Genomic DNA, 57174 nt, shown 5'->3' with positions numbered 1-57174 from the left:
CGCATAACCGAGCGCCAGTTCGTAGGCGGACCTGGCAGTGCCGGCAAACACCGTGGCCATGATGGAATTGGCGAAGGTGTGGATGGCATAGACGGCCTGCAGATAGTTATCGGGGCCGGCAAGCAGATAGTCCTTTGACAGGCACACATTGTCGAAATAGATCTCGCCCTGGTTGAGCGCGCGCTGCCCGATCTTGTCCAGCGGCTTGCCGCGCGTGACGCCCGGTGCGTCCATTGGCACATAGACCACGCAGCCGCGCTGCGTGTCGGGGCCGTCGCCGGAATCTGCCGCGCAGTAGAGGATGCAGACCTCCGCGATCGTTCCGTTCGATACCCAGGCGGACTTCTGCCCGTTGATGACCACGCTGTCGCCGTCCAGCGTCGCCACGCAGTTCGGCCGCCCGTACTTGCCCTGGGCGTGAAAGATCATGCGGTTCGCGTCGAGCGAGTCGGACCCGTGATCGGGCTCGGTGATGCCCCAGCAGCCCAGCATCGTGTCCGGGAAGCGTTCCATCAGGAAGCGGTTGCCGAACGCGGCTGCCATGAAGGCGGGCAGCAGGCCCGCGCCGATTGAGATCGCCAGGCCGGCATCGCCCCAGCCCAGTTCCTCGAACAACACGCTCATGACCTGGGCCCGCTCGGCAGGCTCGAGTTCGAAGATGGTCGCGATACTGAACCCGAGGTTGAGATACTGCTTGCGCGCAGCCCAGAACGGCGATTCGGGCGCGATCGCGGCGTCCGGTGTCATGCGGTCGAGCTGGATCCCGACCGGCCGCAGGACGTCTTCGGCAAAGCGATGAACCGTCTGCTGGACCATGGCGGCCGTTTCGGACAATGCGGGCTGTGCGCCCAGCGGGCCAAGCTTTGGCTTGGGTGAAGCCGGCGTTCCGGGTGCGACGGCGTCTGGTGTTGCCTTGGCATTCATGTCTTGTCTCCTTGGTCTGGCGTGTTGCCGGTATCCCGTGGCGCCTGCGTGGGCGCTCGATCTCTGTGCCTGAAGATTAGGGAGGCGTCCCGCGGGCGACCATCACGCCGATCCGTGAATTTGCTTCCCCGCTGGTGTCACGGAAATCCGTGAATCGCTGGTGTAGTGCCGCCTCGCGCGCTGGCGTCTGCCGCCCGGACGCGCTACGCTGGTGGCGATGTGACGCGTGCAACGGATCTGGCCCACACGGAGCTTCGCAACCCTATGATTCCTGGCGACCTGCCGCCCGCCCCGGCGCTCAACGTACTCAAGCTCGCTCCCCCGGCCGACGCCTTGCGTGGCGTGGAACGGAGTGCCATCGCCGACACCTGGGAGCATGCCCGTGCCGCGGTCACGCTGGTCTGCGCACCCGCCGGCTTTGGCAAGACCACGGTAATGCGCCAGCTGCTCGGCGCAGCTCGGCAGCAGGGATTGCCGGCTGCGTGGCTGACCGTCGATGCCGCGGACAACGACCTCGGGCGGGTGGTGCCATACCTGCGGGCCGCCCTGGGCGCGGCGCTGCCGATGCCGCTCGATATGCCTGCAACCGACCCGGGGATCGATGCCTCACGTGGCATGGCCGGCGGATCCGCCCGCCAGTTGCTCGACGCACTGTCCCGGGTGGACGCGCCGTTCGCGCTGTTTGTCGATGAGTTCGAACAGATCGCTGACCCGGCCGTCCTCTCGGTCTTCAGCGAACTGGCGTTCAGCCTCGCCCCCGGACAACGCCTTGTGTTCGGGGCGCGCCACAAGCCCGCCCTCCCCCTCGGGCGCCTGCGCGTGCAGGGGCGGCTGCTGGAGATCGACGCATCGATGCTGCGCTTCAACGCTGCCGAGATCCGGGACTACATGGTCGGATGCCGTGGCATCGCAATGGCCGATGCCGACCTCGATGCCTTGCGGGCCAGCACTGAAGGATGGCCCGCCGCGCTGCAACTCGCCGCCACGGCCTTGAACGGCCGCGCGGACTCCCGGGCCTGGTTGCGCCAGCTCTCCGGCGCCTCCGGCAACCTTGCCGAATACCTGGCCGAGGATGTGCTCTCGCGGCTGTCTGCGGAACATCGCCGCTTCGTGCTGCGCTCGTCGATCTTCGACGCCTTCTGCCCTCAGCTGTGCGATGCCGTATTCGGCGAAGCGGACAGCGCCGAATGGATTGCCCTGAGCATCCGGGATAACCTCTTCCTGCTGCCGATGGAGGCGGACGGCGACTGGTATCGCTACCACCCGCTGTTCCGCCAGTTCCTGCGCGCGCAACTGGCGCGCACGTCGGGCCCCGAGATTTCCGGCCTGCATGCCAGGGCGGCGAGATGGCTGACAGCCACTGCGCGATATGGCCAGGCCGTCGCGCACGCCGCCGAGGCGGGCGACACCGTGCTGGCGGCCGACATCCTGGAGCAATGCAGCATGGACTGCGTGCGCGGCGGGCAGATGAGCCAGGTCGCGCAGTGGATGGAAGCGCTGCCGCGTACCGAGCTCGCGCGCCGTCCTGTGCTGCTGACCGCAGGCGCATACGCCGCGGTTTTCCTGCACCGGTATGCACAGGCCGAACAATGGCTTGCCGCGCTGGAATCCCATGGTTCGGCGCCCCACCGTGAGGATGTCGCCGTGCTGCGCGTCATGCTCTCGGCCTGGTCCGACGGGCTCGACGATGCCGTCCAGGCCGCACGCGAGGCGCTTGCCGGCCCCGAACAATCCTCTCCTTTCGTCACAGGCCTGCTGCACAACGCCGTTGCCTATGGCGACATGCTGCTGGGCGAGTACGTGGCGGCCCGCCACACCCTGCTGCTGGCGCGGTGCGAGCTGGAATCGGTTGGCGCGCTCTACGGGCTGACTTACAGCGCCTGCATCGAAGGCATGATCGATATGCTGCAGGGCAACGTCCGCGACGGCGTGGCCCGCTTTAGCGCGATCCTCAACCGTACGATTGCCGCGGGCCAGCGTTATACGAGTTCCGGGCCGGTTGCGAGCGCGCTCCTTGCCGAAGCCCTCTATGAAACGGGCGAGATTGCCGCGGCGGAGGCATTGCTGGGCGAGTACTTCGGGCTGATCGGTGACACCTGCCTGCCGGACCACCTGATCGTCGCCTGCCGGATTGCATCGCGTATTGCAGCGCTGGCCGGCGACTTCCACAAGGCGCTTGGCTACCTAAACGGACTGCAGGAGCTTGGCGATGCGCGCGGCATCGCACGGCTGGGTGTGGCGGCCGCGATCGACAAGAGCCGGCTGGCCCTGCTCGCCGGCGACGTGGCCAATGCCCGGCATGCGCTGGCGGTCGCCACGTCCCGGTCAAAGCCATTCCATGTCTCACCGTATGCGGAGGATATCGACGACATTGAGATCGCGGGCTATCGCATCGCGCTTGCAGCCGGCGACAGTCGCGATGCCACGGCCCGCATGGAAGCCGCCGTGCACCATGCGGAGCGCACCGGCCGCGCGCGGCGCGCGGCGCGCTTGTCCTGGCTGCTGGCGCAGGCCGAGCTCGCCGCGGGAAGGCGGCAGCAAGCATTGACGTGGTCGGCGCAGGCCCTGCGGGCAGGGCAGGCCTGGCAGGCGATCCGGCTCTTCGCCGACGAGCCGTGGCAGCTCCAGCCGTTGCTGGCCCTGGTGGATTCGGAGCGGAGCGGACTGGATCCCGCTTACCTGGAACGGCTCCTGCAGGCCGCGAACCGTTCGTCACAGGCAGCCAGGCCGGCACGCAGCGAACAGGACGGACTGCTCAGCCCACGTGAACTGCAGATCATCCGGCGGCTGGCCGACGGGCATTCAAACAAGGAACTGGCCCGCTTGCTGTTCGTCTCGGAGAACACCATCGAAACCCACCTGCGGCGGATCAACGGCAAGCTGGGCACCGCCAACCGCATGCAGGCAGTGGCGCAGGCCAGGGTGCTCGGACTCCTGTAGGACGAAAACGGCCGGCCGCTACCGCCGCCGCCCGGAGTAGTGCCTGACTTGTGCACTGCAGCGCAAAGTACAGGGACCGGAGGCCCCATTTCCGAGTTTGTTGGGCGTATCATTTTCCCGGCGGGGCCCTGCGTCGGCAGCTCGGCTCATTGCTGCCGCGCTTGCCCCCGCCCGCTATCGTGAGCAGTTCCAGCGCCTGACCGGGGAACGGATGGCCACTGAGAAGCTACCCCTCCTGCTTGCCACGAAGCTGATTCCGCCGCGCCTGCCGGCAGGACTGATCGATCGGCCACGCCTGCTCGATCTGATGGACGCGGCCACGGCCAGGCGCCTCACCGTGATCAAGGCGCCGGCCGGGTTCGGCAAGACCTCGCTGGCGACCGCGTGGCTCACGCGATTGCATGCGGGCGGCACCCGCACTGCCTGGCTGTCGCTGGATGGCGGCGACGATGAACCGGCCCGCTTCCTCCATCATCTGGCGAAGGCGCTGCGGCAGGCGTGCAGCGGCGTCGGCGCATCAGCCATCGGCCTGACGGCGGAAACCTCGCTCATTCCGGCGCAAACCGTTATCGCGACCCTTATCAACGAGCTCACTGAGGTCGAGGATGAGGTTTGCCTGTTCCTGGACGACTATCACCTGATCGACCTCCCGGCGATTCACGACGCGGTGGCGTTCATGCTTTCGCATGCGCCGTCGAATTTCCACTTGATCATCAGCACGCGCTCGGACCCGCCCCTGCCACTTGCGCGCCTCAGGGCGCAGAACGAACTGCTGGAGATCGAAGCATCGATGCTACGGTTCAGCCTCGACGAAACGCAGCGTTTTCTGGAGCACGAATGCGCCGGCAAACTCCCGGAGCCCGACATCAGCAACCTGCACGCAACCACGGAAGGCTGGGCAGCCGCGCTGCGCATCTCCGCATCGACGCTTCTGCGGGAAAAACCCGGCGGCAGCGGCTGGGAGATCGTCGTGCCGTCCGGCACGGCGCGCCCGATTGCTGCCTACATCGAAGACATGCTCTGGCGGCTGCCCGACGAGACGGTCCGGTTCATGCTCGACACGTCCATTCTCGATGGCCTGACCGCATCGCTGTGCCAGGCGGTAACCGGACTCGACGCCAGTCAGTCCATGCTCGAATACCTTGCGACGCGGCAGTTGTTGCTGGAACCGATGGACGCGCACGGCCACTGGTATCGCTACCACCACCTCCTGCGGGAGTATCTGCGCCAACGGCTCGAATCCGGCGCGCAGGACGAGGTTGCGGCCCTGCACCTGCGCGCCTGTCGATGGTATGCGGCGCGCTGTCTCTGGACCGACGCCGTACGACATGCGATCGCCGCGAACGACAGCGACGAAGCCATCAGGCTGATCGGCAACTGCGCCATGGCACTGGTGAGGAAGGGCGACCTGCTCACCCTGATCGGCTGGCAACGCCAGTTTCCTGCCGGCCTGATGCGAGGCCAGGATGAGGTCCGGCTGGCGATAGCCTGGGGCATGGCCCTGGCCATGCGGTTCGACGAAGCCGCGGCAATGCTGGCGTCGATCGAGGACGACATGACGGCGGGAACGCTCCCCGAGCGGGAAAGCCTCCGCTGCGAATGCCAGGCGGTACGCGCTGTCGCCGCCGCGCTGCAGGACGATCCCCCGCGTGCGCTGGCCATCGCCCAGGCCTGCCTCGAACGGCCTGCCAGCCACGCCTGGACCACCAACGTGGTGTCGAACGTCGTCCGCTTTGCCCATTGGAAGGCCGGCGATCTCGAAAGCTTCTACGCGACACCCTGGATTCCCTATTCGGACGAGGATGACCAGCGCAATGTGTTCTCGTCCGTTTATTACTTCTGCCTGCTCGGACTGGCCGAGCTGCAGCAGATGCATTTCGCGCAGGCCGAGCGGCATTTCATGAAATCCATGCGCCTGGCGGAGCATCATGTCGGACCTCAGTCCCCCTCCGCCGCGGTGTGCGCGCCCCTGATTGCGCAGATCCGCTACGAACAGGACCGGCTCGACGAGGCAGAAGCGCTGATCGCCGACCGATTGCCGATCATCAATGCCGCGGTCATGCTCGACAGCGTACTGGTCGCCCACCTGGTGCTTGCGCGCATCGCCGTGGCCCGTGCCGGCACCGACAAGGCCTACGCCCTACTCGACCAGGCGCAATCCCTTGGCTACGCACGCGGATGGAACCGGCTGATTGCCGCCTCCCTGATCGAACGCATCCGGCTCCTGCTTGCAGAAGGCAGCGTCAGCGAAGCCGCTGCGTGTGTCGCGCGGCTCGACCAGCTTGCGCAGCCTTCGAACGACCCCCAGTGCTCCAACTCGAGACAGATCGAAAACTATCGCGCGCTGGGCCGTGCCTACCTGGCGATGGCCCAAAACCGCATGCAAGATGCCGCGGCATTGCTAAACACACTGCTGGAGAGCGCCGGGCGCACGCATCGCGACTACTTGGCGCTGCGCCTGCGCTGCACGCTCGCCATTGCTTTCCTGCGTGCCGATGAACGCGAGAAGGCCGTGGGCGTGTTCCGCGAAATCCTGGAAGCCGCTGCCGCCGCAGGCGTGTTCCGGACAATTCTCGACCAGGGCCTGGAGACGGGTGCGCTGCTGCGCGCGGTTCGGGAGGACACGCCTTCCACAGCGCAGAACAAGGCATTGCTCGCCTACGTCGAGCGCCTTCTGGAAGGATGGCGGGCGCGCTATCAACCCGAGGACAGCGCGGGCGCCGGGGCGGCACGCGAATCGCTGAGCGGCCGCGAACGCAATATTCTCGGCCTAATTGCCGAAGGGCAATCGAACAAGGAAATCGCCCGCACCCTTGGCATTGCGCCTGAGACGGTCAAGTCACACGTCAAGAGCATCTTCATCAAGCTGTCTGTCGACAAGCGCGCCCACGCGGTCGCACGCGCGCATTCCCTGGGCCTCGTTCGTCCCCACTGATGCGTCCCTGATGCGGTCCTGACTCCGCACTCACACCGGTCGTCCGGTTCGCGGCTTCCGTCCGCGCCTTTTTCCCTCCCCCATCGACGATCCCCTTTTCGGGGGATGGTTGCGCTTTTGCCCAGCACCGACGATAGCCCCAAGCACAAAACGCCGCCGCACCACAACAGTGTGATGGTTCGAGTGTTCTTTGCGCGCCACTGATTCCGTATTTCAGGAGAACAGAATGCAGGACCAGGTGATGGGAATGACTCCCTCGGCATATGCGTATCCGCTGCTGATCAAGCAGTTGCTGAATACGCCGCTTGCCCACGCAGCCGATCAGGAGATCGTCTACCGCGGCAAGCACCGCCAGACCTACGCCACCCTGCGCGAGCGCATCGGGCGGCTGGCCAACGGCCTGAGCCGGCTCGGAACAGCACACGGTACGACCGTGGCCGTAATGGACTGGGATAGCCACCGCTACCTCGAGTGCTATTTCGCGGTGCCGATGATGGGTGCCGTGCTGCAGACCGTGAACGTGCGCCTCTCGCCGGAGGAGATCCTTTACACGATCAATCATGCCGGCGCGGAAGTACTGTTCGTGCACACGGACTTCCTGCCAGTGGTAGAGTCGATCCGGGACAAGCTCGAAACCGTCCGGATCTTCGTCAGCATCGACGATGAGGGCGGCAATGCCCCCCAGCATTCGATCCCTTTATCTACCGACTACGAGACGCTGCTCGCCGCAAGCCCGATCGAGTACGACTTCCCCGACTTCGACGAGAACACCCGGGCAACGACGTTCTACACGACCGGCACCACCGGGCTGCCGAAGGGCGTCTATTTCTCGCATCGCCAGCTAGTGCTGCACACCATCACGCTGATGGCCGCGCTGGCCAGCCCGGAATCCGGTCAGCGCTTCCACCGTGGCGATGTGTATATGCCGCTCACGCCGATGTTCCATGTGCACGCGTGGGGCATGCCGTACGTGGCGACGGTGCTTGGCGTGAAGCAGGTCTACCCCGGCCGCTATGCGCCGGACCAGATCATGCGGCTGGTGCGCGATGAAGGTGTCACCTTCTCGCATTGCGTCGGCACCATCCTGCATATGCTGCTGGGCTGCGCCGAAGGAAAGTCCGTCGACCTGAGCCGCTGGAAGATGGTGATCGGCGGCGGCGCCCTGCCCCATGGCCTGGCACGCGCCGCACTCGAGCGCGGCATCGATGTGTTCAGCGGCTACGGCATGTCGGAGACGGGCCCGCTGCTGACCCTGGCGCAGCTCGCACCCGATGCCAGCCCGCGCGACACCGACGACGAGGTTCGCCTGCGCTGCAAGACCGGCGTGCCGGTGCCGCTGGTGGACCTGCGCATTGTGGACTCGAACATGCAAGACCTGCCGCACGACGGCAAGGCCTGCGGCGAGATTGTGGTGCGGGCGCCGTGGCTGACCCAGGGCTACCTGAACAATGCGCAGGCATCCGAACAGCTCTGGGAAGGCGGCTACCTGCATACGCAGGACATCGCCAACATCGATGCCCACGGCTACGTCCAGATCACGGACCGCATCAAGGACGTGATCAAGTCCGGCGGCGAATGGGTCTCGTCGCTCGAGATCGAGAGCCTGATTTCCACGCACCCCGCAGTAGCCGAGGTAGCAGTCATCGGCATCAAGGACGAGAAGTGGGGCGAGCGGCCCGCCGCGCTGGTCGTGCTCAAGGCGGACGCTGCTGCGCCCGCCAGCGAGGATGACATCAAGCGGCACGTGCTCACCTACAGCGAGTCAGGCCGTATCTCCAAATATGCCGTGCCGCAGGTTGTCAGGATCATCCCCGCACTGGAGAAGACCAGCATCGGCAAGCTGAACAAGAAGCTGATGCGCGAGCAGTTCGCCTGAGCCTTCCCGACCGGTTTCAAGGAAACACCATCATGAGCATCCCTGGGTACAGCATGGCCACGCTGGGCAAATTTGTCGGCCGGGAACTGGGCGTTTCGGACTGGGTCCTGGTCGACCAGGCACGCATCGACGCCTTCGCGAAATGCACCGGCGACAGGCAATGGATCCACGTTGACGTTGAGCGCGCAAAACGCGAAAGCCCGTTCGGCGGAACCATCGCGCACGGCTACCTGACGCTGTCGCTGCTGGCATCGCTGGCCATCGAAATCGGGCTCATTCCCAAGGACGCCTCATCCGGACTGAACTACGGGCTGGACAAGGTGCGCTTCATGGCGCCGGTGAAAGCCGGCTCGCGGTTGCGCAGCCGCGTGGCCCTGATGTCCGTCGCGGACAAGGGCAACGGCCGCTACATGGTGAAGCTGGCGAACGAGCTGCAGATCGACGGCGAGAGCAAGCCGGCGCTGCTCGCAGAGACATTGGCGCTGCTGGTGGCATGACACACAGGCTGGTGCCAGGGCAAGACACGAGGTATGAGGAGACAGCAATGACGGCAGTGATCGAAAAGCACGAGAGCGGCAGTGCAGCAGACGCAAGTGCGACCCAGGACAAGCCACGCTTGCGCGGGCCCAACCCGTTTGTGGGCATGCGCCCGCGCGACATCGTGGCAACTGCGCAGCAGATTGGCGTGCAGGCCGTGCGCCACCCCGTGCAGCTGCTGGAGCAGGAAGCCGCCCTGGCGCGCGAGCTGGGATCGGTGCTGGCCGGCAAATCGACGACGGCGCCGCAGAAGGGCGACCGGCGCTTCTCGGACCCGGCCTGGCAGGACAATCCGCTGTACCGCATGTCGATGCAAGGCTACCTGGCCTGGTGCAATGCGCTGTCCGGTTTCATCGAGCGCTCCGCACTGGACGAAAAAAGCAAGGAGCGCGCACAGTTCGTGATGTCGCTGATGACCGATGCGCTGTCGCCGACCAACACGCTGCTCGGCAACCCGGCTGCGCTGAGGAAGATCATCGAGTCGGGTGGCGCCAGCCTGATTTCCGGGCTGCGCAATATCTTCACCGATGCATTGACGAACCAGGGCATGCCGTCTCAGGTGGACAAGAGCGCGTTCGAGGTCGGCAGGAACCTCGGCACCTCGCCCGGGGCGGTGGTGTTCCGCAACGAGGTACTCGAACTGATCCAGTACACGCCGGCCACGCCCAATGTGTATGCGCGCCCGCAACTGATCGTGCCGCCGCAGATCAACAAGTTCTATATCTTCGACTTGTCCGAAGGCAAGAGCATCGTCGACTCCATGCTCCGGAACCAGTTCCAGGTGTTTGTCGTGAGCTGGCGCAATCCGGCGATCGAGCATCGCGACTGGGATCTCGACACTTATGTCAGCGCGCTGGTCGAAGCCATCGCCGCGATCCGCGACATCACAGGCAGCGATGATGTGAACCTGCACGGCGCCTGCTCCGGTGCGATGACGATGGCGGCGTTGCTCGGCCATCTGGAAGCCCGCAAGGAGAAGCTCGTCCACGCATCCACGCTGATGGTGGCCGTGCTCGACAGTACCGCCGATTCGCAGATTGGTCTCTTCGCCACGCCGGAGAGCATCTCGGCGGCCAAGCAGGCCAGCATCCTGAAGGGCGTGCTGGAGGGCGAGGACATGGGGCGCGTGTTCGCCTGGATGCGGCCCAATGACCTGGTGTGGAACTACTGGGTCAACAACTACCTGCTGGGCAACGCGCCGCCGGTCTTCGACATCCTGTACTGGAACAACGACACCACGCGCCTGCCGGCGAAGTTCCATGGCCAGTTGCTCGACATCTTTGCCGGCAACCTGTTCGCCAAGCCGCGTGCGCTGACCGTGCTCGGCACGCCGATCGACCTGTCCGAGGTCTCGTGCGACAAGTACGTGGTGGCCGGCATCACGGATCACATCACGCCGTGGAAGGGTGTCTACAACACTGCCCGGACCTTTGGCGGCAATACCCGCTTCGTGCTGAGTTCGAGCGGCCACATCCAGAGCCTGATCAACCCGCCGGGCAACCCGAAGGCTAAGTACTTCCTCAACCCGGAACTGCCGGAGAACCCCGACGACTGGCTCCTGAGCGCCAGGCCCGAAGCGGACTCCTGGTGGGACGACTGGCGCCAGTGGCTGGCCGATCGTTCCGGCGAGCTGCGCCCGGCGCCGGCAAAGGCCGGCAATAAGCGCCACCCGCCCCTTGCCGCCTCACCGGGGACTTATTTTGCCGAGTGATGCAGCCAGGCTGGCCTGCATGACTCCCGTTTTCACAACCCGCACTATCCGGAGATCTTCATCATGGAATCCACCAAGCCGAACAACCTGTTCACCGAGTACACCAACATGATCAAGCAGTTCAAGTTGCCGGGCTTCGACGTCGGTGCGATCATGGAATCTCGCCGCAAGGACATCGAAGCGCTGTTGGCTGCCAACGGCACCGCACTATCCGGCGTCCAGTCGCTCGCCCAGAAGCAGGCCGACATCCTGCGCGCGGCCATGGCAGACGTGCAATCGCTGATCGCGCAACGCACGACTCCGGGTGCGAAGGCATCAGAGAGCAGCAGCGAGCTGCTTCAGCAGGGCTTCCGCAAGGCGGTGACGAACATGCAGGATCTGGCCGATACTGCCTACAAGACCCAGGCGGACTGCTTCGCGGTGATCAGCAAGCGCGCGGCTGAGAACGTGGAGGAACTCAAGGCGCGCCTGCAACCTGGCAAGTGACCCGGCGCCGGCACGGCAAACGCCGGCCCTCCAGAACGCGGTGCCCACACGGAAAGCCACCTGAATGCGTGAACCAAATATCAGCCTCGAGGCGGACAGCGCCTTGCAGATCCAGACCATCGACTTGGATGGCCAGGCGCTGCGTGTGGGCATCCGCCCCGGCAGCGACGCATCGCCGCCGTTGATGGTCTTCAATGGCATCGGCGCCAATCTAGAGCTGGTCAAGCCTTTCGCCGAGGCCCTTGGAGACGTCGGCGTCATTATTTTCGATGTGCCGGGCGTCGGCGGCTCGCCGGTGCCGCTGGTGCCCTATCGCTTCTCGAACCTGGCCGTGATGGCCGACAAGCTGCTCACGCGGCTCGGCCATCACGGGCCGGTGGATGTTCTCGGCGTATCGTGGGGCGGTGCGCTCGCACAGCAGTTTGCGCACCTGTATCCGACGCGATGCCGCCGGCTGATCCTGGCCGCGACATCGCCCGGCGTGATCATGGTGCCGGGCAAGCTCTCGGTCCTGTCGAAGCTGGTCATGCCGCGCCGCTATACGGACCCGGCCTACCTGCAGAAGATCGGAGCGGAGATCTACGGAGGCGCCTACCGCACGAATGCCCATTTGCTGACGGAGCACGCCAGGCATATCCAGCCACCGCGGGGGCGCGGCTACGTCTATCAGTTGCTGGCCGCATGGGGGTGGAGCAGCCTGCCCTGGCTCGGTACACTACGCCAGTGCACGCTGGTCATGCACGGCAACGACGACCCCATCGTGCCGCTCGCTAACGCCAGGATTCTGGCCGCGCGCATTCCAAAGGCAAAGCTTCACGTGATCGATGACGGCCATCTGTTCCTTGTTGCACGCGCAGGCGATGTGGCACCCGTCATCCGGAAATTCCTTCGACAGGCATCGTGTTGAGCTATCTGACAGGCGCCAGGGAAACCAGGCGAACGGCGGCGGCCAGTGCGCCTGAACTGCGGGAGCAGGAGCGGCTGGCCCGCATGCGAACCCCACGGCGCTCGTGCCGGGGGGCTGCGTCAGCTACGCCGGCATCCACAGCGACAGCCGCATCGCTGGCAGTCAAGCACACACGGCCTTTTCAGGCAAGCAACACAACTCAACTATGAACTTGGGAGATCGCGTGAAGAATCGCGTCGCCGCGCGAAGTTAAACTGGCGTCTATATATCCGTTCCGTCGTCGTTTGACGGTTATCAGCTGCTGCTTATGCAAAACGTCCAGTTCGACTCGATCCAGGACATGGGAAAGATTGCCGTCCTTAACGAGCATCAATGTAGCAAGCTCGTGCGCGCTTAGCACATCTGTCTCCATATTATTCTTGAAAGTTTCCGTCTCACCTAAAGCGCAGCAAGGTTATGTGCTAAAGGGCGAGACCGTCGGCGCCCAGGTCGGCACGGTGTTCCTCGACATGCTCAACAAGAAGGGGCTGCGCGAGCGCGCCGCTACCCCAGCCCCCGAACCAGAAGATCTGGCGCGGCCGCTGCGGCGACTCCGCCAGGCGCAGAGGGATCTACTGCCGCCGGTAACTCGCGTGCAGATGGCGCTTCATCCTTGGGTGGCTTTTACTGACATGCCGTTATTCGCCTTGGCGAATGCCGGCGTGAGCCTCGATGGCGTCGACCTCGCGACGTCGACCTCGCGAGCGATGGAGCACGGAACGTGCTAATTGGCGTCTTTCTGCCCTCGTTTTAGGCAACGCGCGGAGGGCCGTTTCGTTTGCGCTAAATCCGTAATGCACTGTCAACGTTGATAGACATACGTCCCAGGCGCGTCGGCCAGAATCGGTAAGCCACGGCCAGGCGCACCCATTGCCGGTGGCGGGACGCGCTCGCGCGACGACCGGGCCTCCAGCCATTCGACCCATGCTGGCCACCAGGAGCCTTCGCGGAATTCAGCACGCTCGCTCCACCGGTCCGCGTGAAGGCACGGGTCTTCCGCCTTCTTGTGGGCGAACCAGTAGTGCCGTCCCGGGTGCCCGGGCTCGCTGACGATGCCGGCATTGTGACCGCCGCTGGTCAGCACAAACGTTACGTCGGTGTCGCTCAGATAGTGAATCTTGTAGACAGACGGCCATGGCGCGATGTGATCCCATTCCGTGCCGACGGCGAAGATCGGTGCCCGGATGTTCTGGATCGCAACCGGATGTTCGTCCACCACGTACCTGCCGGCGGCAAGGTCGCTGTTCAGGAAGAGCGACCTCAAATACTCCGAATGCATGCGGTAGGGGAGGCGGGTCGCGTCCGCGTTCCAGGCAATGAGGTCGTTCATTGCGGGCGGCTCACCCATTAGGTAATGGCGAAGCATGCGGGACCAGATGAGATCGTTCGAGCGTAGTAGCTGGAAGGCCCCCGCCATATGGAAGGCCGGGAGGTATCCCCGTTGCCACATCAGGCCCTCCAGTGACTCGACCTGGCTGTGATCGATGAAAAGCTCGAGTTCTCCCGGCTCGCTGAAGTCTGTCTGGGCAGCGAGCAGCGTCATGGATGCGAGCCGCTCGTCCGCCACGTGCGCCATGGCAGCGGCGGCAATCGACAGCAGCGTGCCCCCGAGGCAGTAGCCGATTCCCTGGATCTTGCTGTCCGGCACGATGGTGCCGATGGCGCCTAGAGCAGCCATCACCCCCAGCCGGCGATAGTCGTCCAACCCCACATTGCGATCGGCGGCCGTGACGTTGCGCCAGGAGATGCAGAAGACCGTGAATCCCTGGCCGACCAGGTAGCGGATGAGTGAGTTTTCCGGCGACAGATCGAGGATGTAGAACTTCATGATCCAGGCCGGGACAATCAGCAGTGGCTCCGGATGGACAGTGTCGGTCGACGGCGCGTACTGGACGAGTTCGATGAGGTGATTCCGGTAGACGACCTTGCCCGGCGTGATCGCGACATCTTTGCCGACCCGAAATATGTCGGTGCCGGCCGGCGGCTCGCCGTTCAGATTCCGGCTGAGGTCATCAAGGAAACGCAGGAATCCGTCGACGAAGCTCCGTCCCCCGCTCTGCAGGGCCCGATTAATCACTTCCGGATTGGTAAAGATGGAATTCGACGGCGAAAAGACATCCAGGACCTGTCGCGTCGAGAACGAGACGACATTCTCGTGGTGCGGTGAGACCCCGGGCACTTCGTGAGTAGCGTTGTGCCACCATTGCTGCGTAAGGAGAAATGCCTGATACCAGAGCAAGAATGGCGGTTCATGCCAGGCGTCGGCACGAAACCGCGCGTCGCCCGGCAGCGGCTCGATGCAGTTGGGCACCTCATCACCAGTTACCACCCTGCGGACGGCATGTGCTGCCAGCCGGCCTGACTTTAACCACGCCTTGATGACAAGTTCGGCTTGCTTTCCAGGAGAACGGGCAAGATGGACCAGCCAGTCGGAATAGGCAAGCCACAACGCAGTCGGTGAAATTCCACCCGTCGCGTTTGCTGCCATGGCGGCAGCAGTGCGGTCGACGGCGCGAAACAGCTCGACCCCACCCGGCTCGTCATGATGCGGGACAAGCGAGGTCGGGGTCGCCGCCCTCGAACCAGGTCCATGCGGGCCGCTGGGTCCCCGGCCCGTTCTCGTCACTGGCTGTGGATTCTTCACGTAGCGCCTCCCAATCAGGGTATCAGTGCAGCTTAGGCACACCAGATGGTGTCAGGAAAGGACTGTTTCCCAAATAGTCTCGCTAGCTTGCCGGAGGTCCAGGACGATGCGGGGTGGGGTACGTAAGCTAACCTAGTCATAAATGGTCGGTCAGCACACGTGCCTTGCTTGACGGAGGGAATCCATGGACATAGGCAGGCAGCGCCCACCGCAGGCCCTGTTCAACCCGCTCGCCTTATGGAGCGAATGGATTTGCTCGACGGCTTCCTGCTGCATATTGCAGCTTGCGGAGGCCTCGAGATCGCAGCAATTTGCGCAGTGCGATCGGCTCTTCCAGCAGGCCATCAAGGCATTTGGTACGCCAGCCTTTGACATCGAGCAGGTCGAATTCGACGACCGTAGGATGCCGGTGAGCGAGTCCGTGGTCATGGAGTCCGAGTTTTGCCGATTGCGCAGCTTCTCGTGTAAGCGCGGCAGATCTGGCAAGAGGGCACGACGCATCCTGTTATGCGCGCCGCTGGCGGGCCATCATGCCGTGCAGATGAGAGAAGTGGTGCAATCGTTACTGCCGCATGCGGACGTCTATGTCTCCGACTGGGTGGATGCCAGGGACATTCCCCGAGCAGCGGGGGATTTCCACCTCGACGACGTTGTGCTGACATTGCAGCACTTCATGGTGGGACTGAAGCCTGCGAAGCTGGACGTGTTGGCCATCTGCCAGGCTACTGTGCCCGCCCTTGCCGCGGCGGCACGCCTGGCTGGCGCAGGCTATCCTGAGCCGCGCTCATTGGTATTGCTAGGCGGGCCCATTGATCCACGTTGTAATCGGACTCCGCTGACTCGCATGGCTGAAAGCCTGCCTCCTAGCTGGCTCGACGCACTGGGAACGCACATCGTGCCCTCGGGGTACCCGGGTGCGGGTCGGCGAGTCTACGCAGGTTTCCTGCAGTACCCCTCACTGATACTGGGGCAGCCGGAGCGGCAGTTCTCCCTCTTCTTCGATTACATCCAGAGCCAGGGGGCCGGCGACGCGCAGACGGCGCGCGAGGCCGAACGATCGATCGCACACTATGGCGCTCTCCTGGACATGCCGGCGGAGTTCATCCTGGATACCCTCCGTGTGGTGTTCCAGCAAACGCTCCTGCCCAAAGGCATTTGGCGCGTGGCGGGGAGTCTGGTACGCCCAGATCAGTTGCGCGAGACCCGCTTGCTGACCATTGAGGGAAGCCGCGACACGATTTCCGGAGCAGGCCAGACCCACGCCGCCCAGGGTTTATGCGTGGGCGTGCCGGCAGAGCGCCGGCACCGGATCACCATCGCAGGCTGCGATCACTACGGACTATTTGGCGGACCCAACTGGCGGACGGCTGTCTATCCGGCCGTCCACGACTGGCTGGTTGGCTAGAGCCGCTCATGCAGCCCCGCAGACACACCAAATCAGCCCTGGCCCGGGCGCAATGCATCCCTCACTGCGAGCACGATTTTCACGCAGGTTGTTCCGTGATGAACAGGAGCGTGTGATGACCGTAGTTGTACTCCCAACCGATGGTTCTCCTTTCAGCGGCTGAAGGCGTGCGTGCCGGAGATGAAAAAGCGCGGCGGAACGGTCGTCAGCTTCGCCTCGATCTCCGCGGGCGTGGCGCAATCGGGCCGCTGGCTGTACCCGATCACCAAGGCGGCGATGCAGCAGTCACCCGCAGCGCCACGCTTGGGCGTGATCACAGCCGAGCAGGCCGTGAAGGACCCTTTCGCGCTGGAGTCCGTGCTCGCGTCGGGCGCGGCCCCCCGCGACACTCTTGCCGTTAGCTAACACTTCCCCTTGCCGGGTGTGTAGAGGACTTGCATTTCCAAGTCACCAGCCTGGCCACACAGTCAAACCAGTTGCGCCTTCGCGCAACGCGCCATGCACGGCGCACGAAAAAAATGGCCAGCATTTCTGCCGGCCAAACGTCCTTAACAGTGAAAGCCAAGGTCGATATGAAGTTGTCGCTGGCGCGCCCAGGGAGCGCGCCTCGTCCTGCGCGTGGGAAATTAGAAGCGATGACGCAAGCCAAGCATTGCGCCGGTCTGGTTTTGGCCTGGCATCGTATTGGGCGTACTGGTCACACCAAAGGTCGCATTGCCCTTGTTGTTCACGTAGCCGAGCAGCAGGTACGCGTCGGTGCGCTTGGACAAAGCGTAGTCGGCGTTCAGCACGAACATCCACGAATCCTTGCTGTCGGTGCGGGCGTCGGTGTAGTAAGCCGCACCGGTCAGGGTAAAGGCGGGAGTGAACTTGTAGTTCGCGCCAAGCCAGTACAGGTTGTCGTGACGGGCCGTACCAGTCGTAACTTCGTCACGCATCCAGCGGTAGCCGCCAAACACCTTGGCAGCACCGAAGGCATACGACGTACCAATCGCAGCACGCTTCGCGGCGAGGTCCGCAGAAGCAAGGGTGCTGCCCTGGAACTGGTCGTAGGCGACGCCCACCGAGAACGGTCCGTTCGCGTAGGCCAAACCACCGCCAAAGTTGGTGCCGACCTTGAAGTGGCCTGGCACTTCGCCGCCGAGGCCAGCGTTGACGTCACGGCCGAAGCTGTAGAAGCCGGTTGCCGTCAAGCCGCCGAACTTGCCAGTGTACTTGATAGCGTTGTCGGCACGACCGTTAAATTGATTGTCGACCGAATTCAGCGAGTACATTGGGCCCGCCGCCATGGGGTCATAGGCCCCGAACAGGTCATACAGCGAATTTTGCTGTCGGCCGAGGGTGACGGCACCGAAATTGCCCTGCAGGCCAACATAGGCCTGGCGACCGAACAGTCTGCCCCCCTGCGCGGATTTACCGCTATCGATATCGAAGCCACTTTCCAGCACGAAGATGCCATTCAGGTTGCTGCCGAGGTCCTCGACCCCGCGCAGCCCCCAGCGCGAACCTGAGAGGCCGCCGGAAGTCACGCCAACGACCGAGCCACTACCGTTAGCGCCACCATTGACGTGGTTTTGGAAACTGATGCCGGCATCAGCGATGCCATAGAGCGTCACGTTGGACGAGGATTGGGCAAAGGCAGAGCCGGACATGGCGCAAGCTGCGGCTGCCACTACGAGAGCTTTTTTCACTGTCAATTCCAGTTTATTTTTGAGCAAAGAGTCCTGGCGGTGGCGTCACGGCTTGCACGCGAGCCGAAACCATCCACCGACGCGGCCGCCAGATAGTGCGACAGGAATGTGACAGGAATGAGTAAACAATTATGCCGCATCAGGTACAATAATTTCAGAATTACGAACAATGCGCACACGGCTGGCGGCATGTTTATTGGCTAAACTCCCATCGGAGGGGCATGCCGATACTTCTCTGACTCGAGTGACAGATTTTTGACGAATTCGTGTCGGTCTGCCCCAACCACGCCCCTCTCCACCCCGATGCTCGGGCAAACTCCCTCCTGTGGTCACCTCGAATTCCCCCACATGAAGGGGCGCTGCGAGGAATGTAAGCGCGAGGCAGGACGTTACCTTGCACCCCTCGCATGAAGGAGAGCGGCCGGAATGAACATTTTGATGCCGCATCTACAACCACAATCCCTCGCTATTTGCGCAAGCTGGTCGAACGAGAAAACGTTCTGGCACTGTCACCTAGCGTGAGCGGATTCAGCAGGAGCCTGAGCCCGTGCAGGCTCAGAACGCGGTAGAGGGATTTTTGGTGAGTCCGAGGACGGTGCCATGCGGCAGCATGCGGCCAGGTAATTGCGGTAGACAAAGGCGCGCAGCCGATGCCGCTTGATGGCGGAATGCTGCCGGATCAGGCCGAAGCACGACAGGAAGCCTGCCTGCGTTCGGACAAACGAAAACCGTGCATGCGCCGCTCTCACTCGCGCGATGGGTGATGGCTATTCTCGGCACGGTTGTTGATTCGCACGCTAACTCCGACGAACTGTGTCTCAGGCCTGCGAGTTCTCGGAGCCCGGCCTACGCTGCAGGATAGCTGCGCAACTGGGCCGTGACGATCATCGGGCGCGGCGCCTCAGGACAAGCCGCCAGCAAGCGCTTCAGCCAGCGAGGATTCACCGGCGAGAACGTCATATGCCCATTCTCGGTCAGCACGGCGTTTCCGACCACCTGCACCTCGCCCCCGTCGCGGTCGCGGTACAGGTGAAAGTGGATACTGCCCGCATGCGGCCCCCTGACGATGATGTGGTCCTCGTCGCGCCACAGCGCGTGCGAGATCCGACGCTGGAGAAACCATCGGAGAAGGATAACGTTTGCATATCGGTGCTTTCGCAGCAAAGCTACCAAGGCAAACGTCAATGTGCCTTCTCTCCGACTGGATGGCTTGCAATAGCCGGCGCATCCTGCCACCCGCCCCCGAGCGCGAGGAACAGGTTGATCTGGTCCATCGCTACCTGCGCATCTGATGCGGCCAGCGCGGCATCGGTATTGGCCAGGGTACGATCCGCGTCCAGGCTTTGCAGGTACGGCGAACGTCCCGCCTGCCACAGCAGCCGGTTCTGGCGGGCAGCCTCGTTGGCCTTGTCACGCGCCGCATGCAGGGATTGATTGCGCTCGAGCTCATGCGTGTAGGCTGACAGCGCACTCTGCGTTTCACGCAACGCCTTCAGCACCACCCCATCGAAGTGCGCGAGCGCGCCTTCGGCGCCAGCCTCCATGCCGTGGATGCGCGCGCGCGTACCGTTGGTCGGGATGGTCCACGATATCATCGGTCCCCAACCCCAGTGGGCGGTGGGCGCCTGCCCGAGGTGGTCGAGGATACCGGTGAAGCCTGCCGAAGCGCCGATACGGATCTGCGGATACAGGTCGGCCGTAGCCACGCCGATCTTCGCCGTCGCCGTGGCCAGTTCTCGTTCAGCCTGGCGGACATCGGGCCGGCGCTTGAGCAATGCGGCACCGTCGCCAACCGGCAACGGTTGCCGCAAGGTCGGCACGTGCTCGCACGCCACGCTACTGAGATCGAGCGCCGTAGGCGGCTTGCCGAGCATCACGGCAAGTCGGTATGCGGCGGCTTCCCGCTCAGCGCGATATCGCGGCAGCGCCGAGCGCAGCGTATCGGCCTGTGCCTGCGCACGAAGCAAGTCGGTGGGCTGGCCGCGGCCTGCATCCACGAGCTTCTGCGCCAGCTGGACGCCGCGCTCCTGCAGCTCAAGCTGGTGTTCAGCCACGTGCAATTCATGCGTGGCCGTGCAACCCTGCACATAAGCGCGGACCGTTTCCGCCACGACGCCCACGCGGGCTTGGTCCAACGCCGCGTGGCTGGCCTGCGCAGCGGCGAGCGCGGCTTCGTCGGCACGCGCAAGCTTGCCCCAGAAATCGAGCAGGTACGAGACCTCGAACCCGATGTCGCCGAAGTTCATCGCGGGAATCTTCTCTTCATGGAGCAGCGGCTCGCCGGCGATCTGCCCGCGTTGCACGCCGGCCTTGAACTTGGCTTCCGGCAAGTTTTCCGCTTCGACCTCGTGATAGACGGCGATGGCACGCTTCAGGTTGGCCGCAGCCACGCGTAGGTCGGTGTTGGCGACCAGCGCCTGTTTCACCATCGCGTCGATATGCGGATTGTCGTACAGACGCCACCAGTTATCTGGAACTTCGCCGATCGAGACCGCGGGATTGTCCGTGCCGGCGAAGGGGCCGTTGGCAGCCGAAGATTTTGCGACAGCGTCGTCGGGCACGTTGTGATCGGGGCCGACGGTCATGCAGGCAGCCAGCGCCAGCGGCAACATCGCCACCAGCGTGGCGCGGGAAAAGCGTTTCACTGCACTGCTCCGGTGATGGACATCCCCTTACCGGCCCGCGCGACCTTATCATGCGAGACATCCTTGCCAACCTCTGCCGCTGCGCTTGGCCGGTCGTGCGCCTTGTCGATGTCGCCCTTCACCGCCACCGTGGCAGTACGACCTGCCACAAGCCGCACGGCCTCGGGCATCTGGTCAAACTGGATCCGCACCGGAATGCGCTGGGCCAGACGGACCCAGTTGAACGTCGGGTTCACATTTGGCAGCAGGTTCGAACCATTGGTGCGGTCCCGGTCTTCAATGCCGGCCGCGATGCTCTGCACATGGCCGTGCAGCACGCGCTTCTCGCCCATGATTCGGATATCGACCGGGCTCCCGATATGGATGCCTTGTAGCTTGGTTTCCTCGAAATAGCCTTCTACGTGGAAGGACTTCGAATCAACCATTGACAGCACCGGCTTGCCAGTCACGACATAGTCGCCCAGCCGAGGCAGGCGGTCATTGACGTAGCCTTCGACCGGGCTTAGTACACGCGTGCGTGCCAGGTTCAGCCTTGCCACGTCAACGGCGGCTTCTGCCTGCGCAAGCTGAGCTTCGCCCTGCTGCACCTTGGCGTGGCCTTCTTCGACGATCTCCTTCGACACCACTTCAGAGAGCGTTTGGCTGCGCGTGGCCTCACGTCGTGCCTGTGCAAGATTGGCACGTACTGCCGCCGCAGTGGCCTCCGCCTGGCGCAGCGCCAGTGCATAGCGTTCGCGATCAATCTCGAACAGGACGTCGCCTGCCTTCACATGCTCGTTATCCTTGACCGAGATGCGAGTGACGAGCCCCGAAACATCTGGTGCCACCTGCACCACGTCGGCACGGATGTGCCCATCGCGGGTCCACGGCGCCACCGTGTAATAGTCCCAAACGTGCTTGACGATGACCACGCCCACGGCAGTGACGGCCAGTGTCAGCACGACTGGCCCAAGAGAGGAAAGTTTGAATTTCATGACTGCAGCCAAAGCACGACGCCAACCACCCCACCTAGGACGATTGCATAAAGTGCCAGATTGAAGAGGGAACGGTGCCACACGAGCCTGTAGAAGCCCACACGCACCAGTACCGCGCGCGCGGCGCTCGTGATGATGAAGGCGGCGAGCATCCAGACCAGCAGGCTGGGAATGAATACGCCATAGATGCTGATTTCACCAGGCATCAAGCTTCTCCGGAAACGGATTCCGGCAGCGCCGGAGGAAACAGGGCCACCTGCATTTCGACAAGCGCGGCCAGCGCGATGCGCGAGCGAACCTTCTGCTGCGCATTGGTCAGGCGCTTACGCAACGCCGGCGGTGGTGCGTCCAGCGTGCCGTCAAGGCGTGCGTTGTAGTAGGTGGAGATGCTGCGCAGCACACGCCTGACCGCATGCTGCTCATCTGGCTGCATGCCCGACATCTCCCGCTGCAGGGCCAGCGTAGTCAGTTCCACACGCACTTCGCTGAAGCCGTCGTTCGATACCTCGCTTTCACTTGCCGCCAGCCGTGGCACCAGCTGCGCGAGGCGGTCCAGCATGCGGGCGCGCAATTGGGTATGGGATCCGGCGCGCGTGCCCATTGCGTTTTCGGCGATATCGCCCCAGCCGGCACGCACAAGGCGGCGCGTGGCGGCGCGCGTACCGAAGGGGCGCACCACGAGCGTCCAGGCTAGCGCAAACGCGATGCCCGCGATGCCGGCCACGTTGCTGTTGAAGAACGACTGGAAGTTGGCACTGTAGGCACCCTGGATGCCGATATCGTTGGCCGTGACCACGGCCAGCGGCATGCCGATCATCGCCAGGCGCGGCTGGGCAACGAGTAGGCCGATGATCAGGTATGGCACCGCGAACATCAGCACGAGCATCTCGAAGTCATGCGCGATCGGCAGCGCCGCGAACAGCATCACGAGCGAGATCAACAGGCAAACCACGTTCCAGTTGAAGAACGATTTGATCATTGGCGCGGGCTCATCGAGCGCCGCGAAGAAGCAGCACGAGATCGCGCCGAGCGCCACCGCGCCCGCCCCATCGGCCCAGCCCATCTGGATCCACAACATGCCCATAGTGAAGATCGCAAGCGCCACCGTGACGGTTGAGAACAGCAGCATGCCGTGGTCATAGTGGCGTGCGCGGCCCACCTCCCAGCGCAGGAACTTGGGGGCCCATTTGCTGGCGAGGTGCTTCTCGCCCAGGCGACAGCACAGCGTCATGCAGTCATCCCAGAGCGCCGCCAACTGGTGCAGCCGGTCTTCGGCGGCCGCGATGAGCGCAGCATCACGGCCCGGTTCCAGCAGCGTCGGACTGTGAGCGAGGGGGGGCGCCTGGGCCGCGCCACTCTGGATCCAGTCCTTCACCGCGCGCATCTGCACGGCTAGCGGCGCCGGCACGCCACCGGCAACCCGCATCGATTCGACGATCGACGCCAGCGACGATAGCACCGGCAGCAGCATCGTCATCCGCCCGCGCAGTTCACGAGCGGCACGCACGTGCGCGGCGCTCTCGGCGTCGTAGCTCAACTGGCTAATCAACTGGTCCAACGCCAGGATGTCAGCGGCCAGGCGGTGTCTGCTGTGATGACGGGTCACCTGCGCACTGGGGCTTGGCGAGAGCATGTCGCTGGCCCACAGCGCGGCATCAGTCATCCACTGGCGAGATTTGTTGCGCAACACTTCGGCCACGCTGGCCGGCATGATTACCGCACCCACGACGCTTGCGCAAAGAATGCCGAGACAGATTTCTTCCGAACGCGCCACGGCCATGTCGAAGACGCCAACGGGATTGTCGACAGACGGCAACGCCACCAGCGGCAGGGTATAGGCTGCCAGCATGAACGCATAACTGCGCGGCGTACGGTGCAGCAAGGCTACGTAGAGCAGGCAGGCCACCCAGATCGCCAGGGCCGCCATCAGCAACGGCGGGGAATTGACCAGCGGCGGTACCATCGCCACGCCGGCCGCTGCGCCCAGCAGCGTGCCAAGCACGCGGTACAGAGCCTTCGAACGCGTGGCACCGGTGAGCGGATGCGCCACGATGTAAACGGAGCCCATCGCCCAGTACGGGCGCGGCAACCCAAGGTACATCGCAATCCACAACGCCAGCATCGCGGCGATGAAGGCCTTGAAGGAAAAAATCCAGTCTCGTGCGGATGGCCAACTGCCCATGTTAATCACAACCCCGATTCCCTGGTAATAAGGCGGCCACCGCCACTGCGTGCGATATACCTTGTTTGATCACCCCAGCCTCCCGCGGCCTGCCGCAATGGCTCTCGCGAGTGGTCGTTCTACGACGAAACGGATACCAACGCATCGATCTTCGACTCTTCAGCAAGGGAAACTCGTTGCATAGGCGGCAGGCGCTGTGTGGGAATGACACGCAGCGGGTCCTACACTTTGATGCCTTGGACAGCACAAGCGCCAATATGGACGCCGCTTGGCGAGTGAAGGGGTGGGACAAGGCTCAGGACACTGGTAATGACGGCGCAGTCTATCCGAGACTGAGCACGGGAAAAACTTCTTCCGGCCGACACACTGTTCCGTTGGCCAGACAATTCCCGCCGCCAGATTGTTCTCAAACCGCACTCCCCGGGGGGTTGACACCGGCCTTTTGGAATCGCATTTCGTCCCTCATTGTCCGTTGGCTCGGACAATTTATCTACGATTCAGAGTTCCATGCACGCGCACGAATCGTTAGTATCCGTCTCGGATACGGCATGTCAGCAAACGCCGTCCAATAAAGTAGCAAGTGGTCCCGCATCCGAGGAAACGCGGTCGTGTGGTACTTACCTGGATTGGAACCGTCAGCCCATATGGCCTGTGCGGTACTCCTTGTCGTATTGATTACCCGGCTCGGCGCGCCCATACCCGCAGCACCGTTACTGATACTCGGCGGTACGATCTGCGCCCTAGGGCAAGCGTCATACGTTGCTATCCTTGCCTCAGCGATTAGCGCCGCAATGCTTGCTGACTCCCCGTGGTTCATGATGGAAAGCACATACGGCAAACGTCTCGCAAACAGCCTGGTTCGCTTCTCCCTGTCACTCGACAACGCGGAACGGGTTCGGGCGATACGGTCCTCCGTTGCTCACCGTGGCGAAACTCATTCCAGGCCTGGGATGGATCGCCGCAAGATTGCTGGGTACGACGGAGGTCTGCTTGCGGTTGAGGTCTTTCCGGGAGATCTCCCTAGCCCTTTCAAGAACGTGTTCAAATGAGTATGGGTACCTCGCCATCACGTCAGGCGTCGTTGCCCGAACTGCTGGCAGCGACCGCTCATCTTAAGCGCGCCCTGCACAACCGACTGACTCTGCCATTGCGCGATGCGGATCTCACCGCGTCTCAGTGGCTTATGCTTTGTTATTTGCGTCGGCACGAATGCGACACGCTTACGGGTGTCGCGGAGCGCATCGGCCACGACACCGGTGCAATGTCACGGGTCGTGCATGCGCTGTGTCAGCGGGGCTTAGTCAAGGCGGAGCGACCGAGCACGGACCGGCGCAGTGTGAGGCTCTCGATCACGCCGACTGGCGCCACGCTTTGTGCCGCAATCGAACATACCATTGCGCCCAGCATCGACTCACCAACTGAACGCCAGCTAGCCCAACTCCTCCACATCCTCGCGGATTTGATGGCTTCGTGCACCAGCGCGCTTCGGATTGACGACAACTTCCCTAATGCAGCTGCGTGATCTTTTCAGTATGCAGCTTTTCCGCGCGGACGACGCTACGGTAATACGCGACCAAGGCATCCATCACCACCTGCCTGCCTAACCGTGCGTCGCTTGTCCCTGAATTCAACAGAACGGTCCGCGCCTAAACCGAGTTCGCGTGCCAGACGGCGCTCGAGCTGATGGGACCGGAAGAAGTCGTGCTGCAAGGCCCGGCGCTGCCCGGCAGCGAGGATTTCGCCTTCATGCTGGAGCGCTGCCCCGGCAGCTACCTGCTGATCGGCAATGGCGACGGCGATAGCACGGGCGCCTGCATGGTGCACAACCCCGGGTATGACTTCAACGACGACAACAGCGCCATCGGCGCAGCCTACTGGGCGCTGCTGGCGCAGCGCTTCCTCAAGGACTGAAAGGACTGAGCGCCGGCGGGGACCGGACTGCCCGGCCCCCGCCTAGCCGCCCCGCGAACGGGCTGCCTTCTCGCCCGGCGACGGCAGGCGATGGCGGATTACACGCTCAGGGTAGGCTCTCCCAATTGCACCATACCGCGGTTGAGATAGTCCTAATGACCGAGACTTCAATCGAGTCGACGGCACATGTAATGCGTCCTCGCACCAAAGCGTCGAAGGAACTCCTTCGACAACTGCATTTCCTGTGGCATGTCGTCCAAGGCGGTAAGAGTAAAACCGAAGCGGGTGAAGAACGTGGGATGGTCGGACGAGAGCACTGTAGCCCTGGTGCAGCCACTGGCACGGGCACGCATCAAGATGGCCCCGAGAAGATGGGTGGCTACCTGGTGGCCTCGGTATTCACTTAGAACCGCAACGGCCTGGATGATGACCATCTCGCCATACCTTTCGCCGCAGGCGCACCCGATCACCTTCTCACCTAGGACGCCCAGACTGTAGAGACGAGCCGAGGGGTCTACATCGCTGCCAGGCAAACCGCAGGAACGGAGCACCTGCGAGATGGCTTGGACGTCTGACGCCCCGGCCGCGCGGATTTTCATATCCTTTATCATTTTCTTTTTCTTGCCTCCCGACGCAACAAGCAGTGTGTCGCAAGAGTTCGAGGCATACCATCGGCTAACTGTATGAGTGGCACCCATTCAAACATGACGCCTGCCTTCCGTGCACCATGCCCAGCGCCAGGCGACATCGCGTGACTTAATTCTGATGTGAAAATTTTTAATTTCACCTAAGGCAGCCATGCGAAGCCCTGGGTCCAACACAAACATGGTTGAATGAGTGGCGGCTATCAGACCCCACCAACATCCCGCCTCGCGACTCGCTGCCCATCGTAAACCCTAGCGAGGGGCTGCTTGGCGCCAGGGAGACGGCGCGATATGCTAGCGACACGAGAAGCTACCGGCAGCGAAGCTTGCACCGGCGCTCAGCGTATTGACAACTTTCCTTGCATGCAAGTTTGCATGCTTTTGGCTTCGAGGATGAGATGGCAACAGGTATCGTGAAGTGGTTTAACAATGAGAAGGGCTACGGCTTCATTACGCCGGATGACGGTGGCAAAGACCTGTTCGCGCATCACTCGGAAATCCAAGGTACCGGGTTCAAGTCGCTCGAGGAAGGCGCGAAAGTAGAGTTCGAAGCCACGCAAGGCCAGAAAGGCCCACAAGCATCGAAGATTCGCAAGCTATAGGCCATCGCGGCCCAGTAGTACATATAAAGGCCCTTCGTCTCTGCGAAGGGCTATGTCGTTTCCGGCTCTCCTCTTCCGATGTTTGAAAGCGTCAGACTCACGCGCCAGCGCAGGGGTCGCCACTTCAACCCGCACCTGGGTGACGTTGCCTGAAAAGACATACCGGTACTCATGGCAGTGCTCGCTAGTACACACGCGCACGCGCCCTCCATATGGAAGCGGATCCCGCGCTGCGTGCTGGTCCGCAAACGGGGCCCGTTCGCCTGCGTCCCTCGTACCTGCCTCGTCCCGACACTGTGGTTCCCGCGGTTCAGGGCAGCAGGGCGTCCGTCACGGGCGCGCGAACTCGAATCAGCCGGGGCCCAGTTTGCCAAAGGCAAAGGCAAGAAGTGGAAGTGCCACGGCAGCTGAACAGAACAATGACGTCTCTCCGAAGGAGTCGATCAGCACCGCTGCCAACGCCATCCCAAGGGCCTGACCGAAGAACAGACTCGCCGCAAATAGTCCCACCGCGGTTCCCCTTGCCTGTGGCACCATCTGCGTTGCCTCGGTCTGCAGGGTGTTGTGAAGCATGTAAAAGCCAAGTCCGCCAACGAAGCATCCAAGCACGCTCCACTCCCAGCGCGACCCGCCAGCGACGATTGCGAATGCCGACCCAAGTAAAGCGCCACCGAGTCCTGCGAGACCGCCAAGAGAAAAGCGCCTGATCAATACGCTGGACAGGGTCACGTAAGCCAGGCCGCCCCCTCCGTACATCACCATCACAGCCCCTGACGCACCGATACCAATGCCGAAGCGCCTGTGCAGATAGGCCGGCACAAAGGCAAACCCCGCGAGGGTGAACAAGCCTTCTACCACCGTAACCAGCAGGATCAGCCGCGCCCATCGTTCACTGAGGACTGCCCTGATTTGCTGGCGCTTCTCGATCGGAACCGTATCGCCAATTCTTGCCATGCTCAACGGAATGATGCCTGCCGCGGCGGCGCCCGATAGGCCGCGCGCCAGCGCAAGGAACGTCATGGACGGAGCCATCGCCGCCATGACGTTAGCCATCGAGCAAGGCGCCAGTGCTGCCGATATGACACGGAGCCTTCCATAGCGGTCGCCCAGCGGCCCATATAAGAGTTGCAGGAAACCATAGGCCAGCACAAAGGCAGATATGGACTGTGCTGCTACGCCGACAGGTATGGCAAAGTCCGACGATAGCGCGGGAAGGAGGGCATCGCAGGCACGCATCGACGCCATGCTCAGAGCCGCGGCTATGCCGAGGGCGCCGCACGCGATAGCCTTTTTTTCACGAAGTCTGCCCGGCGACGCGGTCATTGGCGCGTCCTCCCTCATGCCCGGCTACGTTGACTGCGCATGTCAATACGTCACTCAGCAGCCCTGCTGACCCGATAGCCATGCTGCGGTTTCGCGATCATGAAGACTGCGCAGGCCGCGGCCAGCGCCGGCACCGCCAGCAAGCCAAATACATCGCCGAAGCTCCAGCCAAAACCCAGCAGCACGGCGCCAATGAATGAGCCGGTGACACCGCCGATCCGCCCGATTCCTTGCATCCATGCGACGCCGGTATTACGCGCCTCGGTCGGATAAAGGCTCGCGGCATAGGTGGACATTGACGTCGCCGCGCTGGTGACAAGGGTTCCGCACAGGAATAGCGATACCCCAAGGAATCCCGGATGGTCGACGCAGCGCCCGACTGCGACGACGAGAACGCCTGCCAGCAAGTACGCAAAGACGATAGTGCGATTGGCGTCGAAGCGATCCATCAGCCAGCCGGCAACCAGGTTGCCGAGCAGACCACCAAGGGGGAACAGCGAGGCCAGCAAGGCACCGTGCTCGATACTGAATCCTGCTTCGCGGAAGAGCGTCGGCATCCAGTTCGTCATCAGGTAGTAAATCACCAACCCCATGAAGCACGACAACCAAAGCAATAGCGTGCGGCGCCGATATCCTTCCGACAGGACGAGTGCCAGCGCAGAGGCTTTTCGCTTCGACCCGGGTAGCGCCATTGGTGCGACGAACGTGCAGTCATCCAGCCGCTGTTGCGGCGCAATGCGCTTCAGGATTCGTGCTATCTGCTTGCGGGTGCCGGAGCGCACCGCAAGGAACTGGGGCGACTCAGGAAGCAAGACAAAAAGCAGCACGGCAAGCGCCAGGGGCGCGATGCCGCCGGCCGTCAGGACGCTGCGCCAGCCGAAATGGGGAATCAACCACGCTGACGCCGCGCCGCCCGCCACTAGCCCGCCCGAGAATCCGCAGTACATGGCGTTCACGGTAAAGGCGCGAAGCCGCGCTGGCGCGTACTCCGACATCAGGGTAATGGTCGTCGGCATCGCTGCACCAAGTCCGAGACCCGTCAGAAAACGTAGCACCGTCAGTGCGGTGATGGTCTGCGCATGCGCTGCTACCAGCGTCCACGCGCCAAAGCACGTCACTGCCACCACCAGCACTGTCTTGCGGCCGATGCGATCTGCGACAGGGCCCGCGAAGATGGCGCCCAGGCTGAGGCCGACGAGTGCCGCACTCATGACCACACCCAATTCGCCGCGGGCGATGCCCCAGTCGTGGGCGAGGAATGGTGCGATGAAGCCGATCGCGGCGGTGTCATACCCATCGGCCGCTACGACCAGAAAACAGAAAATAAGGACCAGCCATTGACAGGGGGAAAAGCGTTCGGCGTCGATAAATGACTGCACATCGACGGTACGGGATACCTGCTTCATCGGTTGTCTCCTTGATAGTGGGCAAGCGCTGTTTGCGCTTGCATCCTTTATGCATGTCAGGCAGCCAGGTAACCGCCGTCTACGGGCAAGGTCACGCCAGTCACGTATGTCGACATCGACGACGCGAGGAACAGCACCGCCCCGACCAGCTCTTCCGGTTTGCCAACCCGGTTCATCGGAATGCGGGCCATGAATCGCTCCAGCTTCGCCGGGTCGGAGCGCGTCGATACGGTCATCGGTGTTTCGATGACGCCCGGCGCGATGGCATTGACGCGGATGCCGTCGCGCGCCAGATCGGCGGCAAGCGACTGGGTCAGCATTTTCACGGCACCCTTGGATGCGGAATAGCCGAGCGTGTTGGCCTGGCCCGAGAAGGACGCGATGGAGGCGACATTGACAATGGCGCCCCGGGTCCGACGCAGCGCGGGCAGCCAAGCGTGGCAGACATTGAAAGTGCCTTCATGGTTGACCTTCATGACCTGCTGCAAGTTATGTTGGGCATTGGGACTGTCGATGCCCTCGCGGATGAGGATGCCGGCGTTATTCACCAGCACATCGACGGGGCCGACGCTGGCTTCTACCTCCTCGGCAACGGCGTGGCATTGGCCGGCGTCGGTCACATCCAGCGAGCAGGACCGTGCCGCGTGGCCGCGGGCGGTGATCATGTCGGCCGTCTGTCTGGCGTTGGCCTCGTTCATGTCGGTGACGACAACAAGCGCGCCGGCTTCGGCCAGGCCAATGGCAATGGCGCGGCCATTGCCCTGCCCTGCGCCCGTAATAAACGCGACCTTCCCGGTCAGCAGATTGGGAATCATCATGGTGTGTTGCGAGAAAAGAGAAAGAGGCTGTCACGGCGACAGCGCGCGCAGCGCGGCCGCCTGACGACTAATCCGGTTCCGGCCGTCAGTCCATCGTTGCCAGTGCCTGTCGCGCCGGCGTCGCAATGCGCTGCGGATGCGAAACCGTTGTCTGGTCGGCGATGTGGTTGCCTGCCACGTAGCCGAAGGTCAGGCCCGGGCCGAGCGTAATTCCCGCCCCGCTGTATTCGCCGCCCATAATGCTGGCGGCGTCATTTCCGGCGGCATACAGGCCGGGGATCAGCATCCCGTGAGCGTTGATGACCTGGGCGTGCTCGTTAGTGCTGATCCCCATAAAGGAGCCCAGATCACCCGGCACGAGCTTGAGCGCATAGAACGGCCCCGTGCGCAGCGGCGCAACGCACGGGTTGGGGCTGTGCAGGGCATCGCCCTGGTAACGGTTGTAGGCCTTGCTGCCTCGCCCGAACTCGGGATCATTTCCGTGCTGCGCGGTCTCGTTGTACTGCCGAATGGTGTTCTCCAGCGTCAGCGGATCGATGCCGAGCTGCCGGGCCAGGTCGGCGACGGTCTTGCCCCGCTTCAGGTAGCCGTTGCGCAGGTGGTTGCCGAGTGGCATTGGGAAGGGCTTGACGAAGCCGAGGCCATATCGCCGCAGTGCTGCATGGTCGGAGATTAGCCAGCAGGCGGTCTCCGATTTCCCCTTCGACGCGGCGATCATCGCCTGCACGAGGTCGTGGTATGAATTGGCTTCGTTGGCAAACCGCCGCCCGTCCAGGCTGACGGCGATCACGCCCGGTTTGGCCCGGTCGATGAAGTGGGGCATGATGCCCGTCGAGCCGTCCTTGCGCGGCACCAGCGACATGGGCGTCCAGGCGGCGGCATTCGACAGGCTCTGGTCGAAGACACCGCCTACTGCCTCGGCCATGCGGACACCATCGCCCACGTTGGTTTGCGGCGTGGGCGAGTAGTGACCATGCCCGGCCTTTACATGCGGGTAGGTCTGCTTGCGGCGCTCGAGGTTGTGCGGGAATCCGCCGCTGGCCAGGACAACGCCATCGCGCGCCTTCACAGCGACCTTTTTGCCGTCGCGCTCTACCACCGCCCCCGTGATCCGATCACCATCCTGCAGTAGCTGGATGGCTGGGGAAGACAGCCAGACCGGAATCGACAGATCGGCTGCGGACTTTGCCAGACGCGCGGCCAGCGCGTTACCGTTGGTCAGCGTCATCCCGCGCCCATACTTGCGCACCTCGAGGAAATGTTTCGCCAGGCGTTTGGTGACATACCAGGCGGATGCCAGCGACCGCGTGACGCGCATGAAGTGGACGATCTCCTTGCCCGAGCCGATCGTGACGCCGAACACGGTCAGTTCCGGCAGTACCGGTCCCAGCGTCTTGAGCAGCGGGCCCAGCTCGCGTGCGTCGTAGGGCCGCGTCACCATCGAGCGCCCGCCTTGCGCGGCGCCGGGGGCCTCTGCGTGGTAGTCGGGGAAGGTCAGCGGCATGTCGAACTGGACCGCGGTGTTCGACATAAAGAACTCGATGGCTTTCGGCCCGTTCGCGAGGAAGGCGCGCACGCGCGCTTCGTCGAATCCCGCGCCGGCCTGGTTCCGAATATAGGTGAGCGCCTGGTCGGGCAACTCACGATGGCCATACGCCCTGGCCAGATGGGTGTTCGGAATCCATAGCCATCCGCCGGAGCGCGCGGTCGTCCCGCCGTAGTAGCTGGCCTTCTCGGCCACGATCACCTTCAAGCCACGGCTGGCAGCAGTAATGGCCGCCGACATGCCGGCGACGCCCGATCCAATGATCAGGACGTCACATTTTTCCTCGTACGTTGTAGACATCGACTTCTCCCTTCAAGAACTCCGGGGCCGAGCAAAGCCGCACAACCCCGCCAATGTCGCTAGATTATAACTAGCGCGCTTGAAATGAACTACACGTTAACCCTATGCAATTACATTAGATAATGTCTAGTGGTACACTAGCGGCATCAACCATCTCTTCGCAGGAACGTACGTGGATCACACCGAGCCGGTGCCTGAGCGCGAGCGCCGTGGCATACAGTCGATTGAAGTCGGGGGGGAAATTCTCAAGGTGCTGGCATCCGAGGCCAGACCGATGGCGCTTCGCGACCTGGTGAAGGCGGCCAATATGCCGTCAGGGAAAATCCACCCTTACCTGGTCAGCTTTGGAAAGATTGGCCTGGTCGCCCAAGACCCGGTCACGGGCCACTACCTGCTTGGGCCCATGGCTATCCAGTTGGGACTGACAAGCCTGCAGACGCTAAACCCGATCCGCGAGGCCACGCCGTTTGCGGAATCGCTGTCTGAAGAGACCTCGCACGCCGTCGCGCTCGCCGTATGGGGAAATCTGGGGCCGGTCATCGTGCGCCTGATCGATGCGACATATCCAATCCACACGAACATCCGCACCGGGACAGTCATGTCGCTCGCCAATACGGCGACGGGCCGGGTCTTCTCGGCGTTCCTGTCGCCCAAGTTCACCGAGAAGCTGCTGTTGGACGATCGCATACGCCTCGGCCCCGACATCGCGCATCCGCTCGACGCAAAGGTAGTGGAGGGCATGATCGAGGAAACGCGCAGGCGCGGGATGTCTCGAAGCGTCAACCATCCCACGCCTGGTATCGTCGCTTTCTCAGCGCCAGTGTTCGATTATTCCGGCAATATCGCCTTGGCCATCACGATCATGGGGCCAACTGGTACCGTCGACTCAGATTGGGACGGCCCGGTTGCCCGAGCCCTGCATGGATGTGCAGAGGCCGTTTCGAAGCGCCTGGGCTACCGACACTCCCTCTGACTTCCCAGCGGCTCAGGCTTGGCCCAGCAGGCTCTTGGGCACCGACCCAACTGCTGCCAAGCGCAAGCCGCCCGCTGCCTGGTCATTTTTCGATCGCTGGCACCTCCCATTGCCATGACCCCAAAATCAGCTATGAAGTCGTTCGCGTCTGCCGGCGCGCTCGGTGGAGCAAGCCCCTATTCAGCGATATCTACCAGTTTCAGTCCCTCGGCTTCGCCCTGCTGAACCAGCAAGCCAGGTAGTCGTATTAACAAAGTCTCTTTATCGCGGCGGACAACGTTTGACGCGTTGTCCAATAATCCGCCCAAGGGTCTGCGCGCTGAAAGCTGAGGTATTCACGCGCGTCTCTGATGGTCCAGTGAGCACCGCTCTTCAGCTTCGAAAGGTCGCCCCAGGAAACCGGCATCGAACTGGACGCCGCTGAGTCCGATGGCAAGCCAGCAGCCTTTGGCGGGACCGGGCGCTCAAGCCGTCAGACCTGGAGCCAGACAACGCAGCGAAATCCGACTGGAACCTACAGTGAGGCCCACAGCCTGCGCTTGGAATGCGAGCGCGGGCACGTGGAAGGTGAACGGAGGATGACTGAGGCGCTATATTCTAGCGCCACCACAGGATGGGCAGCCTCTGGTTTGGGACTTCTCTCACGACGGTACCATCACTCCGGCTTGGGCGCGTCCAGGCTCATGGCCTGGGTCGCCAAGGACCGCGGCTTCGAGGCAGGAACACCAGCCAGAGTCCCAGAAAATCGCCAATGGCGTCCAGCCAGGTCAGATGTTCGATCAGCAGACTCACGTGCTTGCGCGAGGGCCGCAGCGCGTGGCGCTTGTGATAAGCGGTCTGGCGGCACGCGAACTCTCGGGTCAGCAGCCGGTCGAGCCGGTGCTGCTCCTCCTTGGACAGGCGTCGTGCGAAGCGGCGAAACAGAGCCGTTTGCGTGCGAGCGTGGACCTGCTCAGCCAAACCTCGTACCGGGATCCAGGTGGCGCTGAGGCGCACCAGTTCCGTCACGCTGGCAGGAATAGTGTCGAGGCTCGGGAAGTGGTGTAGTTGCTGGCAGTAGTTGGCCCGCGAGCACCGCTTCGGCCCGCTCGGTCCGGCACAGCGCGGCTCATACAGCTTTCAGGTCGCTGGCTGGCCTGCGCCTCCAGCCGCTCGATGGTGACACGCGTGCGCCCACGCAGTTCCAGCCAGAACCCCTGCAGCACCTCGGCGGGCGTGCCCATGCCCATGCTGCACTTGCTCACCAGGCTTTAGAGCGTGTTGGCGGTGGAGGGTAATGCCGTAGCCGCCTGTGCAGTTCGGTCAGGTCGAGGGTCGGCCGGAAGTCGAAAAAAATCCGCCACGTCATCAGCAACCCAATCGACGGCATTTCCCATTGTCCGAGGATTGGAGCATAATATTCTTCAAATTCCCATTGGATAGGAATGAAATTACAATTCCTGGCGATATGAAACCACAGTTCGCATGCCTGTGCTCCAGCCCGTCCATATCATGGATATCTCTGTCAAGAACAAGGCCAAGGAACCCGCCATGCCGACCGGATCGCCACTGACTCCCGCACGTTCCGCAGTTGCACCTCATCTCTCCCTGCCCGCCGCGCCGCTCGACCTGCTGGCGCTCAACATCGAGGCCACCTTCGCCCACAGCGCGCGTCTGGTGGCCAGCCACATCGCGGCGCATCTGCCCGACACCGACACGCTGCTTGCCACGTTGCCCCCGGGCGCGCTGCTCGGCAAGCCAGACACCTATGCCCGCCACCTCGTCCATGTCGATCCGCTGGAGCGCCTCTCGGCTATGGTACTGGTCTGGCGACCGGGCCAGTCGAGTCCAGTTCACGGCCACCGGACTTGGTGCGCCTACCGGGTGCTGCGTGGGACGCTGCGCGAGCGGCACTACCAATGGGACCCCGCCAGCCAGCGAGCGCAATTAACCAACACAGTCGCGCGCGTAACCGGCAGCACCTTCAGCGTGCCTCAAGGCCTGCAGCATATCCACGCGCTAGATAATGCCAGCGACGACATCGCGCTGTCCTTGCACCTCTATGGCGTGCATCGCGACCACATTGCCACCGGCGTAAACCTCGTGGTACAGACAGCAGGTGCCTAGCGTGAACCGGGGCGTAGCTCCACCGCGTGCGGGTAACCGCTCGATCCTGACACAACCAGCCAACGCATATGGACCGCTACGACAAACAAATCCTTGCCATCCTGCAGGAAGACGCCACCGTCCCTGTGGCGGAAATCGGGGACCGCGTTGGCCTGACCTCGACGCCTTGCTGGCGCCGCATCCAGAAACTGGAAGAGGCCGGCGTGATCCGCAAGCGCGTTGCGTTGCTGGACGCGGACAAGCTGAATGCCGGCGTCACGGTCTTTGTCTCAGTGCGCACCAGCCAGCACAACCTGAAATGGCTCAAGCAGTTCCATGGGCTAGTGGCGTCGATCCCGGAGGTGACCGAGTTTTACCGCATGGCAGGCGACACCGACTACCTGCTGCGCGTGGTAGTGCCGGATATCGCCGCCTACGATCGCGTCTACAAGAAGCTGATCCAAGGGACGGAGCTGGCCGACGTTAGCTCCAGCTTTGCAATGGAACAGATCAAGTACACCACCGCGCTACCGTTGGACTATGCGTAGGCAGGTGCCCGTCATCCAGGACCGGCGCCTGCAGCCAGCTGTTATTCATCCACGCCAAAGTGTCTCGGTGTGGTGGAATCCCCGCTTCCACGGCAGCAATTTATGGCAAGAAGAGCAAAGCATCCTGTTCGTCAGAATTGCCAGCTAATTTGTCGCTGTATGAGGGCGAACGTATTTCCCTTCGGCGGCGATACCCAACCCTACGAACCTCTTGTTGATGGTAGAAGCGGTAGTCTGATTGCGTGCCACGCTCCGGTACCCACATGACCCGGCTTGTCCGGATTTGATGATTTTTTTCGAGCACTCCGTCGCCACGAACGACCCCAATCGCAACTGCCGGACTTGATCCGCCATCCGGCCGGAATCAATGTACCTCAGATGCACTGAACCGCCGCCTGTAGTATCCGGGGCTGGTTCCAAGTCGGGTCCGGAAATGATTGCGCAACGTGGCTGCAGCGCCGAACCCGACTTGCACCGCGATTTCATCCAATCCGGTGCTCTATCGGAAGACGATCAAGTTCGACGCGGTCAAGGATTTCACGGCTGTGAGCATGCTGGCGCAAGGGGCTCATATCTTCAGCGTGAATCCGCAAGTGCCCGCGACGTCTGCGCGGGAACTGGCCAGCGCGGTGAAAGCGAATCCCAAACAGTACAACTTTGCCACGAGCGGCAACGGTTCGGCCGGTCACTTAGCCGGAAACATCGAACGCCGCTATGCTGCCGGACTTATCTATACCAGCGGCCCCTTCACCGCAATGGCCGGCTATCGCTTCCTGCAAAACGGACTTGGCAATCCCGCAAGCCGCTCCAATCTCTATTGGTTGGGCGGTGCCTACGCGATTAAGCCCGCGCTGACGCTACGCGCAGGAATATACCGTACGGATGTGCGCGCCTCGGATGACGATGCCATGAGTTACACGCTGCAGCTTGCGTACAACCTGTCGAAACGCACGGAGGTCTACCTCAACGCCTCCTACATGGACAACAAGGGGCGCTCAACGCTAGGCGTGGCAAGTGCGACCAGAACTGCGCAAGGTGTTGGACAGACTGGTGCCGCAGCCGGAATCAAGCACATTTTCTAGGTACCGAGGCACGGCGGGCGATCTGCGCATCGCCGCCGTGCCTGGACGGCAGCAGAACTCGGCCCAGTCCGTGTCAATCGCGATGCCTTGCCCGAGGCGACGCAATTGAAAGCCCTCATTCCCTACCCGCGAGCGCGAGCGGCGCATGCGCGGATTTCGCGACCGAAAACGCACACAGGCTTTTCTCTCGTGCTTCGGCCCGATCCGGCAGCACTTCGCGTGGAAGCGGCATCTGCTACGTGCCTCTCTCTATCGGAAACACCTCGCTGCGAGATTCACTGCCTGGCGCGAAATCGCCGAAGTCACCCAAAATCCGTCAACTGCTTTCTGAGCAGTGGTCCGGCTTGCCACTACTCCGTCTCGCTCTCAGCAAGTTGACAGCGCCCTTGCGCGCCAGGGCACCGGGCGTACGTCTGCGTGTCGTCGAGGGCTTCAGCGGCGAACTCTACGAGCAGCTCGAATCGGGGCATCTCGATATGGCGGTGATCAACCGCTACGGCCACGCCGCGGTGCCCGCGCCGGCCAGTTTGATGAAGCCGCGGCGCGATGCCACGGGTCCGGGATTATGCTTGTCGGTGCTCATGAAGGTCTCCGGATTTTCCTGTAGAGATTGGCTTGTGTCCGCTGCGCGCGTTCACCAGTAGTGCCAGGCCTGCAGGAAGAGACGCCGTTGGTCACGCCGGTATTGCGGCCCGAAATGCCGTGCGAATACTGGATCGAGAACCGGTCGTAGGTCTTCTGCTTGACGAAGGGCAAGGTGCCGGGCTTGAGCTGGAACAGCACGCCCGCGCCGATGGTCATCTCGCGGTTGGCGGAGTTGGGGATCGCCAGGCCGGCGGTGTAGTCGGTGGCGCCGCCGGCGCGCTGGTAGTCCATCGAAAGGAAGGAAATGGCGAAGGGACTGTCCGGCGGCGAGATCCTGTAGCCGAGGCGCAGGTTTACGTCGAAGGTATCGCCGCCGTCGATGTCGTTGGCGCCGCTGCGCTGGGTGCGCCCCGCGCAGGATGCCGCCCACCAGCAGGTCGACGTTGACGTGGCCGAACCAGTCGTCATAGAAGACCGAGGGCCAGAACGACCAGGTGTTGGTGGTCACGCTGCTTTGCCCGACGGGCACCTGCACATAGGCCTGCATACCAAGCGTGGTGGTCGGCGTCGGGTTCTACCAGGCCAGCAGCCCGAGCAGCGGATCACCGACGCCGCTGGCGAAGAACTGGCTGCCCTGGACGCGCACCAGCGGCACGGTCAGGCTGGCGTTGAAGCCCATGTTCGGCAGGCCGTCGATCTTCCAGTAGCGCAGCAGCGACGAAAGCCCGACGAAGGTATCGGTCCGGGCGCGCACCTCCCTCTGTTTGCCAATGCTGGCATCTTTTATCTCCGTCCTGTCTTGTTATCGATCCGGGCTGGAGCTTTGGTCGGCGGCGGGGTGGCGTCTTGCAGATTTCGCCGGATTACAGATTCCTGCGGGACACGACCTATTGCGAATACCGCATTCGGGCTTTTCGAATAACGGCGGGGCATTTGCTGTATTGACTTCAGTCTGTCATTGGGCTGCAATTTCGCTCATACCACAGGGCTGCACAAGACAGCCGCGAGACAGGAGACGCCGAATGAACACAACTGCGCGGCCACGGACACTGGGGGGAGGAGGATTCGACCAGTTCGTTGCCACCACCGACCCCTCGGGCCTGGGCCGCCACATCGCTTCAGACCTGCCCTACTCGCTCGATCACACCTGCAGCACCGACGTGATCTGCCTGCTGCTCGGCAGCACCACGGCGACCAGTTGCTCCGATGATGGGCGGTCCCGGCCGGTCGTCTTCCATGGCGAGACCCCTCGCCTATCATCCGCCCGGTACGCGCCTGCGCATCGAGGCCACCGACGTGCGCCACGGCTTCATCGCCTTCAGCTATCCGACGGCTTCCACGACAGCATCGACGACGGCGGCCTGCGCCAGCCGCGCCGGCAACCGCGAGAACCTCAGCCCGGAGGGGGCGGGCGCCATCTCGTGCAGTACGCCAGACGGCGCCTGGTGGATGGCATCCGTCTGGACCGCAACGAGATCCGCTCGCTGGCGACGCTGGCCTACCTGGAGGTGGCCCGGCACTTGGAATCGTCGCGCCCCGAGCGCGGCTACCGGCTGTCGGAAGAGGAATTCCGGCGCGTCGACGAATACGTGTCGCAGAACATCGGCGAGGCCATCACCTGTGCCGATGTGGCAGCCGCAGTGCAGTTGCCGGTGCGCGTAGTATTCAATGGCATTAAGGCGCGGACCGGCCAGCAGTACCCAAGCGTCGGAAAGAGGATTGTGGCTTATAGCTAAGGCCATCCACGGAGAGCACGCGGAGACGATAAGGCTCCAACGCTCAATTGTCTTGATCACATCGTAGCTGCCATATTCCCGCACCATCATGCCCTCGCGCATTGAAAACAGGACCCTGGCGCCATGAAAATGCCCCGAACCACACTGGAGCAATGGCGAGTCGTGCAAGCCATCGTCGAGCATGGCGGGTATGCCCAGGCAGCCGAAGCGCTACACCGCAGCCAGTCATCGGTCAGTTACATGGTGGCGCGGCTACAAGAGCAATTGGGCATCGAGCTGTTTTCGACCGAAGGCCGCAAGGCGCGGCTGACCGAGAACGGCGCAGCATTGCTGGCTCGGGCGTGCGAGCTGCTGGGCGATGCCTATCGGATCGAGCAGCTTGCACACAGCCTGCAACAAGGCTGGGAAGCCGAAGTCCGGCTAGCGGTGGATGCCGCGCTGCCCGCCACGGTGCTGATTTCAGCATTGCGGGAATTCGCCGCGCTTGCGCCCCAGACGCGCGTGCAGCTCAGGGAGGTGGTGCTGTCCGGCGCCGATGAAGCGCTGCTGACGCGGCAGGTTGATGTGGCAGTAGGCACCCGCATACCGACCGGCCACTTCGGCGTGCGGCTGCTGGACATCCCGTTTATCGCGGTTGCACATCCCGACCACCGACTCCACCGGCTGGGGCGCGACCTGACCGCCGAGGACCTGAGCCGCGAGATGCAAGTCGTGCTGCGCGACTCGGGCCGTGCCAACCCGCGCGACGACGGCTGGCTGGGCGCCACGATGCGCTGGACAGTCAGCAATATGGAGACTGTGCAGTTGCTCGTTGCCGGCGGGTTGGGCTTCGCATGGCTGCCCGCGCATATGGTGGCCGGGCCGCTGCGCGAAGGCAGGCTGCAACGGCTGCCGCTGCGCGAGGGGCGCATCCGTCACGTGACGCTGTTCCTGATTCTCAGTCAGCCCGACCTGGCTGGCCCCGCCACGCGCCGGCTGGCGGACGAGCTGATTAAGGCCACTTCGGGCTTTCCAAGAGGCGCCGACGCCGCCGGGGCCATCATCGGCTGATCCGATCAGATCGCTCCAAATTTCAGATGAATGGGCGCCAGGGCCCGCCCTATTATTCTGAAATCGCGAAGAAAGGTGGGCATGCAGACCCGCCTCTGACGGAGACAACATGAACCACTTTCTTGCCATCGAGGCCTTTGTGCGCGTGGCGGAAGCCAGCAGCTTCGCGGAAGCGGCGCGCCAGCTTGGGCTAGCCGGCTCCATCGTGACAAGCCGCGTGCAGCAGCTCGAAAAATTCATCGGCGCGCCGCTGTTCCATCGCAGCACCCGCCACGTGCGCCTGTCGGAGCTGGGCGACGCCTATTACAAGGAATGCGCCGAGGCGGTTTCGCAGCTCAAAAGCCTGACCGACCAGATGCGCGACCTCAATGGCACCCCCACCGGGCGCCTGCGCATCCAGATGCTGCCCGGCTATGCGATCGGGCATTTCGGCGAACTGCTCAATGCTTTCACGCAGCGCTATGGCGGCATCCAGCTCGACATCATCGTCAATGACCGCGTGGTCGACCCGATCGAAGAAGGCTTCGACGTTGCCTTCCAGATCTTTCCGCCGATTTCCGGTTCGCTGATCGAGAAGCGGCTGTTTCCCGTGCGGCGGCTGTTCTGTGCCACGCCGGAATACATCGCGCGGCACGGCATGCCGGTTGTGCCGGCCGACCTGCTGCAGCATACGACAGCGTTGTACGCCGGCTATCCGTCGCGCAACCGCTGGGTGTTCACGCGTAGCGACGAGACGGTGTCGCTGGAGCTGCCCGGACAGGTGCGCTCCAACTCCGTGCACCTGCTGCGCGACTACGCGGCGTCTGGCGGCTGCATCGTTTGCCTGCCGACCCTGGTCGCCAGCACGGACCTCCAGAGCGGGCGCCTGGTTCCCGTGCTAACCGACTATACGCTCGCGCCGTTTCACTTCGCGGCCGTCTATCCCATCACGCAGCGTCATGCCGTCAAGGTGAGGATGCTGGTGGACTTCCTGGCCGAACGCCTGGCCGGCGAGCCGGCGTGGGACATGCCTCTGCTCGCGCGCGGCTGGGTTTCCTGAGAACCTGTTCCGGACGTCGAGCCGAATATTTCCCGTCGCCTTCGTGGCGACGGGGTCGGTGCTTTTGCCCTTCCCTCGGAACAAGAAGCGCCGTTCCCGCATTCCCGGGAACGGCGCTTAATGCAGTGGATCGGCTAAAGCTTCGCTGAGGACCCATTCTTCAGAATTCGCGAAGAGCGCATTCGCCGTTTAGGCAATTGTTGTTGCGATGCGATGGCACCTATTGTTCTGCCAACGACTCTGCCATGACAAAAGGAGACAGTCATCATGACTACCGCATACAGGACCGTGTTCGGCGCCCTCGACAACTACCACAAGGGCAGCATCGAAGTGACCCAGGGCGATGCGCGTCACTACGTGTTTTCCAATGTGTTCGAAGTTGCCGCGAAGGCAAGGCCTTACGAGAGAGTTGTGGTCGGCAAGAACCTCGAATACGTCGTCGAGGTCCTGCGCGCCGAGGGCGAGTCGCCGTGGTTTGCCTGCGCCCATGACGAGTTCGTGATCGCCATGGATGGCGAAGTGCGCGTCGAGTTCATTGCGCCGGACCAGCGCGTGGCACAGGCTGACGGTGCCGTGCTTGCCGGCACGGACCCGGCTGGCCGCAGGATGGGCTACGTGGTCCTGCGCCAGGGCCACCAGAGCCTGCTGCCTGCCGGCTGCGCCTATCGCTTCCTCGCCCCTGCGGCGTGCACGCTGTTGCTGCAGACGAAGCAAGGCACGCTTTCGGTGGAAAAGTGGGCCGAGATCTGTCTGCAGTGACCCCCGCTTTCTGCCTGCCGCATCCCTTCCCTCGCCATCCATTCAGGAGTCCTCTCATGGCCATGCTCGATCTCGCCGACAAGCCGAAAACCCTCAGCAAAGGTTTTGCCGCCGACAAGGTGCAGGCAAGCACGCCCGACCCGGTCACCGGCTACCGCACCTTCACGCTCGGCGCGTTCCGCTTCTCGCGCGACGCCTATTTCACCACCATCCAATGGCCTGCCCTGGGGCAGACCCGCACACACGCCATCCCGGCCGACGCCTTCCTGCGCGCGATGATGCGCGATGTCGCCTGGGGCTTCTTCTACGGCTGGGTCAACTTCGACCATGTGTTCGGCACGCGCAACCATTACGGCAAGGTCGACATGTACGCGGGCGCCTTCAACGGCGTGATGAAGGAGGCCGGTGTCGACTACACCGAGACCTTCGAAACGCCCCTGATCATGGCCACCTTCAAGGCCATCCTGCACGACTGGACCAATGAGGGCTTCGACCCGTTTGCCGCGCCGGAGGAGACCGGCACCGCGTTCGGCAGCAAGCATGGCGAGAACAGCGCCGCCATCGAGCGCACGCGCATCGCCACGCGCCGCATGCCGGGCCTGCCCGACGACTCGCCGCTGCGCGACGACCTGCCGGTCAACCGCGCTTTCCTCGATGTGCCCCAGGACGAGCCCGAAATCCACGCCGAGCCCGGCTTCGAAGGACAGCTGCATGCCTTCAACCTCTTCAAGTACCTGTCGCGCTCCGATGTGACCTGGAACCCCTCGGTGACCTCCGTCTGCGGCCAGAGCCTGTTCTGCCCCACCACCGAGGAGTTCATCCTGCCGGTGTTCCACGGCAACGACCGCGTCGAGTGGTTCCTGCAACTGTCCGACGAAATCATCTGGGACATCGGCGACAAGAACACCGGCGCCCCGCGTGCCCGCATCACTGCGCGTGCGGGCGACATCTGCGCCATGCCGGCCGACATCCGCCACCAGGGCTACTCGACCAAGCGCTCGATGCTACTGGTCTGGGAGAACGCCACGCCGAACCTGCCCAAGCGCTACGAAAGCGGGGAACTGAAGTCCTACCCGGTCGAATTCTGACGGTCCGATTCCCACGCCTCCTTCCGACCGACTTTACGAAGACGATTGCATCATGCAGAACAAGTTATTCATCAACGGCCGCTTTGTCGATGCCATCGGCAGTGGCACCATCGACGTGCTGAATCCGCACGACGGCAGCGTGATCACCGCGATTGCCGCCGCGGAAACGGCTGACGTGGACCTGGCCGTAGAGGCCGCTGCCCGCGCGTTTCCCAAATGGTCGCGCATTGCCGCGGCCGAGCGCGGGCGCCTGCTGCTGAAGCTGGCCGACAAGATCGAAGCTCACACGGAGGAGCTGGCACAGCTCGAATCGCTGGACACCGGACACCCCATCCGCGATTCGCGCATGCTGGACGTGCCGCGCACGGCCGCCTGCTTCCGCTACTTCGGCGGCATGGCCGACAAGCTGCAGGGCTCGGTGATCCCGGTCGAGACCGGCTTCCTTAACTACGTGCAGCGCGCGCCGATCGGCGTGGTGGGACAGATCGTGCCGTGGAACTTCCCGCTGATGTTCACCAGTTGGAAGATGGGGCCGGCACTGGCCGCCGGCAACACCGTGGTGATCAAGCCGTCGGAGCTGACACCGCTGTCCTCCCTGCGCATTGCCGAGCTGATGGCCGAAGTGGGCATTCCCGAGGGCGTGGTCAACATGGTGCCGGGATATGGCCATACCGCCGGCCAGCGGCTGGCCGAGCACCCCGGCGTGGGCAAGATCGCCTTTACCGGTTCCACCGCCACCGGCCGCCGCATCGTCGCCGCCTCGCAGGGCAACCTTAAGCGCGTGCAGCTGGAGCTGGGCGGCAAGGGCGCCAACATCGTGTTCGACGATGCCGACCTGGATGCCGCCGTCAACGGCGCCGCCTGGGCGATCTTCCACAACCAGGGCCAGGCCTGCATCGCAGGCTCGCGCCTGGTGCTGCACGAGCGCATCGCCGATGCCTTCCTCGAGCGCTTTAGCGCACTGGCCGGCTCGATCCGGCTGGGCAACCCGCTCGATCCGGAAACCGAGATGGGTCCGCTGACGTCGGCGCAGCACCGCGACCGCGTGCTGTCGTATGTCGACATTGCGCGCGAACAGGGCGGCCGTGTGCTGGCGGGCGGCAAGGCGCCAGCGGCGCAAGGCTTGTCGGCCGGCTACTACGTCGAGCCGACCATCGTCGAAGCCCGGCCGCATGACCGCGTGGCGCAGGAGGAGGTGTTCGGCCCCTTCGTCACGGTGCTGCGCTTCGGTCATGACGACGAAGCGCTGGCCATCGCCAACGCGACGGAATACGGCCTCGGCAGCGGCCTGTGGACGCGCGACCTGTCGCGCGCGCACCGCCTCGCCGGCGCCATCCGCGCGGGCATGTGCTGGATCAATTGCTACAAGCGCGTCAACCCGGGCAGCCCCTTCGGCGGCTTAGGCCAGTCCGGCTACGGCCGGGAGATGGGCTTCGAGGCCATGCACGACTACACCGAGGCGCGCTCGGTATGGGTCAACGTGGATGCGGTCGTGCCGCCGCATTTCAAGCGCTGAGAGGTTGCGATGGAAGGCTTTGTCTACCAGTGTTCGCCGTCGCGCGTGGTCTTCGGGCAGGGTGCGCTGGCACAGCTGCCTGATGAAGTGGCCCGGCTTGGCGCGCATCGCGCGCTGGTACTGACCACGCCAGAGCAGCGCGGCCTGGGCGAGCGCGTGGCGGCGTTGCTCGGCGAGCGCGCCGCCGGCGTCCATGACCAGGCGGTGATGCACGTGCCGATCGAAGCCGCCCGCGCGGCGCGGGCCGAAGCGCAGCGGCTCGGCGCCGACTGCTACGTGGCCGTGGGCGGCGGTTCCACGATCGGACTGGGCAAGGCCATCGCGCTGGGATCGGCACAGCCGATCCTGGCCGTCCCCACCACCTATGCCGGCTCGGAAGCCACGCCGATCTACGGCATCACCGAAGACCGCCTGAAGACCACCGGGCGGGACCCGCGCGTGCTGCCCCGTACCGTACTCTACGATCCGGAACTCACGCTGACGCTGCCCGCGGCCATCTCAGCGGCCTCGGGCATGAATGCCCTGGCCCATGCCGTGGAAGCCCTGTATGCGCAGGACGCGAACCCGATCATCAGCCTGATGGCCGAGGAAGCGATCCGCGCGCTGGCCGGCGCGCTGCCCGCGGTGGTGCGCAACCCGGTCGATATCGACGCGCGCAGCCGCGCGCTGCATGGCGCCTGGCTGGCCGGCGTATGCCTCGGCAACGTGGGCATGGCGCTGCACCACAAGCTTTGCCACACGCTGGGCGGCACCTTCAACCTGCCGCACGCGCAGACCCATGCCGCCATGCTGCCGCACACCGCGCACTACAACCACGCCGCCGCGCCACAGGCGCTGCTGCGCGCGGCGCGGGCGCTGGGCGGCGAACAGGCTGCCGATGCGGGGCCGCTGCTGTTCAGGCTGAACCAGGCCCTGGGGATCCCGGCGGCGCTGGCTGAAGTCGGCATGCCGGAAGCAGGGCTGGACGAAGCCGCCACGCTGGCCTGCACCAATCCCTACTACAATCCCCGCCCGATCGAGCTGGCGGCGATTCGCGCCCTGCTCGACCGCGCCTGGCGCGGCGAGATGCCGGCCTGAGCGCCCGCCTCGCAGCGCCCACAGGAAAACCATCATGGAGACATCTCACACTGCTGCCGAGGCGGCCCTGACCGAGCAGGTCGTGGCGCGCCTCGCCGATACGCCCGACCCGCGCATGCGCACGCTGATGCAGGCGCTGGTGCGGCACCTGCACGCCTACGTGCGCGAAGTGGAGCCGACCGAGGAGGAGTGGTTCGCCGCCATCCGCTTCCTGACGGACACCGGCAAGATGTGCGACGGACTGGTGCGGCAGGAATTCATCCTGCTGTCCGACACCCTGGGCGTGTCGATGCTGGTCGATGCGATCAACCACCGCCACGCCAGCAGCGCCACCGACACCACCGTGTTCGGCCCGTTCTACATCCCCGGCATGCCCGAGCGCGCCTGCGGCGAGAACATGGCGGCCACGGCAGGCACGCCCGCGCTGGTGCATGGCCTCGTCTGTTCGACCGACGGCACGCCGCTGCGCGATGCCGTGCTCGACGTCTGGGAGACCGCCGCCAACGGCATGTATTCCGGGCAGGACACCGCCCAGCCAGGCGGTAACCTGCGCGGCCGCTACCGCACCGATGCCGACGGCTACTACGCGATCCGCACCATCGTGCCGGTCTGCTACCCGATTCCCACCGACGGGCCCGTGGGCCGCATGCTCGAGGCCACCAACCGTCATCCGTGGCGGCCGGCACACCTGCATTTCATGATTGATGCCCCCGGGCATCGCACGCTGGTGACGCACCTGTTCAACCAGGGCGATCCCTATCTCGCATCGGACGCGGTGTTCGGCGTCAAGCCGTCCTTGCAGGTCGCCTACGCGGAGCGCGCTGCCAGCCATCCGCTGGCCGGGCGATTCGGCTTCGACAGCCCGTTCCGCGAAGCGCGCTACGACTTCGTGCTCGAGCCACGGTGAGCCTCATGTCACGCTTCTACGCCATCTTCGCCACTGACAAGCCGGGCATGCGCGCCGTGCGCGAGCGCGTGCGCCCCGCCCACCGTGCCTACCTGCGCGCCGCCGCCGACCACCGCGTATTCGTGCGCCTGGGCGGGCCGACCCTGGACGCACAGGACGAGACCATGAACGGCACGCTGCTGGTCATCGAGGCCGAGCATCTCGACGATGTGGAACGCTTCCTGTGCGGCGACCCCTACATGCACGCCGGCCTGTTCGAGCGCATCGAGATCCGGCCCTGGGACTGGAGCCTGGGCAACCCCGAGAGGCGGGTGTAGATCATGCATGGCGCCCTGTTGTGCCGGCTCGCATCCATACCCGACGGCGGCGCCTGCGTGGTCGACGCCGGCCACGCCGACGGCACTGGCGTGGTGGTCATCCGCCGCGGGCACGATGCCTGGGCCTACCTCAACCGCTGCCCGCACTTCTCGGTATGCCTGGACTACGAACCAGGCGAAGTGCTGACCTATGACGGCCAGGTGCTGATGTGCGCCCATCACAGCGCGCTGTTCCGCTTCGAGGACGGCCGCTGCATCGAAGGGCCGTGCGCGGGCGCTGCGCTGACGCCGGTGGCGATCCGCGTGGTCGACGGCGAGGTGCGCTGCGCCGCGGGCATGCCGGCGGTGCCCTGACCGGCGCTGCACGGCACGGCAAGGCAACGATCCGGAGCAAGAGGCAATCCGCCTCGCAATACGGCGCCAGGAAAGCTCGCGCCGCAGGGGCTTTTTTTCCCCCGATACAACGACAGGAGACAGGAGACCATGAACTCGCATCCCGATGGCAAGCGCCGTGCCCTTGTGAAGCTCGCGGCGGGTGGCGCGCTCGCCGCTGCCGCACCAATGCTCGTGCCGCTGGCGCGGGCAGCCGGTTCCCGCACGCTGAAGATCGGCTACGTGTCGCCGCAGACTGGTCCGCTGGCGCCATTCGGCGAGGCCGACCGCTTCATCATCCAGCAGATGCAGGCCGCACTGAAGTCCGGCACGGCCGTCGGCGGCAAGACGTACCCGGTCAGCATCCTGGTGAAGGACAGCCAGTCCAACCCCAACCGCGCGGGCGAGGTGGCGAGCGACCTGATCCTCAAGGACAAGGTCGACATCATGCTGGTCTCCGGCACCCCCGAGACCGCCAACCCCGTCTGCGATGCGTGCGAGCTGAACGAGACGCCATGCGTATCCACCGTAGTGCCGTGGCAGCCATGGTTCTTCGGCCGCAAAGGCGATCCGAAGAAGGGCTTCAACTTTACCTACCACTTCTTCTGGGGGCTGGAAGATGTGGTCAGCGTCTACACCGCCATGTGGCAATCGGTGCAGACCAACAAAGCGGTTGGGGGACTGTTTCCGAATGACGGTGACGGCAATGCCTGGGGCGATGCCCAGGTGGGTTTTCCGCCTGCGCTGACGCAGAAGGGCTTTACGCTGATGGATCCCGGCCGCTTCCAGAGCATGACGCAGGATTTCTCCGCACAGATCGCGGCCTTCCGCCAGGCCAACGCGCAGATCCTGACCGGCGTGGTGATTCCGCCCGACGCGCGGAACTTCCTGGTGCAGGCGCGCCAGCAGGGCTTCCGACCCAAGGTCATTTCGATCGGCTAGGCACTGTTGTTCCCGAGCGCGATCGAGACGCTGGGCGGCCTGGGCGACGGCCTCTCGACCGAGGTCTGGTGGTCGCCGTCACACCCATTCAAATCGTCGGTGACGGGCCAGTCGGCGCAGCAGCTGGCGGCCGACTACGAGAAAGCCAGCGGCAGGCAGTGGACCCAGCCGCTCGGCTTCGCCCATGCGCTGTTCGAGATCGCCGTCGACACGTTCCGGCGCACGAAGGACATCGATTCCAACATCGCCGTGCGCGATGCGCTGGCGGCGACGAACGTCAACACCATTGTCGGCAAGGTGGCCTGGGGCAACGGGCCAGTCAGGAACGTCGCCAAGACGCCGCTGGTGGGCGGGCAGTGGATCAGGGGGCAGAAGCACAGGTTCGATCTGGCCATCGTCAGCAACCAGCAGGCGCCCGCGGTACCGCTGAGCGGCCCGCTCAGGACGCTTGCCTGAGTACGGAGGCCAGATCATGCTTCCCCTGCTGCAACTTGACCGGGTCTGCAAGCGCTTCGGCGCGCTGACGGTGACCGACGACATCAGCTTCGGCGTCCGGGCCGGCGAGACCTACGGCATCCTCGGCCCGAACGGTGCGGGCAAGACCACGCTGCTGAACCTGGTCAGCGGCGACATCCGCCCGGACCAGGGCACCGTGTCCTTTAACGGCGCCGATATCGGCCACCTGCCGCCGCACCGGCGCTGCGTGGCCGGCATCGGCCGCTCATACCAGGTGCCGCGCCCATTCGGCGGCATGACGGTGTTCGAGAACCTGCTGGTGGCGGCGACCTTTGGCGGACAGATGCCGGAGCGGGACGCCTATGGCATCTGCGCGGACGTACTGGCACGCACCGGGCTCAAGGCCAGGGCCAACAGCCTGGCGGGCAGCCTGACGCTGCTCGACCGCAAGCGCCTGGAACTGGCGCGCGCGCTGGCCACGCAGCCCCGCCTGCTGCTGCTCGACGAGATCGCGGGCGGCCTGACGGAGCCGGAAACGCGCCAGCTGATCGACGAGATCCGACAGGTGAAGGCGGCCGACGTCACCATTGTCTGGATCGAGCACGTCGTGCACGCGCTGCTGGCGGTTGCCGACCGCCTGCTGGTGATCAACTTCGGCAGCAAGCTGGCCGAGGGCGCCCCCGCCGACGTCATGGACAACCCTGACGTGCGGCGCGTCTACCTTGGCCTGGAGGCCTGACCATGAACCCACTGCTGCAAACCCGGAACCTGGCCGCCGGCTATGGCGACTTCCAGGCACTGTTCTGTATCGACGTGTCCGTCCGCGCCGGCGAGATCGTCGCGCTGATCGGCGCCAACGGCGCCGGCAAGTCGACCTTCCTGAACGCCATCGCTGGCCTGGTCCGGCCGGCGTCCGGCCAGATCCTCTACAAGGGCGAGCCGATTGGCGGGCTGCCCGCTTCGCGCATCGTTTGCAAGGGCATCGCCCTGGTGCCGGAGGGCCGGCGCCTGTTTTCCAGCCTGAGCGTGGAAGAGAACCTGCTGCTCGGCGCCTACAGCGGCCGGCCCGGGCGCTGGGACCTCGACGCGGTGCTCGGCCTGTTTCCCGCCTTGCGCGAGCGGCGCCACCATGCAGCCACCGCACTGTCCGGCGGGCAGCAGCAGATGGTAGCGATCGGCCGCGCGCTGATGAGCAACCCCGAGCTGCTGATGTGCGACGAGCTGTCGCTGGGCCTGGCCCCGGTGATCGTGCGCGAGATCTACGCGGCGCTGCCGGCCATCGTCGCCGGTGGCACGAGCGCCATCGTCGTCGAGCAGGACGTGCGGCTGGCGCGCCAGGTTTCTTCGCGCTTCTACTGCCTCCAGGAAGGCCACGTGCGTCTCGAAGGCGATTCCGCCAGCGCCTCCGACGAGGCGATCACCGAGGCTTATTTCGGAGTCCACGCATGAATACATTGCCCGACATCCTGGTCCAGGGCGTGCTGCTGGGCGCGCTGTATGCCCTCTTTGCCATGGGGCAGTCGCTGGTGTTCGGCGTGATGCGGCTGACCAACATCGCCCATGGCGACTTCATCGTGCTACTGGTGTTCCTGCTGTTCGCGCTGACGGCAATCGCGCAACTGCCGCTGGCAGTGGCGGTGGTTCTGCTGGTGGTGATCGCGTTCGCCGCTGGCTACCTGCTGCAGTACACGTTGCTGAACCGCGTGAGCAGCCGCGATCCGCTGCCATCGCTGATGGTGACATTCGGCCTGTCGATCGTGATCCAGAACGTGCTGCAGGAGTTGTTCTCGGCCGATCCGCGTTCGATCGGCGCCGGTGGCTTCGAGTCGCGCAGCGTACTGCTGCCCGGCGGCATCAGCGTCGGCTACCTGCCGCTACTGACGCTGGTGGCCACCGTCGCGATCACCGTCGCACTGCAGTGGGTGTTCGGCAGGACCGCGCTCGGCCGTGCATTCCGCGCCACCTCTGACGACCGCGAGATCGTGCAGCTGATGGGCGTGTCGCACCGGCCCACCTATGCGCTGGCGATGGGCATTGCCTTTGTCCTGATCGCGGTGGCCGCAGGGTTCTATGCCATGCGCACCGCGGTATCGCCTTCAGATGGGCCGGCGCTGCTGCTGTACGCGTTCGAGGCGGTGATCATCGGCGGCATGGGCTCGTTCTGGGGGACCTTCCTTGGCGGCCTCGCGCTGGGCGTGGCCCAGCAGATCGGCTTCCATCTCGATCCCGGCTGGGGCGTCTGGCTGGGCCACGTCATGTTCCTGGCCGTGCTGGTGGCGAGGCCGCAAGGCTTGCTGCCGAAGACCGCGTAGGCGTACCGGAGAGACACTAAAATGGCTGAACCCGCAAACCGCCCCGTGCACGGCTTTGAAGTGCACCGCTCCACCCGCGCCAGCAAGGTGGCGATGCTGGTCCTGCTGCTGGCCGCCGTGGTCATCGCCAGCACGCCGTATTGGGCCGGGCGCGATACCCTGCGCGACTTCACGCAGATCGCCTCGTACCTGATCTTCGCCATGATGTGGAACCTGCTCGCCGGTTACGGCGGCATGGTGTCGATCGGCCAGCAGGCGTTCTTCGGCATCGGTGGCTACGCCATGCTGGTGCTGGCCAACTTCTGCGGCGTGTCGCCGTTCCTGGCGGTGCCGTTGGCGGCCGGCCTGGCCATGCTGATCGCCGCGCCGGTGTCGCGCATCGCATTCCGGCTCGATGGCGGCTACTTCGCCGTGGGCACGTGGGTGATCGCGGAAGTCTTCCGGCTCGGCATGGCCAACGTTTCCGCACTAGGCGGCGGATCGGGCACCAGCCTGACCGCGCTGCAGGGCATTCCGCGCGCCACCCGCGAATCGCTCACCTTGTGGCTGGCGCTGGCGGGTGTGCTCGGCAGCATCGCCCTGCTCTACTGGTTCCTGCGCGCCAGGCCCGGACTGGCGCTGACCGCGATGCGGGACAACGCCGTGGCGGCCGGCAGCCAGGGCGTCGACGTGCGCCGCGTGCGGCTCGTGGTGTATCTGGTAGCCGCGGCCGGCACCGCGTTCGCCGGCGGCCTGTACTTCCTCGGCAACTTGCGGATCTCGCCGGACGCGGCGTTCTCGGTGAACTGGACGGCGTTCGGCATCTTCATCGTGCTGATCGGCGGGCTGGGCACGCTGGAAGGCCCCATCATCGGCGCGCTGGTCTTCTTCCTGCTAAACAAATACCTGTCGGACTACGGCACCTGGTACCTGATCGGCCTCGGTATCATGGCAATCGCGGTGGCGATGGTCTTTCCCGGTGGCATCTGGGGCTATCTGTCGCGGCGCTTCGGCCTGCAACTGTTTCCGGTCGGGCGGCGCGTGGTGTTTGGCGGCCTACCCGGAGCGCCCGACTCGCGGCATCCGGCCGCCAGCCGCCTTGACAGCGCGCCGTGCGCACCCACGGCAAAGGAGAGTGCATAACCGCAAACCGCGAATCCGCCACCAGTGCCGAGCGCACAAAGAGAACACGAAAAAAATCCGGAGGAAACATGAACAAAGCAACAGCACGATCCGCATGCCTGCTCGCTGCGATGCTGCCGGGACTGGCTGCGGCACAGAGCAGCGTCACCATTTCAGGCCTGATCGATGGTGGCATTGGCTATGTCAACAACCAGCACGGCAGTGCCACCACGCTGTTCGGCAGCGGCGTACTCGCACCCAACAACCTGCTCACATTCAAGGGGGCCGAAGACCTGGGCGGGGGGCAACAAGGCCCTACGCGGTTAGATGCACAGGTCGGTAAGGCTGTTCGCCTATAGCCCTTGTCTGCTATCGCGTTCAAAGCGGCCACTCAATTGACGTGGCGCAACGCCAAAGGGTCGGATGGGGCCGGCCGGATGCCGGCACTATGCAGCTTGGGTCGCTCTTACGGGCCATTTGGTGTCGTCGTTCCAAACTTGTGTGCCCGCGCGAGCGCGGGGGCGGTAGCTCGCCGGCGTCGCCTACATCACCACCCCGCGGTTGCCGAACTCGAGGCCGACAGCTTGTGCCGTTGCTGGGCGACTATGTGCCAGCGCCGGCGGAGGGCAGCGTGGTCCATTCCAGGCTGCTCCAGCGGTCCGGCTTTGAGTTCCCGTCGCTCGACGGCCGCTGGTTCTCGCGCCACGACCTTCCGAAGGTTGACCTCCATCCCGCATTCCTTCGGGAAGCCCTGCAAGAGAACGACTCCGGCATCAAGCACTTCGTTCAGCGCGGCTGAAGGTCTTGACCTTCGAAGCAGCCGTAGAGATTCCCTCGGGTCGACGGGCGGTTCAGGAGCCGGCGAGAGCCGACCGAGTGGCGTCGTGCCGAGTTTGATCGTTGGCCATATGGATTCGAAACAAGCCCTAGTCATCGCTATAGCTGTCCGACGGGCGCGATGGTACTGCAGACAGCGCGCACTCGCGATGCATGGCCAACCTATCGGCACAGCGCCATCAGTTGTACCCACGCCTGCGCATGAGCCGGATCGAGCCACGCCGTCAGCGCCACCGCGCACAGGCCCGCCAGGCTGAGCACCGACAGCCACACGCCGAGCGCCGGTCCGCAGCGCGGCCTCATGACCGCGCCGGCGCGAGGCCGGTCCTGACGATCTGCCGGTCGTCGATCGGCCAGTGCAACGCCGCGGCCAGTACGCCCAGCGCTATGGAGCCGAACCAGACCGGGTCGTACGAGCGCGTCAGCTCGAACACCAGCCCGCCTAGCCATACGCCGAAGAACGAGCCCAGTTGGTGGCCGAAGAACACGCATCCGAACAGCGTGGCGAGATAGCGCACGCCGAACACCTGTGCGAGGATCCCGTTGGTCAGCGGCACGGTGCCGAGCCATAGGAAGCCCATCGCAGCGCAGAACAAGTACAAAGTGGGCGCGCTCAGCGGCAGCAGCAAGAACAGCGCCATCGCCGCGGTGCGCGCGAGGTAGATCCCAGCGAGCAGGTATTTCTTGCTGTGGCGGCCGCCCAACAGGCCGAACACGTAGATGCCGGCTACATTGGCGAGCGCGATGATGGCGAGCGCGGCCATGCCATCGGCCGGACGCATGCCGCGGTCCAGCAGATAGGCGGGCAAGTGGCTGGCGATGAAGGCGAGCTGGAAGCCGCAGGCAAGAAAGCCAAGGTTGAGCAGCCAGAAGCCGGAATGGCCGAAGGCCTCGCGCACCGCGCCGAGCAGCGGCGGCTGGCCGCCGGCAGCATTCGCCGCGTTCGCCTCATCCCTGGCCGGCGCCGGTGCGGCGGCGATCCGGTCCTGGAATGGCAGCGCAAGCGGCAGCAGCACGGCCAGTGCCACGGCGAGCATCAGCAGCGTGGAAGCCCATCCCGATACGACCAGCAGTCCCTGTGTGGCCGGCACCAGTGCGAACTGCGCGATGCCGCCGATGGCGCCGGCCTGGCCCAGCGCGCGGCTGCGCTGCGCGGCGTCGGTCATCCTGCTCAGCGCGCCATAAACCACGCCGAAGGTCGTGCCGGACAGCGCCATGCCGATACAGACGCCTGCCGACCAGACGAAGGCCGGTGACGTGCCCGCCTGTGTCATCCCATACAGTCCGACTGCATACAGCGCCAGTCCGCCGGCCATCACTTTCCACGAGCCGTACCGGTCGGCCAGCATGCCGGTGAAGGGCTGCACCACTCCCCAGGTCAAGTTCTGCACCGCCATCGCAAAGCCGAAGGTCTCGCGGGTCCAGCCGCGCTCGGCGATGATGGGCAGCAAGAACAGACCCTGCACGTGGCGCACGCCCAGCGCCAGCCCCATCAGCAGGCCGCCCGCCAGCACGAGCACCCACAGCTCCCGCCACCACGGCGTGGCGGCCTGTGGCGAGGCGATGGCAGCGGACGAGTGCGGCAGGCGGAAAGTCATGACGGCCCCTTGTCGGATGATGGCGCGGCAAGCGCGCGATGGCTCTATTCCAGCCGCCCTGGCGCCGTGCTTCAAGCGATCATTTAGTCGTTTTGCCATGCGCGCCGCGCATGGCAAACGCGACGCGGATCGTGCTGTAATGGTGGTTCGCGTGTCAGCCAGGAGGCCATCGCATGTCTGTCCCGCTCGTCCGACTGTTTCCGCTCGACCTGCTCAAGGGCTTCGTCGCCGTCGGCCGACGCATGAGCATTACGCAGGCAGCGGACGATCTGTGCCTGACGCAGTCGGCGGTAAGCCGGCAGATCCACGCGCTGGAGGAGCAGCTGAAGGTGCCGCTATTCGTGCGCAAGCATCGCGGCGTGGCGTTCACTGCCGAGGGCGAACGGCTGTTTCGCAGCGCCGACAGCGCGCTGCAGCAGCTGCAGGACGTGGTGGCCGAGGTGCGTCGCAACGAGGGCCAGCGGTCGGTCACGGTCACCGCCAGCATCGGCGTGACCGGCTTGTGGCTGCTGCCGCGGCTGGGGAACCTGCAGAAGACGCATCCGCATCTGGATGTGCGCCTGTCCGCCAGCAACCGTATCAGCGACCTGCGTGCCGAGGGCATTGACCTCGCCGTGCGCTATTGCCGCGACGCCGCGGCGCCGCCCGACGCCGTGCGCCTGTTCGGCGAGAACATCGCCCCGGTCGCCCATCCGTCGCTCGTAGCCGAGGTCGACCAGCACGACGATGCGCTGCTCCAGCTGCCGCTGCTGGAATTTGACGATCCCCGTCCGTGGCTGCAATGGCGCAGCTGGCTCGAGCCGCGCGGCTACCGTCAGGCGAGCCAGCACGGCATGCTTCGCTTTAATCAATACGACCAGGTCATCCACGCGGCGCTGGCGGGACAGGGCGTCGCGCTGGGCCGGCTCGAGCTGGTGCGGCCCCTGATCGATGACGGTCATCTGGTGATCGTGCCGACGGCGCTACAAGCGCCGCCGAGCCCGAACGCGTACTGGCTGATCCATGCCTCCGCCCATCCGCGCGACGACGTCAAGCGCGTGGCCGAATGGATTTGCCGGGAAGCCGCACACACCGTCAGGACACCCGCGCGCCCCGCAGCCACCTGAGCCACGGCCAGCCGGCGCGGCGCTGGAGCGGCGGCGCTTCGATCCGGCACAACGCGGGGCCGGCGCCGTGCAGCGCGCTGAGAAACACGTCGGCGTCGCCGTGCAGCCGATAGCGCTCGCCGGGCGCGAGCAAGACGTCCGGGGACGGCCGGTCCCGCGCTTCGAACGTCAGCCATAGGCTGCCGCCGCGGCAGACCAGTTCCGCGCCGGCCGGCAGTCGCAGGCGCAGGCATTCCGCTTCAAGGGAAAGGGTGCATGACATGAAAGGCTCCGGTTGGCCTTTCAATTGTGCGAACCCGCGTCGTGGCTTGCCATGAGCATTGCGTCGGCCGGCCATACGTCAGCGGCATGCAAGGCGCGACAGGCCCGCCGCATGGGCTTCAAATATGAACTATCAGCATTACCGTGTGGACCTTGCCTGGCATGCCAAGCCGCCCAGCGGCGACCTTGACGCCGAGGCTCGCCAGGAACAATTGCGGGTTCGCATCGGCTCGCCCGATGTTCGCATCGCCGCCGTCGTGATTCCTCCGCGCTCTTTGCCGTGCTGCACCTCGGAGCGCAGATTGGCAGCTGGTGTTGCACACCTACAATGCTTCCGAAGGCAAGAATGGGCAGATATCGTGCGTCGCTCAGGCGCAAAGGCAGACCAGTAGGACACCAGGGTTGCCGGCGAATCGGCCGCCCCTCGCATCAGCTATTCGCCAACGCCGATTGCCGACCCTGGCTCTGCGCCGTAGGTGGCAGCATACGCTGAGGTCCTGCGCGACGTGCTTGGCGACAGCGACGCTCGCCCCGATGCGCTGCAGAGCGCCGGGGCGCCGGGTAAGGTCAAAGCCTCGCCGCTGGTGCGGGAGGCCACTTCATAACATTCACGCTGAACAGGCCAGGTCGCAGGCCGGGCCAGTATTTGGAAAAACTCTGAAAGCTCATGAGGGCCCTTGGCTGCCAGCCAAGCGAAGGGCCGTGCGACCAAGCTCTGAATTCACTCCGCGATGGCGATGATCTGGTTCAGTTGCTCGCAGACGGCAGCAAAGACCTCCAAAGGCGCCTGCTTCCAGGGGTGAGGCTTTGCGTTGCGGGCTCGCCAATCGAACGACTTAGGTTGATGGGCCAGGACGTAGCTGTCCTTTCCCTTCGGCCCTTGAAACTTGATCGCAAACGGATTGGTCTCGTTGTAGGCTGCCGTAGTCATCGGCAAGCCAATAACGATACTAGTCCGTTCATTAAACGGCCGCGGTGAGA

General features: G+C 64.2%; 54 protein-coding genes and 6 pseudogenes (2 of these 60 cut by a window edge). 38 read left to right on the top strand and 22 right to left on the bottom strand.

Annotated elements, in window-relative coordinates; translation table 11 throughout:
* Positions 1-924, bottom strand: partial view of an acyl-CoA dehydrogenase family protein gene (locus tag K307_RS22725; RefSeq protein WP_042882994.1) — the 5' portion only. The gene continues 360 nt to the left of window position 1, outside the view; 924 of the gene's 1284 nt are visible here — the first part of the coding sequence; its start codon is at positions 922-924; its stop codon lies off the left edge, out of view.
* Positions 925-1188: 264 nt separating this feature from the next.
* On the opposite strand from K307_RS22725, the gene K307_RS22720 reads away from it, so the two are divergent.
* The 8 genes from K307_RS22720 (at position 1189) to K307_RS49705 (ending at position 13083) form a co-directional block, all read left to right on the top strand.
* Positions 1189-3864 carry a LuxR C-terminal-related transcriptional regulator gene (locus K307_RS22720; protein WP_042882992.1) on the top strand — a complete coding sequence of 892 codons (2676 nt, stop codon included), beginning with the start codon at positions 1189-1191 and terminating at the stop codon, positions 3862-3864.
* 100 nt (positions 3865-3964) lie between these two features.
* Positions 3965-6799 carry a LuxR C-terminal-related transcriptional regulator gene (locus K307_RS22715; RefSeq protein WP_230626013.1) on the top strand — a complete coding sequence of 945 codons (2835 nt, stop codon included), beginning with the start codon at positions 3965-3967 and terminating at the stop codon, positions 6797-6799.
* Positions 6800-7046: 247 nt separating this feature from the next.
* Complete coding sequence (locus tag K307_RS22710; RefSeq protein ID WP_230626011.1) at positions 7047-8675, top strand: fatty acid--CoA ligase; 1629 nt, start codon at positions 7047-7049, stop codon at positions 8673-8675.
* 32 nt (positions 8676-8707) lie between these two features.
* On the top strand, positions 8708-9172 hold the full coding sequence (locus K307_RS22705) for a MaoC family dehydratase (RefSeq protein WP_042882988.1): 465 nt from the start codon (positions 8708-8710) through the stop codon (positions 9170-9172).
* Positions 9173-9318: 146 nt separating this feature from the next.
* Complete coding sequence (locus K307_RS22700; RefSeq protein ID WP_230626065.1) at positions 9319-10923, top strand: alpha/beta fold hydrolase; 1605 nt, start codon at positions 9319-9321, stop codon at positions 10921-10923.
* A 63-nt stretch (positions 10924-10986) separates the two neighbouring features.
* Complete coding sequence (locus K307_RS22695) at positions 10987-11409, top strand: phasin family protein (RefSeq protein WP_042882986.1); 423 nt, start codon at positions 10987-10989, stop codon at positions 11407-11409.
* Between the two features lie 64 nt (positions 11410-11473).
* On the top strand, positions 11474-12316 hold the full coding sequence (gene phaZ, locus K307_RS22690) for a poly(3-hydroxyalkanoate) depolymerase (protein WP_042882984.1): 843 nt from the start codon (positions 11474-11476) through the stop codon (positions 12314-12316).
* Between the two features lie 509 nt (positions 12317-12825).
* Positions 12826-13083, top strand: coding sequence for a Na+/H+ antiporter NhaA (locus K307_RS49705; RefSeq protein ID WP_329955923.1), 258 nt, complete (start codon positions 12826-12828; stop codon positions 13081-13083).
* A 74-nt stretch (positions 13084-13157) separates the two neighbouring features.
* Here the strand turns inward: K307_RS49705 and K307_RS22680 are convergent, their stop codons facing one another.
* Positions 13158-14981 (bottom strand): alpha/beta fold hydrolase, encoded by a 1824-nt coding sequence (locus tag K307_RS22680; protein ID WP_051975114.1) that lies wholly within the window; start codon positions 14979-14981, stop codon positions 13158-13160.
* Between the two features lie 202 nt (positions 14982-15183).
* On the opposite strand from K307_RS22680, the gene phaZ (K307_RS22675) reads away from it, so the two are divergent.
* Positions 15184-16404: a polyhydroxyalkanoate depolymerase gene (gene phaZ, locus K307_RS22675; RefSeq protein WP_230626007.1), complete on the top strand. Its 1221-nt coding sequence runs from the start codon at positions 15184-15186 to the stop codon at positions 16402-16404.
* Positions 16405-16566: 162 nt separating this feature from the next.
* A pseudogene (locus K307_RS47970) lies at positions 16567-16689 on the top strand (short-chain dehydrogenase); the annotation flags it as partial.
* A 341-nt stretch (positions 16690-17030) separates the two neighbouring features.
* Here the strand turns inward: K307_RS47970 and K307_RS22665 are convergent.
* The 7 genes and pseudogenes from K307_RS22665 to K307_RS22640 form a co-directional block, all read right to left on the bottom strand.
* A complete protein-coding gene (locus K307_RS22665; RefSeq protein WP_042882978.1) occupies positions 17031-18095 on the bottom strand; it encodes a porin in 1065 nt (354 codons plus the stop codon).
* 509 nt (positions 18096-18604) lie between these two features.
* Positions 18605-19031, bottom strand: a pseudogene (locus tag K307_RS51135) (DDE-type integrase/transposase/recombinase); the annotation flags it as partial.
* Positions 19023-19202, bottom strand: a pseudogene (locus K307_RS46420) (hypothetical protein); the annotation flags it as partial. The pseudogenes K307_RS46420 and K307_RS51135, both read right to left, overlap by 9 nt.
* A 74-nt stretch (positions 19203-19276) precedes the next feature.
* Positions 19277-20740 (bottom strand): efflux transporter outer membrane subunit, encoded by a 1464-nt coding sequence (locus K307_RS22655; protein WP_042882975.1) that lies wholly within the window; start codon positions 20738-20740, stop codon positions 19277-19279.
* Positions 20737-21714: an HlyD family secretion protein gene (locus tag K307_RS22650; protein WP_042882974.1), complete on the bottom strand. Its 978-nt coding sequence runs from the start codon at positions 21712-21714 to the stop codon at positions 20737-20739. Before K307_RS22650 ends, K307_RS22655 begins: the two co-directional genes overlap by 4 nt.
* Positions 21711-21920 carry a DUF1656 domain-containing protein gene (locus K307_RS22645; RefSeq protein ID WP_042882973.1) on the bottom strand — a complete coding sequence of 70 codons (210 nt, stop codon included), beginning with the start codon at positions 21918-21920 and terminating at the stop codon, positions 21711-21713. The genes K307_RS22650 and K307_RS22645 overlap by 4 nt, the downstream gene beginning before the upstream one ends.
* Positions 21920-23896: an FUSC family protein gene (locus K307_RS22640; protein WP_042882972.1), complete on the bottom strand. Its 1977-nt coding sequence runs from the start codon at positions 23894-23896 to the stop codon at positions 21920-21922. Before K307_RS22640 ends, K307_RS22645 begins: the two co-directional genes overlap by 1 nt.
* Positions 23897-24941: 1045 nt before the next feature.
* On the opposite strand from K307_RS22640, the gene K307_RS44530 reads away from it, so the two are divergent.
* Entirely contained in the window at positions 24942-25418 is a 477-nt protein-coding gene (locus tag K307_RS44530; protein WP_080745168.1) for a MarR family winged helix-turn-helix transcriptional regulator, read from the top strand.
* 128 nt (positions 25419-25546) lie between these two features.
* Positions 25547-25807: pseudogene (locus K307_RS22625) on the top strand (M20/M25/M40 family metallo-hydrolase); the annotation flags it as partial.
* Between the two features lie 167 nt (positions 25808-25974).
* Here the strand turns inward: K307_RS22625 and K307_RS22620 are convergent.
* Positions 25975-26406 (bottom strand): GNAT family N-acetyltransferase, encoded by a 432-nt coding sequence (locus K307_RS22620; protein WP_230626005.1) that lies wholly within the window; start codon positions 26404-26406, stop codon positions 25975-25977.
* Between the two features lie 443 nt (positions 26407-26849).
* Between K307_RS22620 and K307_RS22615 the strand changes: the two genes are divergently transcribed.
* The gene (locus K307_RS22615; protein WP_022540476.1) at positions 26850-27053 is read left to right on the top strand and encodes a cold-shock protein; all 204 of its coding nucleotides are present in this window, start codon (positions 26850-26852) and stop codon (positions 27051-27053) included.
* Positions 27054-27404: 351 nt separating this feature from the next.
* Here the strand turns inward: K307_RS22615 and K307_RS22610 are convergent, their stop codons facing one another.
* The 4 genes from K307_RS22610 to K307_RS22595 all read right to left on the bottom strand — a co-directional run bounded on the left by K307_RS22610 (position 27405) and on the right by K307_RS22595 (position 32446).
* Entirely contained in the window at positions 27405-28376 is a 972-nt protein-coding gene (locus K307_RS22610; protein ID WP_063771717.1) for an MFS transporter, read from the bottom strand.
* Between the two features lie 50 nt (positions 28377-28426).
* The gene (locus K307_RS22605; RefSeq protein ID WP_042882967.1) at positions 28427-29782 is read right to left on the bottom strand and encodes an MFS transporter; all 1356 of its coding nucleotides are present in this window, start codon (positions 29780-29782) and stop codon (positions 28427-28429) included.
* Positions 29783-29838: 56 nt separating this feature from the next.
* Positions 29839-30597, bottom strand: coding sequence for an SDR family NAD(P)-dependent oxidoreductase (locus K307_RS22600; protein ID WP_155301269.1), 759 nt, complete (start codon positions 30595-30597; stop codon positions 29839-29841).
* Between the two features lie 88 nt (positions 30598-30685).
* Complete coding sequence (locus tag K307_RS22595) at positions 30686-32446, bottom strand: FAD-dependent oxidoreductase (RefSeq protein ID WP_042882965.1); 1761 nt, start codon at positions 32444-32446, stop codon at positions 30686-30688.
* Positions 32447-32618: 172 nt separating this feature from the next.
* On the opposite strand from K307_RS22595, the gene K307_RS22590 reads away from it, so the two are divergent.
* On the top strand, positions 32619-33419 hold the full coding sequence (locus K307_RS22590; protein WP_042882963.1) for an IclR family transcriptional regulator: 801 nt from the start codon (positions 32619-32621) through the stop codon (positions 33417-33419).
* A gap of 670 nt (positions 33420-34089) precedes the next feature.
* Here the strand turns inward: K307_RS22590 and K307_RS46410 are convergent.
* Positions 34090-34373, bottom strand: a pseudogene (locus K307_RS46410) (hypothetical protein); the annotation flags it as partial.
* A 576-nt stretch (positions 34374-34949) separates the two neighbouring features.
* On the opposite strand from K307_RS46410, the gene K307_RS22580 reads away from it, so the two are divergent.
* From K307_RS22580 to K307_RS46400, 4 genes and pseudogenes are all read left to right on the top strand, one after another.
* Positions 34950-35525 (top strand): cysteine dioxygenase family protein, encoded by a 576-nt coding sequence (locus K307_RS22580; RefSeq protein WP_042883339.1) that lies wholly within the window; start codon positions 34950-34952, stop codon positions 35523-35525.
* A 68-nt stretch (positions 35526-35593) separates the two neighbouring features.
* Positions 35594-36052, top strand: a complete 459-nt coding sequence (locus tag K307_RS22575) for an Lrp/AsnC family transcriptional regulator (protein ID WP_042882959.1) — start codon at positions 35594-35596, stop codon at positions 36050-36052.
* Positions 36053-36498: 446 nt separating this feature from the next.
* Positions 36499-37134, top strand: coding sequence for a porin (locus K307_RS44525; protein WP_329955922.1), 636 nt, complete (start codon positions 36499-36501; stop codon positions 37132-37134).
* 121 nt (positions 37135-37255) lie between these two features.
* A pseudogene (locus tag K307_RS46400) lies at positions 37256-37465 on the top strand (IS6 family transposase); the annotation flags it as partial.
* A 162-nt stretch (positions 37466-37627) separates the two neighbouring features.
* Here K307_RS46400 and K307_RS47960 read toward each other — a convergent pair.
* The 3 genes from K307_RS47960 to K307_RS44515 all read right to left on the bottom strand — a co-directional run bounded on the left by K307_RS47960 (position 37628) and on the right by K307_RS44515 (position 38473).
* Positions 37628-37717 carry a twin-arginine translocation signal domain-containing protein gene (locus tag K307_RS47960; protein WP_155301258.1) on the bottom strand — a complete coding sequence of 30 codons (90 nt, stop codon included), beginning with the start codon at positions 37715-37717 and terminating at the stop codon, positions 37628-37630.
* Entirely contained in the window at positions 37714-38187 is a 474-nt protein-coding gene (locus K307_RS44520) for a hypothetical protein (RefSeq protein WP_051975109.1), read from the bottom strand. Before K307_RS44520 ends, K307_RS47960 begins: the two co-directional genes overlap by 4 nt.
* Positions 38188-38293: 106 nt before the next feature.
* Positions 38294-38473, bottom strand: a complete 180-nt coding sequence (locus K307_RS44515) for a hypothetical protein (RefSeq protein ID WP_051975108.1) — start codon at positions 38471-38473, stop codon at positions 38294-38296.
* A 268-nt stretch (positions 38474-38741) separates the two neighbouring features.
* Between K307_RS44515 and K307_RS47955 the strand changes: the two genes are divergently transcribed.
* The 18 genes from K307_RS47955 to K307_RS22480 all read left to right on the top strand — a co-directional run bounded on the left by K307_RS47955 (position 38742) and on the right by K307_RS22480 (position 53190).
* Positions 38742-39455, top strand: coding sequence for a hypothetical protein (locus K307_RS47955; RefSeq protein WP_155301257.1), 714 nt, complete (start codon positions 38742-38744; stop codon positions 39453-39455).
* Positions 39456-39578: 123 nt separating this feature from the next.
* Positions 39579-40505, top strand: a complete 927-nt coding sequence (locus K307_RS22555; protein WP_051975106.1) for a LysR family transcriptional regulator — start codon at positions 39579-39581, stop codon at positions 40503-40505.
* Between the two features lie 109 nt (positions 40506-40614).
* The gene (locus K307_RS22550; RefSeq protein ID WP_042882957.1) at positions 40615-41544 is read left to right on the top strand and encodes a LysR family transcriptional regulator; all 930 of its coding nucleotides are present in this window, start codon (positions 40615-40617) and stop codon (positions 41542-41544) included.
* Positions 41545-41811: 267 nt separating this feature from the next.
* Positions 41812-42303: a hypothetical protein gene (locus tag K307_RS22545; RefSeq protein WP_042882955.1), complete on the top strand. Its 492-nt coding sequence runs from the start codon at positions 41812-41814 to the stop codon at positions 42301-42303.
* 62 nt (positions 42304-42365) lie between these two features.
* Entirely contained in the window at positions 42366-43391 is a 1026-nt protein-coding gene (locus K307_RS22540; protein ID WP_419187172.1) for a hydroxyquinol 1,2-dioxygenase, read from the top strand.
* A gap of 52 nt (positions 43392-43443) precedes the next feature.
* Positions 43444-44907, top strand: coding sequence for an aldehyde dehydrogenase family protein (locus K307_RS22535; RefSeq protein ID WP_042882951.1), 1464 nt, complete (start codon positions 43444-43446; stop codon positions 44905-44907).
* A 9-nt stretch (positions 44908-44916) separates the two neighbouring features.
* On the top strand, positions 44917-45984 hold the full coding sequence (locus K307_RS22530) for a maleylacetate reductase (RefSeq protein WP_042882949.1): 1068 nt from the start codon (positions 44917-44919) through the stop codon (positions 45982-45984).
* A 34-nt stretch (positions 45985-46018) separates the two neighbouring features.
* A complete protein-coding gene (locus K307_RS22525) occupies positions 46019-46891 on the top strand; it encodes an intradiol ring-cleavage dioxygenase (RefSeq protein WP_042882947.1) in 873 nt (290 codons plus the stop codon).
* Positions 46892-46896: 5 nt separating this feature from the next.
* The gene (locus K307_RS22520) at positions 46897-47208 is read left to right on the top strand and encodes a YciI family protein (protein WP_042882945.1); all 312 of its coding nucleotides are present in this window, start codon (positions 46897-46899) and stop codon (positions 47206-47208) included.
* Between the two features lie 3 nt (positions 47209-47211).
* Positions 47212-47562, top strand: a complete 351-nt coding sequence (locus K307_RS22515; RefSeq protein ID WP_042882943.1) for a Rieske (2Fe-2S) protein — start codon at positions 47212-47214, stop codon at positions 47560-47562.
* 129 nt (positions 47563-47691) lie between these two features.
* Complete coding sequence (locus K307_RS49700) at positions 47692-48522, top strand: ABC transporter substrate-binding protein (protein ID WP_230626003.1); 831 nt, start codon at positions 47692-47694, stop codon at positions 48520-48522.
* A gap of 6 nt (positions 48523-48528) precedes the next feature.
* Positions 48529-48978: a hypothetical protein gene (locus tag K307_RS49695; RefSeq protein WP_230626001.1), complete on the top strand. Its 450-nt coding sequence runs from the start codon at positions 48529-48531 to the stop codon at positions 48976-48978.
* 16 nt (positions 48979-48994) lie between these two features.
* On the top strand, positions 48995-49717 hold the full coding sequence (locus K307_RS22505; protein ID WP_042882941.1) for an ABC transporter ATP-binding protein: 723 nt from the start codon (positions 48995-48997) through the stop codon (positions 49715-49717).
* A 2-nt stretch (positions 49718-49719) separates the two neighbouring features.
* A complete protein-coding gene (locus K307_RS22500; protein WP_042882939.1) occupies positions 49720-50427 on the top strand; it encodes an ABC transporter ATP-binding protein in 708 nt (235 codons plus the stop codon).
* Complete coding sequence (locus tag K307_RS22495; RefSeq protein ID WP_042882937.1) at positions 50424-51290, top strand: branched-chain amino acid ABC transporter permease; 867 nt, start codon at positions 50424-50426, stop codon at positions 51288-51290. The genes K307_RS22500 and K307_RS22495 overlap by 4 nt, the downstream gene beginning before the upstream one ends.
* Positions 51291-51311: 21 nt before the next feature.
* Complete coding sequence (locus K307_RS22490; protein WP_063771709.1) at positions 51312-52412, top strand: branched-chain amino acid ABC transporter permease; 1101 nt, start codon at positions 51312-51314, stop codon at positions 52410-52412.
* Positions 52413-52480: 68 nt separating this feature from the next.
* Positions 52481-52750 (top strand): porin, encoded by a 270-nt coding sequence (locus tag K307_RS22485; RefSeq protein ID WP_080745165.1) that lies wholly within the window; start codon positions 52481-52483, stop codon positions 52748-52750.
* A gap of 272 nt (positions 52751-53022) precedes the next feature.
* Positions 53023-53190 carry a hypothetical protein gene (locus K307_RS22480; RefSeq protein WP_155301255.1) on the top strand — a complete coding sequence of 56 codons (168 nt, stop codon included), beginning with the start codon at positions 53023-53025 and terminating at the stop codon, positions 53188-53190.
* 200 nt (positions 53191-53390) lie between these two features.
* Here the strand turns inward: K307_RS22480 and K307_RS47950 are convergent, their stop codons facing one another.
* Positions 53391-53531, bottom strand: coding sequence for a hypothetical protein (locus K307_RS47950; protein ID WP_155301254.1), 141 nt, complete (start codon positions 53529-53531; stop codon positions 53391-53393).
* Positions 53528-54826, bottom strand: coding sequence for an MFS transporter (locus K307_RS22475; RefSeq protein ID WP_042882931.1), 1299 nt, complete (start codon positions 54824-54826; stop codon positions 53528-53530). The genes K307_RS47950 and K307_RS22475 overlap by 4 nt, the downstream gene beginning before the upstream one ends.
* A gap of 173 nt (positions 54827-54999) precedes the next feature.
* Between K307_RS22475 and K307_RS22470 the strand changes: the two genes are divergently transcribed.
* The gene (locus tag K307_RS22470; protein WP_042882929.1) at positions 55000-55932 is read left to right on the top strand and encodes a LysR substrate-binding domain-containing protein; all 933 of its coding nucleotides are present in this window, start codon (positions 55000-55002) and stop codon (positions 55930-55932) included.
* Here the strand turns inward: K307_RS22470 and K307_RS22465 are convergent.
* A complete protein-coding gene (locus K307_RS22465) occupies positions 55901-56194 on the bottom strand; it encodes a DUF2917 domain-containing protein (protein ID WP_042882926.1) in 294 nt (97 codons plus the stop codon). The two genes, K307_RS22470 and K307_RS22465, sit on opposite strands and share 32 nt — an antisense overlap.
* A 475-nt stretch (positions 56195-56669) precedes the next feature.
* On the opposite strand from K307_RS22465, the gene K307_RS50405 reads away from it, so the two are divergent.
* A complete protein-coding gene (locus K307_RS50405) occupies positions 56670-56798 on the top strand; it encodes a hypothetical protein (protein WP_268989219.1) in 129 nt (42 codons plus the stop codon).
* Positions 56799-56914: 116 nt separating this feature from the next.
* Here the strand turns inward: K307_RS50405 and K307_RS22460 are convergent, their stop codons facing one another.
* A protein-coding gene (locus K307_RS22460) for a type II toxin-antitoxin system PemK/MazF family toxin (protein ID WP_042882925.1) crosses the window boundary here: on the bottom strand, positions 56915-57174 show its 3' portion. It continues 103 nt past the right edge of the window; only the last 260 of its 363 coding nucleotides appear in the window; its start codon lies off the right edge, out of view — the gene reads right to left on this strand; its stop codon occupies positions 56915-56917.

It is taken from the genome of Cupriavidus necator A5-1 (assembly GCF_000744095.1).
Classification (GTDB): domain Bacteria; phylum Pseudomonadota; class Gammaproteobacteria; order Burkholderiales; family Burkholderiaceae; genus Cupriavidus; species Cupriavidus necator_A.
The sequence above is the reverse complement of the archived record's forward strand: the minus strand, read 5'-3'. Positions and strand labels throughout refer to the sequence as shown.

Coding starts and splice junctions, on each gene's coding strand:
- K307_RS22720 (WP_042882992.1), top strand. CDS start 1,189: ATGATTCCTGGCGACCTGCCGCCCGCCCCGGCGCTCAACGTACTCAAG.
- K307_RS22710 (WP_230626011.1), top strand. CDS start 7,047: ATGACTCCCTCGGCATATGCGTATCCGCTGCTGATCAAGCAGTTGCTG.
- K307_RS22705 (WP_042882988.1), top strand. CDS start 8,708: ATGAGCATCCCTGGGTACAGCATGGCCACGCTGGGCAAATTTGTCGGC.
- K307_RS22700 (WP_230626065.1), top strand. CDS start 9,319: ATGCGCCCGCGCGACATCGTGGCAACTGCGCAGCAGATTGGCGTGCAG.
- K307_RS22695 (WP_042882986.1), top strand. CDS start 10,987: ATGGAATCCACCAAGCCGAACAACCTGTTCACCGAGTACACCAACATG.
- phaZ (WP_042882984.1), top strand. CDS start 11,474: ATGCGTGAACCAAATATCAGCCTCGAGGCGGACAGCGCCTTGCAGATC.
- K307_RS49705 (WP_329955923.1), top strand. CDS start 12,826: ATGCTCAACAAGAAGGGGCTGCGCGAGCGCGCCGCTACCCCAGCCCCC.
- phaZ (WP_230626007.1), top strand. CDS start 15,184: ATGGACATAGGCAGGCAGCGCCCACCGCAGGCCCTGTTCAACCCGCTC.
- K307_RS22650 (WP_042882974.1), bottom strand. CDS start 21,714: ATGAAATTCAAACTTTCCTCTCTTGGGCCAGTCGTGCTGACACTGGCC.
- K307_RS22645 (WP_042882973.1), bottom strand. CDS start 21,920: ATGCCTGGTGAAATCAGCATCTATGGCGTATTCATTCCCAGCCTGCTG.
- K307_RS22640 (WP_042882972.1), bottom strand. CDS start 23,896: ATGGGCAGTTGGCCATCCGCACGAGACTGGATTTTTTCCTTCAAGGCC.
- K307_RS44530 (WP_080745168.1), top strand. CDS start 24,942: ATGAGTATGGGTACCTCGCCATCACGTCAGGCGTCGTTGCCCGAACTG.
- K307_RS22620 (WP_230626005.1), bottom strand. CDS start 26,406: ATGAAAATCCGCGCGGCCGGGGCGTCAGACGTCCAAGCCATCTCGCAG.
- K307_RS22615 (WP_022540476.1), top strand. CDS start 26,850: ATGGCAACAGGTATCGTGAAGTGGTTTAACAATGAGAAGGGCTACGGC.
- K307_RS22610 (WP_063771717.1), bottom strand. CDS start 28,376: ATGACCGCGTCGCCGGGCAGACTTCGTGAAAAAAAGGCTATCGCGTGC.
- K307_RS22605 (WP_042882967.1), bottom strand. CDS start 29,782: ATGAAGCAGGTATCCCGTACCGTCGATGTGCAGTCATTTATCGACGCC.
- K307_RS22600 (WP_155301269.1), bottom strand. CDS start 30,597: ATGATTCCCAATCTGCTGACCGGGAAGGTCGCGTTTATTACGGGCGCA.
- K307_RS22595 (WP_042882965.1), bottom strand. CDS start 32,446: ATGTCTACAACGTACGAGGAAAAATGTGACGTCCTGATCATTGGATCG.
- K307_RS22580 (WP_042883339.1), top strand. CDS start 34,950: ATGCCGACCGGATCGCCACTGACTCCCGCACGTTCCGCAGTTGCACCT.
- K307_RS22575 (WP_042882959.1), top strand. CDS start 35,594: ATGGACCGCTACGACAAACAAATCCTTGCCATCCTGCAGGAAGACGCC.
- K307_RS47960 (WP_155301258.1), bottom strand. CDS start 37,717: ATGAGCACCGACAAGCATAATCCCGGACCCGTGGCATCGCGCCGCGGC.
- K307_RS44520 (WP_051975109.1), bottom strand. CDS start 38,187: ATGACGACTGGTTCGGCCACGTCAACGTCGACCTGCTGGTGGGCGGCA.
- K307_RS47955 (WP_155301257.1), top strand. CDS start 38,742: ATGAACACAACTGCGCGGCCACGGACACTGGGGGGAGGAGGATTCGAC.
- K307_RS22555 (WP_051975106.1), top strand. CDS start 39,579: ATGAAAATGCCCCGAACCACACTGGAGCAATGGCGAGTCGTGCAAGCC.
- K307_RS22550 (WP_042882957.1), top strand. CDS start 40,615: ATGAACCACTTTCTTGCCATCGAGGCCTTTGTGCGCGTGGCGGAAGCC.
- K307_RS22545 (WP_042882955.1), top strand. CDS start 41,812: ATGACTACCGCATACAGGACCGTGTTCGGCGCCCTCGACAACTACCAC.
- K307_RS22540 (WP_419187172.1), top strand. CDS start 42,366: ATGCTCGATCTCGCCGACAAGCCGAAAACCCTCAGCAAAGGTTTTGCC.
- K307_RS22535 (WP_042882951.1), top strand. CDS start 43,444: ATGCAGAACAAGTTATTCATCAACGGCCGCTTTGTCGATGCCATCGGC.
- K307_RS22530 (WP_042882949.1), top strand. CDS start 44,917: ATGGAAGGCTTTGTCTACCAGTGTTCGCCGTCGCGCGTGGTCTTCGGG.
- K307_RS22525 (WP_042882947.1), top strand. CDS start 46,019: ATGGAGACATCTCACACTGCTGCCGAGGCGGCCCTGACCGAGCAGGTC.
- K307_RS22520 (WP_042882945.1), top strand. CDS start 46,897: ATGTCACGCTTCTACGCCATCTTCGCCACTGACAAGCCGGGCATGCGC.
- K307_RS22515 (WP_042882943.1), top strand. CDS start 47,212: ATGCATGGCGCCCTGTTGTGCCGGCTCGCATCCATACCCGACGGCGGC.
- K307_RS49700 (WP_230626003.1), top strand. CDS start 47,692: ATGAACTCGCATCCCGATGGCAAGCGCCGTGCCCTTGTGAAGCTCGCG.
- K307_RS22505 (WP_042882941.1), top strand. CDS start 48,995: ATGCTTCCCCTGCTGCAACTTGACCGGGTCTGCAAGCGCTTCGGCGCG.
- K307_RS22500 (WP_042882939.1), top strand. CDS start 49,720: ATGAACCCACTGCTGCAAACCCGGAACCTGGCCGCCGGCTATGGCGAC.
- K307_RS22495 (WP_042882937.1), top strand. CDS start 50,424: ATGAATACATTGCCCGACATCCTGGTCCAGGGCGTGCTGCTGGGCGCG.
- K307_RS22490 (WP_063771709.1), top strand. CDS start 51,312: ATGGCTGAACCCGCAAACCGCCCCGTGCACGGCTTTGAAGTGCACCGC.
- K307_RS22485 (WP_080745165.1), top strand. CDS start 52,481: ATGAACAAAGCAACAGCACGATCCGCATGCCTGCTCGCTGCGATGCTG.
- K307_RS47950 (WP_155301254.1), bottom strand. CDS start 53,531: ATGAGGCCGCGCTGCGGACCGGCGCTCGGCGTGTGGCTGTCGGTGCTC.
- K307_RS22475 (WP_042882931.1), bottom strand. CDS start 54,826: ATGACTTTCCGCCTGCCGCACTCGTCCGCTGCCATCGCCTCGCCACAG.
- K307_RS22470 (WP_042882929.1), top strand. CDS start 55,000: ATGTCTGTCCCGCTCGTCCGACTGTTTCCGCTCGACCTGCTCAAGGGC.
- K307_RS22465 (WP_042882926.1), bottom strand. CDS start 56,194: ATGTCATGCACCCTTTCCCTTGAAGCGGAATGCCTGCGCCTGCGACTG.